This window comes from Bradyrhizobium sp. HKCCYLS3070, assembly GCF_051167575.1.
GTDB lineage: Bacteria > Pseudomonadota > Alphaproteobacteria > Rhizobiales > Xanthobacteraceae > Bradyrhizobium.
In genome coordinates this window covers 1,074,408-1,132,078 of record NZ_JBNPTI010000001.1, presented here as the reverse complement: position 1 = coordinate 1,132,078, position 57,671 = coordinate 1,074,408, and the positions used below count along the sequence as shown (strand labels likewise).

Sequence of the window (57,671 nt, the reverse complement as noted above, 5' to 3'; positions counted from 1 at the left end):
AGAACGCGACGCGGGAAGCGGTCGGCGCGCTCGACGGCATCACCCTGACCATCGAGGAGGTGTCCGCGATCGCGGCCACGATCGGATCGGCGATCGAGGAACAGGGACCGGCCACCGCGGAGATCGCGCGCAACGTCACCCAGACCGCGCAGGCCACCCGCGAGGTCACCGCCAACATCGGCGGCGTCTCGACGGCGGCCAATGAGACCTGGAGCGCCGCCGGCCACCTGCTGATCGCGGCCGGCAACCTCTCCAAGCAGGCCGAGCAGCTCTCCCGCGAGGTCGACACCTTCCTTGCTGGCGTCAGAGCCGCCTGAACCGCATCGATCGGGTCTGTTGACGTCGCCGAACGCCGGCGGCCGGCAGCGTCAATTGTTCGGCGGCAGCTCCGCCGGCGGGTATGGCTGCTTGCCGGTGTTGAAGTCCATGATCTTGCGCGTCACGCCCGGCAGCATGGCCGAGATCGGGTTGATGCGCACCACAGGCTGGCTTGGCGTGCCCACAACCTCATAGGTCACGCCGAACAGACCTTCATTGCTGCCGCCGAGGAACAGCCCGACGATCGGGATCTGGTTGAACATGTTGTTCAGCCCGTACAGCGGCACGATCGTGCCCGAAGCCCGGACCTGGTTGACGTTGTAGTCGATGCTGCCCTCGATGGTCAGGCCGAGCGTCGGTCCCTTGACGACGCCGTCGCGGATCGAGAGCAGCCCGTTCTGCCGCGTGAACTCCGCGCGCAGCATGGTGAAGGCGATGCCTTGCGAGGCGCCCTGTGCTGCGCCGGAGGCGGCGCGATCCAGCGCCTGCTCACCCCTGACGGTGAAGTTGCGAACGATCGCCAGGCCTTCCTTGGGGCTGGAGTCGGCCGTCGGCGGCTCCATCGCCAGTTCCAGCTCGCCGCCAGCCATCTTGGAATAGGTGTCGGCGAAGCGCAGCAGCGCGCCGGCATCGTTGGTTACGAGATAGATCACCTCGCGGCCCTGGCGACGCGCGCGAGGATCGGCGCTCGGCGCCTCGCGGCCGACGCGGATGTCGGCGGTGACGGGCGTGTCGCGGCCGACCTTGCCGGTCAAATTGAAGCTCTTGAAGGCGCCGCCGCGCCTGGAGAACTTGAGGTCGACGCTGCGCAGCGCCTCGCCGTTGAAGCCGGCGACGGCGCCCAGCTTGACCTCGGCGTCGAAGTCGAGGTTGGAGCGTGCCTTGTTCTTGTCGGCGTCCTTGTTGGTGCCCGAGATCGCCGACTTCAGGAAGCCGCGGCCGTCGAACACGTCGCCGCGCATCGACAGCTTCAGCACGCCGTCCTGGCCGCGCTCGGCCTTGAGCTGCGTCTTGTCGCCTTCCGACGGCGAATAGGTCGGGAAGTTGGCGTTCACCAGGTCGCCGTTCTGGTCGACTTCCAGCGAGCCCTTGATGGAGACGCCGCCGCCTTCGATGTTGATGTCCTCGAAGCGTGTCGATTGCTGCTTGGCGACAACGTTGAAGGTGGCCTTGCCGGATTTGCCCGGATTCTTCACCCAGCCCGGCAGCAGGTTGTCGAGCTTGAGCTGGGTCAGATCGGCCTCGACGCCGATGCGGCTGTCGCGATCGCTGGAGCCGGCGATCTTGCCATTGAGCTTGAGCGGCACGTTGCCGGTGATCGCGGTGCCCAGATCCATGCCGAGCCGAGCCCGGCTGGCATCGTCGAGGATCGCCTGCATCTTGATGTCGGCGTCGCCTTCCGTCGGCTTGCGATAGTCGAGCGTGGCCGGCTGGCCGTTGATCTTGACGTCGCCCTTCACCTGATAGCCGGCGGTGTTGGCCACGATCTTGAGCGTGTTGGCCTCGAGCTTCTGGTTCATCACCAGTTTGTCGGCGGCAAAGCCATTGAGATCGGCCGTGACCGCGTAGCTGGTGTCGGCCTTGGTCAGTTCGCCCTTGACCGGCATCGCGAGATTGACGCTGGCCTGGAACGTTCCCTTGGTCTGGTTGGGATCGATCGGCATCGACGACAGATCGTTGAGCCGGTCGGAGGCGAGGATCTCGGCGGCAGCGGCGACCTGCCCTTCGACGCGCATGCGTACCCGCGACGGCGACGGCTTCGGCGCCATGTCCGGTACTTCGAACACGACGTCGGAGAAGTTGAGCTTGCGCCCGGCCGGCGTATCCGCGACGCCCTGCCCGATCGTCACCGTCGCGGTGCGGCCGGTGACATGCGCCTTCACGTCGGCATCGCGCACCGACGGCAGGCCGTCGACCGGATGCACGGTGACATTGGTGGCGACGATGTTGACGTCGAGACCATCGTCGGGAATCGGCGGCCCCTTGCGCGGCAGGTTGCGCGTCGGCGAATTGACGGCGACGTCGATCCGCTGCACCGAGCCGCGCTCGATGCGCTCGATGATCCAGGCCCGCACCTCCGGCACGATCAGCGCCGGCCAGATCCGTTTCATCGCCAGCGCGGGCATCGGCGTCGCCGCGAAGCCGAGCTTCAGCCGCGGCTCGCCGGCATAGTCGACGCTGCCGGTGCCGGCGACGCCGATCTCGCCATTGGAGACCTCCGCCTGCGTCAGCAGCACGCGCTTGCCCTCGGTGTCGAAGCGGAAGTTGATCGAGATGCGGTTGAAGATCAGCGGTGGCTCGTTTTCGATGGCGCCGAGCAGAATGGTGCCGCCGTTGAGACCCAGCCGCCAGTCGTTTGCGGTGTCGTTCGGAGGCTCGAGATTGGCGTTGAGCGTGATGCGGTTGGCGCCCGAGATCACCTTCAATGGCGCGATCAGCACGCGGCGCCCGGCGTCCCATTCCATGCTGATCTCGGCGGAGTCGATCGCCATCGGATAGTCGGGCGTATCGGTGTCGATGATCTTGCCCGCGCCGATGTTGATCTTGCCGCGCAGATAGGTCGGCAGCCCGTCGCGCGCGAGCTCGCCCTTGATCTCGCCGGTCATGGGCAGGTCCGCCATGTAGGTGAGATCCTTGAGCCGCATCGCCAGCAGGATGTTGCTGGTGGAGACCTTGTCGGCCTTGATGTCCACCGTGCGCACGCCGTTGGCCTGGGGCCCGACCAGGATGCGCAGCTGCCACGGCTTGGCGCCCTCTTCGCCGAGGCTCAGCGCCACCCCGCCGCCGGACGGCCGGCGCAGGCTGAGGCTGATGTTCTCGAACGTCCATTTGTTGCCGCGCTGCTGGTCGTCGACGATCAGCACGCCGTTCTTCAACCCGATCTCGTTCAGGTTCTGGCCATCGAGCCCGGTGAGGCTGAGGCTGTCGAGCCAGTCCAGGCCGGCAAGCAGGCCGTTCGGCGCAGCGGTCGCGGGCACAGTCGACATGGCCGGCGGTGCTGGCTGCGAGCCGGCCTGCGGTCCCGGTGCGTTGGGCGGTGACGCGGCCTGTCCCGGTCGCGGGAATGTCGGCGGCAGGCCGGCATCGCGCTTGGAGGCGACGCCCGTTGCCAGCGGCTTGGTGGTCTCCCCCGTCGACACCGTGACGGTGCCGTCCGGGGTGATGCGAATCGCGAGCTCGGCGTCGACCAGCTTGAGGCTCTCGGCACGCAGCTGGCCCATCAGCAGCGCGGCGCCGGACAGCCGCACCTCGGCCTTGGGCGCGCTGGCGACGATGGCGTGATCCTGATCGCGCACGATGATGTCGCGGATCCGGACCGCGATCCTGATCCGGCCGGCACGCTCGATCTGGGTGCCGCCGACCTCGACGGTGTTGCCGTGGCCGATATTGTCCTCGATCGCCGCCGCGAGCCACGGCGTCGCCAGATCGAGGCTGATCGGGCCCGCACCGAGCCGCAGCCACAGGCCGGCGAAGCCGAGCCCGACGAGCAGCATGAGCGATGCCAGCGTGATGACGACCCGCTTGGCCACGCGGCCGCCCGGCAGACGCGGACGCGCCCAGCCGAATCGACCGGTGCTCCCGCCCGAATCGGGCCGCGACAACAGGCGCCGGGCGCGCTGCCCGACCGTCTCGTCGTGCTCGGCGGCAGCCTCATACTGGTCGGCCACATCCCAGTCGGCCTCATCCCACTGCTGGCCCTGGGTGTCCGCTTGCAGATGGGGCCGGTGGGGTGATGTCTGTCTTGCCATTGCCTCTCGGTGCCGGCCCCTCGTGTCCGAAACATTCGTGCCAACCTGGCCTCGGCCAGGTTGGTCGCCGGTGTGGCCCCGCCCGTTCACGCAGCGCGCGTGCTCACTGCCGGCAGGACTCGATGCCCCAAATGATCCCGTCACGCTTCGGCGGGTGCTGTCAACACGCCGCTGGCGCTTCGCCGGCGGCGCGGACGACGCGCGACATCCTCGTCACTATACCCCGCCGCCGTCAGGTTTGCCCACCTGCTCGCGCCAGCGGACCGGCGCCTCTCCACCGCCGGACGAATTCTGTGGCGGGGACGTCTGATCCGGAGACGGTACGAGAGTCGTCATTGCACTGTGCTCAACTGCGCTGGTGCTCACGCCTGCTGGTAGCCGTGATCTTCGCTTCATCGCAAGAGACACGATCCCCTGCGCGCCGCGAAGCACGGATTCCAGATCGATCCCGGGACACCGGACAAGAACCGAGATACTTTCATTTTTGAGCCGCCGAAAGCGACGAAAGGAAGGCGTATGTCAAAGGAATCACAAAAGAAATCCTCCAACCCGGCGTCCTACGGGGCGATTGACGGGAACCGGCTCGCCACCGCGGCCAAGAAGGCCACCAAGAAGACGGCCAAACCGGCAGTGACGAAAGCCACCAAGACGACCTCCGCAAAGACGACCTCCGCAAAGACCGCGACGTCCAAAGCCGCGACCACCAAAACGGGAGCTGCGAAGGCCGGGCCCAGGACGCCAGCCACCACTGGAACGGGCCTCGCCGAGGGCGTCAAGGCACCCGCGTTCAAGCTGCCGCGCGATGGCGGCGGAACCGTTTCGCTGGCCGATTACGGCGGCCAGAAGCTCGTGCTGTTCTTCTATCCCAAGGCCAATACGCCCGGCTGCACCAAGGAGGCGATCGACTTCACCCGCCTGTCGAAGGACTTCGCGGCCGCCGGCGCCGCAGTGCTCGGCGTCTCCGCCGATTCGGTCAAGGCGCAGGACAATTTCCGCGACAAGCACGATCTCGCCGTGCCCCTGATCTCGGACGAGACACATGAGATGCTGGAGGCCTACGGCGCCTGGGGCGAGAAGTCGCTCTATGGCCGCAAGTTTCTCGGCATCATCCGAAGCACCGTCTTGATCGGCGCCGACGGCCGCGTCGCCAAAGTGTGGCGCAACGTCAAGGTCGACGGCCATGCCGACGCGGTGCTCGCGGCGGCGCGCGCGCTCTGAGAATGCGCCTGACGGCGTTGGCGGAAAATTAACCATGCAGGGGTCAAATCGCTCCCGTAAATGACGCCGCTGGAACGACGATCTCCGGCCGGCGCGGGAGTGCCGATGTCGTATCGTTCCGGCCATCACGCCGAATATCCCCAGCACCATTCTCATGACCGTGGGCACGCCCATCACCATCGGCGCGCCCCCGTCAGCCATCCGGCGCCGGTCGCGGCCGCGTCGCAGAGCGACTACACGCTGGTGCATGCCGGCAAGCAGGTGCGCATCGGCCCGGTGGTATTCTGGATCGTGGTCGGCACCGTCAGCCTGCTCGGGCTGTGGTCGGCGGCGACCGCGACCTATTTCGCGTTTCGCGACGACGTGCTGACGCGGCTGATCGCGCGCCAGGCCGAGATGCAATACGCCTATGAGGACCGCATCGCCGAGCTACGCGCCAAGGTCGATCGCGCCACCAGCCGGCAATTGCTCGACCAGGAGCAGTTCGACCAGAAGCTCGACCAGATCCTGAAGCGCCAGAGCGCGCTTGAAGGCCGCGCCACCGCGCTCGGCAGCATGCCCGACATCACCGGCTCGATCCGCGCCCCGGCGCGCGCGCCTGTCTCCATCGAGCCGCCGTCGGCGCCAGCCACGCCCAAGCCGTCGCCGATCAGCGACACCGTGATCTTCACGGCGCCGCCGGACCGCGAGGCCCGGCTCGAATCGCGCAGCCCCGTGATGGCCAACGCGCAGCCGAACCCATCGACCAAGCTCGCCGGCGTCGACAACGTGCTGACGCGGCTGACGCGCTCGCTCGACCAGGTCGAGGCGCGGCAGATCGCGATGCTGTCCTCGGCCGAGGAGACGCTGGAATCGAAGCTGCGCCGGATGCGCGGCGTCATCACCGATCTCGGCCTCGACATGGGTCAGCTCGAAGCGGCGGCGCCGAAGGGCGGCATGGGCGGCCCGTTCGTGCCGGTCAAGCTCGGCGCCGAATCCGGTCCGTTCGAGCGCCAGCTCTACCGCATCAGCATCACCCGCGCGCAGGTCGAGAAGATGAACCGCACGCTGTCGCTGGTGCCGTATCGCAAGCCGGTCATCGGCGAGGTCGAGTTCACCTCGGGCTTCGGCGTGCGCAGCGATCCGTTCCTTGGCCGCCCCGCGATGCACACCGGCCTCGACTTCCGCGCCGCGACCGGCGATCCCGTCCGCGTCACCGCCAACGGCAAGGTGGTCAACGCCGGCTGGGCCGGCGGCTACGGCCGCATGGTCGAGGTTGATCACGGCAACGGCCTCTCCACCCGCTACGGCCATCTCTCCGAGATCAACGTCAAGATCGGCCAGCATGTGAAGATCGGCGACATCATCGGCGAGGTCGGCTCGACCGGCCGCTCGACCGGCCCGCATCTGCACTACGAGACCCGCATCGACGGCGAAGCCGTCGACCCGCAGAAATTCCTGCGCGCCGGCGTCCGGCTGAGCGCGGGCTAGGTCAGTCAGCTCACATCAAGTTGGTGCGGTGCAGCGCCCCGCGGGGGCGCTCCGGAGCCGGGCCTATCGCCTGGCCGGGAGCATGAAGACCTGCCCCGGATAGATCAGATCGGGACTTCGGATCTGCTCCCGGTTTGCCTTGTAGATGACCGCGTAGCGCGTGCCGCCCCCGAGCAGGCGGCGGCTGATGTGCCACAAGCTATCGCCGCGGGCGACCGTGACCGTCGTCATCTTCGGCTCGCCTCTGGCAGCGGGCACGATCGCCTCACGCGGGTTGCCTGCAGCCGCGACCAGCGTGGACTGAGTGGCCGCGCGAGCCTTGGCCGTCTCGGTCCCCGCAACAGCCGAGGACAGCGATGCAGTCGTCGCGTCGTCGGGCAGGCTCAACGGGACCTCGGCGCGCGCCTGGACGGAGCCGGATGCCGGATCGACCTCGTCGAGCCTGATCCGTTCGTTGCCGGCCCGGCTGACGTCCTTGCCGATCGCGATGCTGAGACGTCCGTCGGCGCCCGCCACCGTCGAAGAGATCAGGCGATCGTTCAAATAAAGCCTCACCGTCGCGCCCGGACGCGCCCGGCCGTTGACGCGCAGGACGCCATTCGTCTCGTGATCCACCGCGTCCACCGCCAGCGCCTGCGGGATCACCCCGGCCGGCTTCGACAGAACGCGCGTCGGCTCATCCGGCGACAGCAGAGCCACCGTGGCCTGCTGCCGCCCGGCCTCGACGTTCACCGCCACGCTCTGCTTCGACGTCACCTCGTGTCCGTCGGCGAGCTTCGATCGCAGGGTCAGATCGTAGGTCCCGGCAGGGAGACGGGGCGGCACCATGGCGAACTGTCCGGCCCGGTCGGCAACGACGCGGTCATGAACCTCGCCGTTGCGCAGCAGCTCCACGGTGGCGCCGGGCGCCGCGCGCCCGGCGACGACGGCGTCACCCGAAGGAGCGACGTTGACGACATCGAAGGCCGGACCATCGCTTTCGGCGCCCGACTGCGGAACCAGCGGGCCCAGCGCGGCGGCAAGACCACTCGCCTGCTGCTGCATCGTCGCAAGCGGGCTTGCGCCGCGACCATGGTCCGCGGCGGACGGCGCTTGCTCGGCGGTCGGAACCGATGCGGACTGCCCCGGCGCTTCGGCCGCCGGGATTGCCGCTCCGCTCGCGGCCGTTTTGTCCCGCCCGATAATCGGGACGTCACGGATCAGCGTGGGATCGAACACGACGACCAGCGCTGCCGCCGGGACCACGAGGGCCGCGACCCCAAGAATGATCCGGATCACCGGCTTGCCGCTCATGATCATGCCTCGGTCCATTGCTGGTCGCGTCGATCGCGCGTGTGTCGAGCCATACCATCCGGTCCGGCGAAACACCATTGCAGCCGGGCGGGCACGACACCGGACAATTCCGGGATACCGGCCGCCGAGGCCGCCCATGGCTGGCCCGGCCGCGCCCGGACCCGGCCGGCTCACGCCGCGCCGAGCGCGTCGACAAAGCGCGACAAATCTTCCCCCAACTCGCCCGGCTCCTCGAGGCCGATGCTGAGCCGCACCAGCACATCCTTGAGCGCCTTGCGCAAGGCCAGATCCTTCGCCGCGATCGGGCCGAGCAGCAGGTCGGAATGGTCGCCGACCGACGGGCACGAGACAACATCCGGTCATTTGCGCGACGCGCGTGCCCTGCTCCGGCCTTCGGACGCAATCTGCGCCGCGCATTCGGCGAACACCTGGCGCAGGAATTTGTGGCTGGGGTCCTGATCCCTGAACGAGGGCCAGATCATGGACTCGTTCAGGCGCGGAATCTCGAACGGGAAGCCGACGAACTTCACGGGATAATGCAGCGCCAGATCCTGCGCGAGCAGCCGATGCAGTGTCGCGATCCGGTCCGTCCCGCACAACATCCTGGGCAGCAGGCAGTAGGAATCGACCGTACAGGCAATCCTTCGCGGCCGGCCGGCGCGCGGGAAGAACAATTCCTCGAACGAGAAGGAGCCGGCTTCGCCGAGGCGGACGTTGACGTGATCGGCCGCGAAATAATCGTCCTCGGACAGCTTGCCGCGCTGCAACGGCCGCTCCCGGCACATCATGCAGACATGATCGTCCGACAGCAGATGCGTCTGCGGATGCGCTATCCGTGATGCATACTGCTCGGGCAATATCAGCAGGTCGATGTCGCCGAGCCCGAACACCTGCTCGACATGCTTGGGCAGATGCGCGATCTCGAGCTGGAATCCGCTCGCGCGCTGCGCGAGCGCGATCGCCACTCGCGACACCAGCACATAGGTCGCGTAGTCGGATGCACAGATTCGGAACGTGCGGCTGATCGTCGAGGGATCGAAGTCCGGCCTCGTGCTGATCGCGGCGCGCGCACGAACGAGCGTGTCCTTGACCGGCTCGACCAGCGCCTGGGCGAGCGGCGTCAGCTCGAACTGCCGTCCGACCTGGGTCAACAACTCGTCCTCGAAGAACTCGCGCAGACGCGCCAGCGCGGCGCTGGTCGCGGATTGACCGAGCCGGAGGCGATCCGCAGCCCGCGTGACGTTGCGCTCGTCGAGCAGCGCGTCGAGCGCCACCAGCAGATTGAGATCGAACCTGTCCAGCCGCATCGCAGCGCGCTCCCTTCCCCTGGACTTGTCACTTGGTATCGATCGTATCGATGACGATGCGCAATTCAATCGATTTTGCCGGATCACGGGTTCGACCTAGTGTGTGCTCGGACCAGCGTCGGCAGAGGGCGCGAAAGCCCGGGCCAAGGGGCCCCCGCGACTGGTCCGTTCACGGGGAGGGAAACATGAGCCGATCGAGCTCGGGTGGAGTCGTGCTCGCCACGTGCCACGTGGCCGGCATGCTGGACCTGGTGGCGCTGCCGGTCTGGGTCGGAACGTTCATTGAATTCTACGGTCTGTCGCCCGCGCAGGCGGGTGCGACCGTCACCAGCTTCCTGGCGGGCATCGTGCTCGCGAGCCTGGTGACCGCGCGATCGTTCACGCGGCTCGACGCGCGCAGCATCGTGGTCGGCGGCTTCATCGTGGCCGCTGCGGCGTTCGGCTATCTCGCCGGCAGGCCGCCAGAGCTGGTGCCATTCTGGGTTCTGCCGATCATCCACGCCATCGCGGGCCTCGCAGCCGGTGCCGCCTTGTCGATGACGCACGGCACGATGGGCCGTACCGACAATCCGCACCGCCTGTTCGGCCTCGCCAATGTCGCGCTCGCCGTCTTCAGCGTCGCCTTCTTCGCCACCGTGCCGGCCCTGATCCATGCGATCAGCCCGCGCCTGCTGTTCGCGGTGTTCGCAGCCAGCATGGCGGTCGCGGCGCTCCTGGCCTCTCTCGGCTTCCCGCGCTCCGTCGCCGCCGCCGAGACCGGCGGCGAGATGCTGCACGCGATGCCCGGCCGAGCCTGGCTGATCATCGCCGTCGTGATCTGCCTCGCCTTCAACCAGTCGCTCGTTTTCTCCTTCCTGGAGCGCATCGGCCATCACAAGGGGCTGTCGCAGGACGACGTCACCAAGGTTCTGATCGCCGTCGGCTTCATCAACCTGCTTCCCGGCGCGCTGGCGGCGGCCCTGCAACGACGCCTGTCGCCGATCGCGATCGGCATTGCCGGCCCGCTGCTGCAGGCCATGCTGGCTTTCGTGATCGTCAATGCCCAGGGCTTCTCGACCTACGCGGCCTTTGCGATCCCCTACGTCTCGATCGTGATCTTCACCCACACGTTCCTGTTCGGACTGCTGTCGCAGATCGACCCGAGCCGGCGCGCAGTCGCGGCGACACCGGCGATGATGATGATCGTATCGGCCGCGGGACCCGCCGTCGCCGGCGCGATCGTGGAGAGCCTGGGCTACGGCGGCCTGAGCTACGTGGCCGGAACGATATCCACGCTCGCCGTCGTCCTGATGCTGACCTTCAAGGCACGCACCGCCGCATCACCGGCCATGCTGCGCTCCGCCTGAGCCCCCTGCCCCCAAGGAGAGTCCCATGAACAAACACGTCACGCAGCACAACGGCCTGGAGTTTCCGCAGGATATCGTGTTCTCCGGCTATGCAGCTCCGGTGCGGATCGAAGGCGAGGTGCACGACCTCGAGGTGATCGGCCGCATTCCGGCGGGGCTGGAAGGCGTCTACTACCGCAACAGCGCCGACCACACCTACCCGCCTCTGCTGGGCAAGGACATCTTCCTCAACGGCGACGGCATGGTGCACATGGTCCGCATCCAGAACGGTCATGCCGATCTGGCGATGCGCTACGTCCGTACCCGCAAGTTCCTGATCGAGCGGCAGGCGCGCAAGGCGCTGTTCGGCGCCTATCGCAATCCGTTCACCGATTCACCCGAGGTGGCGGGCGAGGATGCCAACACCGCCAACACCTCGGTGATGTGGCACCATGGCAAGCTCTATGCCCTGAAGGAATCCGGCCGCCCCTACGAGCTCGATCCGGTCACGCTGGAGACCCGTGGCGAGACCGATTTCGGCGGCCAGCTCCGGAGCCGCACCTTCACCGCCCATCCCAAGATGGACCCGCTCACCGGCGAGTGCATCGCGTTCGCCTATAATTGCGAGGGCACGGCCAGCAATGACATCGAGCTCTACACCATCGCGCCGGACGGCGAGTTCACCCGCACCGAGCGCTTTACCGCGCCCTACTGCTCGATGGTCCACGACTTCCTGGTATCACGCAACTACATCGCCTTCGTGATCTGCCCGATGGTCTGCGACTGGGATCGCATCAGGAAGGGCGAGCCCTATTGGCATTGGGACAGCCACAGGCAGACCCATGTCGCCGTGATCCCGCGCCGGCAGGGCGTGGCCGGCATCCACTGGTTCACCGCGCCGAAGCTCGCAATGCAGACCCACACCTTCAACGCCTGGGAGCACGGCAGCCGCCTGGTGCTCGACCAGTTCGTCACGGAGTCCGGCTGGCTCAGCCAGTTCCCGGACATCCACGATCCCGAGGCCAAGGAGCTGCCGCCCTTCGGCGAACGTTGGACGATCGATCTGTCGAGTGCATCTGGCGCCATCGACATCTCGCGCTTCATCGGACACATCGGCGAGATGCCGGTCATCGACCAGCGCTTCGCGATGACCCGCGTCCGGCACTTCTGGTTCGGCACCAACAACCCCAAGCTCGGCCCGATGCTGCCCTTCGGCCCCAAGGGACCGCCCTTCACCTGCCTCGGACATTTCGACGAGGAGACGGGCAAGCTCGACTTCTACTACGCCGGCCCCGAGAGCTCGCCAGAGGAGCCATGCTTCGTTCCCCGCAGCGCGGACGCAGCCGAGGGCGACGGCTGGCTGCTCAGCATCGTCGGACGGCGGGCGGAGAACCGCACCGATCTCGTCATCCTCGACGCACGCAATCTGTCGGCCGGCCCCATCGCGACAATCCGCTTCCCGTGCCGGGTGCACGAGGGCTTCCACGGCATCTGGGTAAACGCCGACGTCCTTTAACGCGTCCGGCCACCGGAGGCGCCAGCCGCGGATCCGCCAGCGCCTCACGCCGAACGACAAACACTCCAATGACAAAGAGCCTCGCAGCAGGCCTGTCACAACCGGGGAAACGCCATGATACGTCTGTACGGCTCGATGCACTCGCGCGCGCATCGCTGCGCCTGGATGCTGAAGGAGCTCGCGCTCGACTTCGAGCACGTTCCGACCGGCTTCACCGACGGCAGCACCCACACGCCGGACTTCCTGAAGATCAATCCCAACGGACGCGTGCCCGCGTTCGTCTCCGACGAGATCCGCCTGTTCGAGTCGCTCGCGATCAACCTCCATCTGGCGCGCCGCTACCGCAGCGACCTTTCTCCGGCCACCCTGGAAGAAGACGCGCTCGTCACCCAGTGGAGCTTCTGGGTCGTGACCGAGATCGAGAAGCCCCTGCTTCTCGCCGCGGCCAATCGCGTCCTGTTCGATGCCGACAAGCGCGATGCCGACGAGCTCGGGATCGCGCTCACCAAGCTCGGCCGTCCGCTGGCGGTCCTCGATCGGCATCTCACCGAAAGGCCCTATCTCGTCAGCGGCCGCTTCACCGTGGCTGACCTGAATGTCGCCGCCGTCATGACGCTGGCCCGGCTCGGCACGCTCGACATGTCACCATGGCCCCATGTCGACCGCTGGCTCGATCGCTGCCTGGAACGGCCGGCCGCTGCGGACTGGAAGACGATCAGTTTCCGCGTTCCGCGGCCCGAGAACCCTCTCGGCATCCTCGCGATGTTCGTCTGAGGCACCATCGCAGATTGAATGAGGAACCGCACATCATGCTGATGCTCGCCGACGCAGTGATCATCATCGACGCCGCGCTGCGCGAAGCGCGTGCGAAGAACCTCGCGCCGCTTGCGGTCGCCGTGCTCGATCCAGGCGGACACCTGATCGCCTATCAGCGCGAGGACGGCGCCGGCATCGTCCGCTTCGACATCGCCTTCGGCAAGGCCTTCGGCTCGCTCGGCATGGGCTTCGGATCACGCGAGCTGAGCCGTCGCGCCGGCAACATGCCGACATTCTTCACGATGCTATCAGCCACGACCGGCGGCCGCCTCGTCGCCTCGCCCGGCGGCGTCCTGGTGCTCGGACCGGACAGGCAGGTGCTCGGCGCCGTCGGCATCTCCGGCGATCTCGGCGACAATGACGAAGCCTGCGCGATCGCCGGCATCGCCGCGGCGGGCTTTCGAACGGAAGAGCCGCCCGGCGCGTGAACCGGTGAAGAACGGCCAAGCGGACCGCCGAAACGGTCCACGCGGCTGATCATCGCTTGGCCGGGAGCACGAAGACGTGGCCGGCCCCACCGCGGGCGGGTGCCCATCATTCGGCTGAAGGGGAGGACCACGCCCGGCAGCAACTCCCTCATCCGAATTCTCCCACGCGATTTTGTTATTTCTTTTTTCCAGAAATCATGTATGATCCCCCCATCCTGCCCTCTCTGCGAGGGGCGTACGCGTCGTCACGGACGTTGGGGCGGGATGCGGTGGACGCGGGCTGCGATGCACGACGGGCATGGCGGTCGCGGACGATGAAGTCGCGTGGTCCTGGCGCCCCGATGCTGGCGCCAAGTTCGTGCCGGTGCAGATGCGCTGGCGCGGATGACGGGGGCAAGAAAGCCGGTCCCCGGGGAGATCGCGTATAAGTTGTTAAAACCATCGCGCAGGGAATGCCGGTTACGGCTTTGCCTGTGGTACCTGCCGCCTGCATTCTTCTCGCAGGCGGGCCATGGGTGAGGCCTTCACCCGGCATTCCCTGCACCCTCGCGTCGAGGGGGCGCTGCCGAAAACCCCGGGTGCACCGCGCCGCGGGAGCTCTTTCTGCACGCTGAATCACATACTTGCGCGCGAGAGCGAGCATTCCATACAAATTGCAACCTTTATGAGCAGTGCGTAGTCGTACGGTGCCTAGGTTTTACGCAACTTTTAAGGAGTCGGCGCCTTCTAGGCGGTGATCTGAAACTCTGCATCCAGTGTCCGCATGCAGGTGGGACAATTTGGAGTCATACCGTGCGCAAAAATCTGCCTGTCACCCACAACGAATACCCGATCACCGACGAGACGCTGATCGTCTCGCGCACCGATCTGAAGGGCAAGCTGACCTACTTCAACGACCAGTTCGTCGATGCCGCCGGCTTCACCCCCGACGAGCTGATGGGCCAGCCGCACAACATCATCCGCCACCCCGACATGCCGGAGGCCGCATTCGCCAATCTCTGGGACACGCTGAAGCAAGGCAAGCCGTGGGCCGGCGCCGTCAAGAACCGCCGCAAGAACGGTGACTTCTACTGGGTACTGGCGAGCGCATCCCCCATCCGCGAGAACGGCCGGATCACGGGCTACACCTCCATCCGCACCAAGCTGCCGGCCGAGCAGCGCGCCGAGGCCGAGAAGGTCTACGGGCTGTTGAATCAGAACAAGGCGCAGGGCTACGCGATCAGCGCGGGCGTCATCCGCCGCCGCTCGGTGTTCGACCGCCTGTCGCTCTTCACGGGTACGCTCAGGGCGCGCCTGACGACCTTGGCCGCGGTGCTGGGCGTGTTCATGCTGATCATCGGCGCGGCCGGCCTGCTGTCGACCCGCTCCACCAACGTCGCCATGAAGTCGCTGTACGAGGATCGCACGATCCCGCTGGCGCAATTGCTCGAGATCAACGATCGCACCTTGCAGAACATGTCGTCGCAACAGTCTGCGGCGGCGAACGGCAAGGCCGGAAAACCGATCGACGGCATCAGGGCGCTGGTGGACGGAAACAGCGCCAGGATCACCAAGGTCTGGGCCGACTACATGGCGAGCTACCTGACGCCGGAGGAGAAGATCGTCGCCGATGCCTTCGCGATCAAGCGCAAGGCCTATCTGGAGGAAGGCATCAGGCCGGGATTGGCTCTGCTCGAGCAGGGCAAGTTCGACGAGGCGAGCCAGCATATCGCCACCAAGGGGCATGATCTGTTCGAGGCCGCCAAGCACGAGCTCGACAAGCTCGTTCAGATCCAGGTGAAGGAAGGCAAGGCGCTCTACGAGGAGGCCGAGAGACAATATCTGGTGGTGCTCGCGATCATTTCTGTGATGATCCTGGCCGGTATCGGAATCGGCGCTACGTTCAGCCTGCAGAGCATCCGCGCGGTGCTGCGGCCGCTCAAGGTGCTCAACGACGCCATGCAGAACATCACCGCCGGCAAGCTCGACAACCGCATTCCGGTGGAGCGCGACGACGAGCTCGGCGAGGCGCTGCGCAACCTGCAGACCGTGCAGGCGATCGTCCGTTTCAACAGCGAGGAAGTGAAGGCCGTGCAGCACTCGGCCGAGGTCAAGCGCAAGGCCGGAATGAACAAGCTCGCCAGCGAATTCGAAAGCGCGATCGGCGGCATCGTGCAGACGGTGTCCTCGGCCTCGTCGCAGCTCGAGACGTCCGCCGGCACGCTGACCTCGACCGCGACGCGCTCGCAGGAGCTCGCCACCACCGTGGCCGCCGCGTCCGAGCAGGCCGCGACGAACGTGCAGTCGGTCGCCTCGGCCACCGAGGAACTGACCTCGTCGGTGACCGAGATCAGCCGCCAGGTGCAGGAATCGGCGCGCATCGCCAACGGCGCCGTCGATCAGGCGCGCACCACCAACGACCGCGTCAACGAGCTCTCGAAGGCAGCCGCGAGGATCGGCGACGTGGTCGAGCTGATCAACACCATCGCCGGCCAGACCAACCTGCTGGCGCTGAACGCCACCATCGAGGCGGCGCGCGCCGGCGATGCCGGCCGCGGCTTCGCCGTGGTCGCGTCCGAGGTCAAGGCGCTCGCCGAGCAGACCTCGAAGGCCACCGGTGAGATCGCCCAGCAGATCTCGGGCATCCAGGCAGCGACACAGGAATCGGTGTCGGCGATCCGCGAGATCAGCACGACGATCGAGCGGCTGTCGGAAATCTCCTCGACCATCGCCGCCGCCGTCGAGCAGCAGGGCGCGGCGACGCAGGAGATCTCGCGCAACATCCAGGAAGCGTCGCGCGGCACCACCGAGGTCAACACCAACATCGTCGACGTCCAGCGCGGCGCCTCGCAGACCGGCTCTGCTTCGGGCAACGTGCTGTCGGCGGCGCAGTCGCTGTCGCGGGAGAGCGACCGGCTGCGGCAGGAGGTCGACCGATTCCTCGGCAACGTGCGGGCGGCCTGAGCCGCCCCGCGCTCACCGCCCGGTCAGCCGGATCGGGCGGCCCTGACTGATGAAGGCGTAATAGCCGGCGCCGATGCCGCCGACCATCAGCGCCTCGACGACGGGCTCGGCGATCTCACCGGTCGCGGCCCAGTCGATGACGAAATTGGCGCCGGTGCCGCCGCGGGTGTCCTTGATGGGCACGAAGACCTCGACGGTCGCGAACGGCCTCAAGGCGACGGGCTCGCGCAGATGCGCCTCCACCAGCGTGCCGGCCGTATCGTAATAGTTGATGCGCCGGACGATCAGCGGCCGCTGCTCGGAGGCGTTGTGGATGCTCAGCGTCACCGAGAAATCGGCCTGGACCCGGCCCGGGGTCATCGCAACGCTGGAATAGACGGGGACATAGACGGCGCCCGTGACCGTGACCGGCTCCGCCGGAACTGGCGTCAGCGAGCTCGCGAAAGCGGTGGTCACGTCGTCGGCGGCCTGCGCCGCGCCGGCCGCAACAGCTGCGATGAGCAGCAGCGCGAATGCGCCGGTCCGGATGTGACAGATTGCGGGTTTCCTTGCGCGGCGGCGCGACATAAATTGCCGCCTTGGGGGTTGCTTCATGCATGAACTGATCGGCGACATCACGCTCTGCATCCTGTTTGCGTGGGTGCTTGGACTGGCGGCACATAGATGGCGCCAGCCCTCGATTCTCGCTTATCTGGTCGCGGGCTTCGCCATTGGCCCCTTCGGCACCGGCTGGGTCAAGTCCCAGGAGTCGATTTCGGTGATCTCCGAGCTCGGCCTGATCTTCATGCTGTTCATGATCGGGCTCGAGATCGACCTCAAGAAGATCATCCGTGCCGGCCCGGTGATTCTGATCGCCGGTGGGGTCCAACTGCTCGGGGGTGCCGCGCTCGGCATCCTGTTCTTCGTCGCGATCGGCATGCGGATGGGCGCCGAGAGCTACGACGCACTCTATCTCTGCGTCGCCTGCGCGCTGTCCTCGACCGTCATCATCGTCAAGGTGCTGTACGAGAAGCGCGAGCTCGACACCCTGCCCGGCCGCATCACGCTCGGCGTGCTCGTGCTGCAGGACGTGTTCGCGATCCTGTTCCTGGCGGTGCAGCCGAGCCTCGACGACCTCCATGTCAGCGTGATCCTGCTGTCGTTCGCCCGCGCCGGCACACTGGTCGCGATCGCCCTGCTCCTCAGCCGCTACGTCTTGCCGCCGGTGTTCCATCGCATCGCGCGTACTCCGGAGCTGATCCTGCTCGGCGCGCTGGCCTGGTGCTTCCTGATCGGCGAGATCGCTGAAAGGCTGCACCTGTCGCGCGAGATGGGCTCGCTGGTCGCGGGCGTCTCGCTGTCGACCTTCCCCTACGCGCTCGACGTCACCGCCAAGGTCACGACGTTGCGCGATTTCTTCATCACGCTGTTCTTCGTCGCGCTCGGCATGACGATCCCGATCCCGACGATGTCCGTGGTGGGGCTGGCGCTCGTGATCGCGCTGTTCACGGTGGCGAGCCGGCTGCTCACGACGTTCACGCCGCTCTACATGATGCGGCAGGGCCTGCGTGCCAGCCTGCTGCCGGCGCTCAACCTCGCCCAGATCAGCGAATTCTCGCTGGTGGTGATCCAGACCGGCGCCGCCGCCGGGCACCTCAAGAACGGCACGTCGAGCGCAGCGTCCTTTGCTTTCGTGCTGCTCGCCGTGCTCTCGACCTTCGTCATCGTACGCTCCGATCCGATCGCGCGGCGAAGTATCCCGCTGCTCAAGCGGATCGGTCTGCGCGACCTCGATGCAAGCAAGGATGGCGAGGCCGGACATGAGGGCGGACACGGCGCCGGACGGCCGATCGTTCTCCTCGGATTCTTCCGCACGGCAAGCGCGCTGCTCAGCGAGATCGAGCGCAACGAGCCAGCGCTGCTGGAGCAGATCGGCGTGGTCGATTTCAACCCCGTCGTCTTCCGAACCTTGTCCGATCGCGGCATCCAGGTGACCTATGGCGACATCAGCAACGTCGACACGCTGATTCATGCGGGGGTGGGCCAGGCCGAGCTGATCATCCTGAGCATCCCGGATTCGCTGCTCAAGGGTGCCAATAACGAAAAGCTGGTGCGCCATGTCCGCAGCATCAATGCAACGGCCAAGATCATCGCGACCGCCGACCTGCTCGCCGACGTCAACGACCTCTACGCTGCCGGCGCCGACTACGTGACCGTGCCGCGGCTCAGCGATGCGCAGGTGCTGCTCAACCTGATCCAGGACGTCAGCGCCGGGCTCCTCTCCGAGCGCCGCAGCCAGGCGGAGACGATGCTCGCCGACCGCCGCGAGGTGCTGCCATGAGCCTGGCACGCATCCATCTCCCACAGAACCTGCGATCCTGCTGGACTTGAATCATGGCAAACACGAGCGTTCACGTCGTCGATCACCCGCTGGTCCAGCACAAGCTCTCCTTGATGCGCGAGCGTGACCGCTCGACCAAGGGCTTCCGTGAGCTGTTGAACGAGATCGGCATGCTGCTAGCCTACGAGGTCACGCGCGACCTGCCGCTCGAGCTGGTCGACATCGAAACGCCGATCGCGCCGATGAAGGCGCCGAAGATCGCCGGCAAGAAGCTGACGCTTGCGCCAATCCTGCGCGCCGGCGTCGGCTTCCTCGACGGCATGCTGGCGCTGATGCCGTCCGCGCGCATCGCCCATATCGGACTCTACCGCGATCCCAACACGCTGCAGGCCATCGAGTACTACTTCAAGGCGCCGCAGGACCTGAGCGACCGCACGGTGATCCTGATGGACCCGATGCTCGCGACCGGCAACTCCGCCTGCGCGGCTGCCGAGCTGCTCAAGACGCGCGGCGCCCGCGACATCCGTTTCGTCTGCCTGCTGGCGGCACCGGAAGGCATCGCCAAGTTCGAGAAGGAGCATCCGGACATCCCGATCTGGACCGCGGCGATCGACGAGAAGCTGAATGACCACGCCTACATCGTGCCCGGTCTGGGCGACGCCGGCGATCGGATGTTCGGCACGAAGTGATGGTGCGCGTGCAGTTCAGCAGGACGGTCGCGGTGAAGGGCGAATGACGCTGAAGATGCGACCGTCGATCACCAGCAGCGCACTCCCGATCACCAGCGCGCCGCTGATCTCTCCCAACGAGATGCTTTCGCCGAGCACCAGCGACCCGAGCAGGATTGTCGTCAACGGGATCAACAACGTCACCAGCATCACGTTGGTCGCCCCGGAGCGGCGCAGGATTTGGAAGAACACGATATAGGCGAACGCCGTCGACAGCGCCGCAAGGCTTATGACCGCGACCCAGGTCTGCAGTCCGGGAAGCGGGAGACGCCAGGGCTGGTCGACCGCGCCGGCGACCATCAGCATCATCACGCTGGACGCCGAGAGCTGGAAGGTGGCGGTTGCAAGCGGCGGCGAATGGGCGAGATGGCGGCGCACCAGCAGCGCGGCGATGCCGTAGCTGAGCGACGCGCCAAGACCGAACAGAATGCCGTAGCCGCCTGCCGAGCCGCCGAGCCCCGGTCCGCCCCGCAGGATCACGACCCCGACGAGGCCGACGACCAGACCCGCTGCCCGCCGGGCCGACAGCCTTTCCTCTCCCGCGGCGGCCATCACCACGATTGTGAACAGCGGCGTCGTCGCATTGAGGACGGCAGCAAGGCCGGAGGTGATGAACGTCTGGCCGATCACGATCAGGCAGAACGGCACGACATTGTTGAACAGCGCCACGGCAAGGAACGGCAGCCAGCCGACAACCCCCTTGGGAAAGCCGAGCCCGCGCAGTCGCGCCACCGGCAGCAGAATCGCCGCCGCCAGCACGATGCGCAGCAGCACCAGCGTCAGCGGGGGCAGTTCCTTCAAGGCGAGGCCGTTGAAGATGAACGATCCGCTCCACAGCAGCGAGAGCAGGCAGAGCAGCGACCAGTCCCGCGCGTCCATGCTCTCGATCTGGGATGTCATCGCCGCAAACCGCTGTTTCATCCGCGCGAGCCTTGCAGGCGAAGCCTCGCGCCGTCCACCCGCTTTCCGCTGGTGTGCCTACGGCATGGATCTCGGCCGCGACACCAGCTCGATCATGCGGCCTTCGTCCTCATCCGGCATCGCCGCCTTCGCTCGCGCATAAGCATCGACGGCTGCCTGGGCCATGATGGGACGCTCATCAAGTAGCTGCTCGGCGAGCTGCAGCGCATAGGCTGCATCCTTGTGACGGAGCGCCGCGGTGAAGCTTGCATCGGCGAAGTTGCGCGCGATCATGCGCGGCGCGTGGCGCAGAACCTGGGGGCTCGCCGCGACGCCGCTCTGGATCGCCTCCAACACGAGCTTCATGTCGAGGCCGGCCTGCTCGGCGATTGCGAGCCCCTCCGCAAGACCTGCGATCTGCATCGCGCCAAGCAGGTTGTTGATCAGCTTGTAGACTGTCCCGGCGCCCACGGGCCCGAAATGGCGAATGGTCGAGCCGATCGGCGCCAGATACGGCTGCGCGCGGTCGAGATCGGCAGCGTCGGCACCGACCAGCAAGGTCAGCTTGCCGCTCGCGGCCGCGTCGGGCAGCCCGGTCACCGGGCAGTCGAGATAGGTCACGCCGCGCGCATCCAGCTCGCGCGACAGACGCAGCGCATGATCGCGCGATACGGTCGAGCATTCGATCGCGATCGTGCCGACCCGCATGGTGGCCGCGGCGCCATCCGGCCCGAGCCAAACCGCGCGCGAGGCGTCGTCATCAGCCACCATCGTCACGACCGCATCGGCATCGATTGCCGCATCAGCTGGCGAGGTCGACCAGCGCGCGCCGCGCGCGATCAGATCCTCCGCCTTCGCCCGGCTGCGATTCCAGACCGCCACGGAATAGCCTGCGTCGAGATAACGACCGGCCATACCATGGCCCATGCGCCCGAGCCCGATGAAGGCAACGCGCGCCACGCTCAATCGACGTCCTCGATCGCAGCGCCTGGCGTCGTGCCGAACGCGCGCTGCGCCAGCGTCGCCGCCATGAACTCGTCGAGATCGCCATCGAGCACGCCGGCGGTGTCGGACGTCTGCACGCCCGTGCGCAGATCCTTCACCATCTGATACGGCTGCAGCACGTAGGAGCGGATCTGGTGGCCCCAACCGATCTCGGTCTTGGCCGCCTGGTCGGCCGCCGCTTTCTCCTCGCGCTTCTTCAGCTCGATCTCATAGAGACGTGCGCGCAGCATGTCCCAGGCCTGGGCGCGGTTCTTGTGCTGTGACCGGCCAGCCTGACAGACCACCGCAACGCCGGTTGGGATGTGCGTCAGCCGGACCGCCGATTCGGTCTTGTTGACGTGCTGGCCGCCGGCGCCACCGGACCGCATGGTGTCGACGCGGACATCGGACTCCTTGATGTCGATCTTGATGCTGTCGTCGATGACCGGGAAGATCTGCACCGAAGAGAACGAGGTGTGGCGGCGTGCATTCGAATCGAACGGAGAGATTCGGACCAAGCGATGCACGCCAGCTTCAGTCTTCAGCCAACCATAGGCATTATGCCCGGAGATCTGGATGGTCGCCGACTTGATGCCGGCCTCTTCGCCCAACGATTCTTCGAGATACTCGATCTTGAAACCGTGCTTCTCGGCCCATCGGGCGTACATGCGCAGCAGCATCTGCGCCCAGTCCTGGCTCTCGGTGCCGCCGGCGCCGGCATGGACCTCGAGATAGGTGTCGAACTTGTCGGCCTCGCCGGACAGGAGCGCCTCGAGCTCGCGCCGCGCGACCTCCTTCTTCAGCTCCTTCAGCGCATTCTCGGCTTCGGTGACGACACCGGGATCGTTCTCGGCCTCGCCAAGCTCGATCATCTCGATATTGTCGCTGAGCTCACGTTCGACCTTGCCAATGCCGGTGAGCGAATCCTCCAGCGAGGTCCGCTCCTGCATCAGCCGCTGAGCTTTTTGGGGGTCGTTCCAGAGATTGGGGTCTTCGGCGAGCTTGTTCAGCTCGGCCAGCCTTGCCGTCGATGTCTCGACGTCAAAGATGCCTCCTCAGCAGCCCGACCGACTGCTTGATCTCTTCTACGATTTTCTCGATTTCCGCGCGCATGTCGCTCTCTTCAGGCCACGGCTCGAAGCGCCGCAGCATCGTCTGTCACAGGGGATGTAACGGCGCTCGGCGCAAAGCGCAATCGCTCTGCACCGCACCGGCATCAGTTTCAGCCGGCCCAATGCCTAATAGAGGCTTCCCGTGCCTGGACGGATGATGAAGCTGCCAGCATCAGGCTGGCCGCCGCTCTGCGACGGCATCACGCGTCCATCGGCGTCGGCGACACCGATGACCGAGTAGTTGTCCGGCGGCGCCGTACCAGGTTTGAACGCTTCCATGATCGTGCGGCCGCCGTCGCCAGGGCTCGCGCGCATGCCAGTCTTGGCATCGACACGGACCAGCTTGATGCCGGCCGGGATCTTGAAGGGCGTGGCCGGCTTGTCGGCCAGCGCGAGCTTCATGAAGTCTTTTGCGATCGGCGCGGCCAGATGACCGCCGGTCGCAGCATTACCCCTACCGAGCGGCCGGGGCTTGTCGTAACCCATGTAGATGGCGACGGCGAGGTCCGGCGAGAAGCCGACGAACCATGCGTCCTTGGCCTCGTTGGTGGTGCCGGTCTTGCCGGCGATCGGCTTGCCGACCTCCTTCAGCACGGTCGCCGTGCCCGCCTGCACCACGCCCTCGAGCATCGAGGTGATCTGGTAGGCCGTCATCGTATCCAGAACCTGCTCCCGGCGGTCGACCAGCTGCGGCTCGCTCTGGTTCTTCCAGCCGTCCGGTGCGTCGCAGCCGCGGCACTCGCGGGCATCATGCTTGAAGATGGTGTGGCCGTAGCGGTCCTGGATGCGGTCGATCAAGGTCGGCTTCACCCGACGGCCGCCATTGGCGATCATCGAATAGGCCGTGACCATGCGCATGGCCGTGGTTTCGCCGGCGCCGAGGGCGTAGGAGAGGTAATTCGGCAGCTCGTCATAGACTCCGAACCGCTTGGCGTATTCGGAAATCAACGGCATGCCGACGTCCTGCGCGAGACGCACGGTCACCGTGTTCAGCGACAGACGCAGCGCGTTGCGCAAGGTCGTTGGCCCGAGATATTTGCCGTTGGAGAAGTTGTCGGGGCGCCAGACCTGCCCGCCCTGCCCCTGGTCGATCTCGATTGGTGCGTCGACGACCTGGGTCGACGGCGTATAGCCGTTGTCGAGCGCCGAAGAATAGACGATCGGCTTGAATGACGATCCGGGCTGCCGGTAGGCCTGCGTTGCGCGGTTGAACTGGCTCTGGTCGAAGGAGAAGCCGCCGACCATCGCGAGCACACGGCCAGTGTTCGGATCCATGGCAACCATCGCGCCGGACACTTCGGGCAGTTGCTCGAGGCGATACTGGCCTTCGACCGGATTGCCTTCCTTGTACAGCGGATCGGCATAGATCACGTCGCCCGGCTGCAGCACCTGGGCGACCGACGTCGGCACCTTGCCACGGCCGTTGGCCGTCGCAGCCCGCGCCCATTTCACGCCGTCAAGCGTGATCAGGCCAGTCTGGCGTTCCTTGCTGACGGCGCCGCCGAGTTCGCGCGGCGGCTGGAAGCCGATGCGGGCGGACTGGTCACTGGTCTCGAGCACCACGGCCATCCGCCACGGTGAGATGTCCGAGAGCGATTTGATGTCGGCGAGCTTCACCCCCCAATCGCCCGAAGTATCGAGCTTGGAGACAGGCCCGCGATAGCCCTGCTCCTGGTCGTACCTCACGAGTCCGGCGACCATGGCCTTGCGCGCCATGACCTGAATCTTCGGATCGAGCGTCGTCCGGACGGACAGGCCGCCTTCGTAGAGTTTCTTCTCGCCATAACGTTCGAAGATGTCGCGGCGAACTTCCTCGGCGAAATATTCACCCGCAAAGATGTGGGCGCCGGTGTTGCGGCTCGCGATCGTCAGCGGATCCTTGCGCGCCTTGTCGGCGTCGGCCTGCTTGATCCAGCCGTTCTCAAGCAGACGATCGACGACGTAGTTGCGGCGCTCGATGGCGCGGTCGCGATTGCGGATCGGATGCAGGCTGCCCGGCATCTTCGGCAGCGCGGCGAGATAGGACGCCTCCGCCACGGTGAGCTCGTTCACCGACTTGTCGAAATAGACCAGCGACGCCGCAGCGATGCCGTAGGCGCCGGAGCCGAGATAGATCTCGTTGAGATAGAGCTCGAGAATCTTGTCCTTTGAGTAGGTGCGCTCGATGCGCATCGCCAGCAGCGCTTCCTTGATCTTGCGGGCGAACGACACCTCGTTGGTCAACAGGAAGTTCTTGGCGACCTGCTGGGTGATGGTCGAGGCGCCCTGCGGACGGCGATTCGAGCCGAAGTTCTGCGCGTAGACCACGGCGGCGCGCGCCATGCCGGTGAAATCGATGCCGCCATGCTCGTAGAAGTTCTTGTCCTCGGCGGCGAGGAAGGCGTTGATCACGAGCTTGGGAACCGCCTGGATCGGCAGGTACAGCCGGCGCTCCCGGGCATATTCACCGACCAGCGAGCCGTCGACCGCGTGCACGCGCGTCATCACCGGCGGCTCATAATCCTGCAACTGGGAGTAGTCAGGCAGGTCCTTGGAAAAATGCCAGATCAGGCCGGCCGCTGCTGCCACACCGACCAGGAACAAGACGGTACCGGCCGCGAACAGGAAGCCCAAAAACCGCACCAGAAAGCGCATCGGCGAATATCCGTTCCAACTCTTGTTTCGTCTCTCGGCTCGGACGCGGCGCACCCACAGGCGCTACCGCCAAAAATCACACGGTCGGCTGCAATGCCGCGTGACCCATGCCAGAGAAACGCATGGTCAAGCCTATCAGCGGTCAAGCCTATCACAAGTCTGCCGAGAAGGAATCCTCACTGATTCCGGGTGCCTCGCAGCACGTTTATACGGATGTTGCTGTGGCCAAACTAGGGCTTTGCGCGCACCGCCGCCGGCTTGTCCGGCCTCTCGGGGCCCGCGTTGGCGATGCGCTTGGCCAGAAAGGCATCGATCGCCCGCGCCATTGCGTCCGCCGTACGCGACCGCCATGCGTCGGAGACCAGGTTCCCCATATCGCCCTTATTGGAGACATAGCCGAGTTCGACCAGCACGGATGGCACGTCGGGCGCCTTGAGCACGCGGAAACCGGCCGATTTCAGCGGGCGCTTATGCATATGCACCGCCGTCTTCATGTCGTTCATCAGCACACGGGCGAACCTGTTGGAAAACGTGCGGGTTTCCCGGCGGGCCAGATCGATCAGGATGTCGGCGACGTCAGCCGGCTCCTCGGTCAGATTGACCCCGCCGATCTGGTCGGCCCGGTTCTCGGCCTCGGCCAGCCGTTCCGCCTCGACGTCGGACGCCTTGTCCGACAGCGTATAGATGGTCGCGCCCTGCGCAGTGCCCTCACCTCGCGGCAGCGCATCGGCGTGGATGGAGACGAACAGAGCCGCCGACTGCTTCTGGGCGATGCGGACCCGGTCTCCAAGCGGGATGAAGGTGTCGTCGTCGCGAGTCATGATCACGCGGAACTTGCCCGACCGTTCCAGCCGGTCGCGCAGCGCCTGGCCGAAGGCGAGCACCAGATTCTTCTCCGGCACCTCGCCGCCCTGGGTGCCGTAGTCGATACCACCATGACCGGGGTCGATCACGACCACGGGCCGGGTGTCCGGCGGACCATCCGTCGGAGGGGGGGCGATGGCGACCGTCGTCGGCGGCGGCCGGACTGCCGGCGCAGGGTTTCCTGCGACCGCGACCGACGCCGTCGCGGAACCCGAATCGGCAGGCCTGGGCGCAAGACGGCTGTCGCTGCCGATGGCGCGGGCGAAGGTCGCCTCGTCGACCTCCTCCAGCTCAAGCACCAGCCGCGGCGGCTGACCGTTGGCGGCATCCAGCACCGTGGAGTTGGCGATTCGAGCCGGGCCGGTGAGATCGAAGACGATGCGGGACCCACCGGGCATCACCATCCCATAGCGGAATGCCTTCACCAAACCACGGCCGCTGGTCCCGGCTCCAGTGGGCAGATGAAAGCTGACCTGGGGCAGGTCGACGACGACGCGATAGGGTTCGCTGAGCAGGAAGGTTCGAAACGGCACCGTCCGGTCGAGATCGAGCACGAATCGGGTCTGTCGGGAATCGCCGGCGACCCTTGCGTCGGTGGCGATGGGGAACCCGGGCCCGACCACGGCAGGCGGCACCTGGCCGACCGGCCCGCTCTGGGCGCGGGCCGGAATGACCGCCGCACATAACATTTGCGTGACGCACAGCGACGCGCATCCCAGCAAGGAAAGGTAATTCGCCCGGCCAATTGCCAAATCGATGCCTCCGCGGGATCGTCTTACCGCAACCAATCCCAGGGGTTAACCGCCAAATTTTGTCATTTTCGTTAAAGGCCACCGATTGTTGCGGTTCCGCGACGCTTCGCTTGCGCGACCTGACCATTCCTCGTATGTACGAAGGGCTGAAGGCTAATCCTTACTGCCGGTTGTGTCGCGTTCAACCTCCGGTGAAACGCCGGAAGCTTCGTGATCGGGGTGCTCGATATCGGGTCCTCGGTCGTTGCGAAGAGTCCAGCGCCTTTCCGACGCTCCACCAAAGCCTGCGCGATCCCGCGCGGCCGCAACGGAGAGCCGGTCACGAGCCGAGTGGCGCCTGTCAGGGCGCCTCCTCGCAGAGACCGCCCGGGCACCAGGTCAGACACGGTATAGCCTGATACCGCACCCGTGACAGGGTGGGTATTCGATCCAGGCAAGCGTTTCGGCGCAATCTGGCCTTCGGCAACAGAGAAGGCGGCACCCGCTGCCGCCCACATATTCCAGACGGGCCGACGCTTGATGCGCCAGACTGAGTTGCCAACCATGACCAGCGGACGATCCGCGCCGATGCGGGGCCAGACCCCCGTCCGGCCAATCGCCCCGCCGGCATCAGGGTTGGCGCGGCGCGACCAGCTGCGTTTAGGCCTTCCCCTCACCCCCGAATCAGGTGGACCGTCGCGTCATCCGACAGCGCGCCACGCGCTCGCGGCCAATCGCGCCCGTCGCCTCCAAGAGTTCCAATATGCCCAACAAGATGTTGATCGATGCTACCCACCCGGAAGAGACCCGGGTCGTTGTCGTCCGCGGCAACCGCGTCGAGGAATTTGATTTCGAAACGGCCCAACGCAAGCAGCTCCGCGGCAACATCTACCTGGCCAAGGTTACCCGGGTCGAGCCCTCGCTGCAGGCCGCCTTCGTCGAGTATGGCGGCAACCGCCACGGCTTCCTGGCCTTCAGCGAAATCCATCCGGACTACTATCAGATCCCGGTCGCCGACCGGCAGGCTCTGATCGAGGCCGAGGAGCGCGCGCACCGCGAAGCCGAAGAGGAAAGCGAGAACCGCTCCAACCGCCGCCGCAACCGGCACCGCAGTTCACGGCGCCGCGGCAGCGGCGAACGGGTCCAGAGCGAGATCGTCGAGGCCGCCGAGGCGGGCCTCCCTGCCCCGACCGAAGGGCACGAGGCCGACCACGAGGCGCAAGACCACCACGCCTATGCGCAGGACGATCAGCCGCACGCCGACGCGACCGCTCCCGGCGAGGCGCAGGGCTTCTCCGAAGGCCCGGTCGAGGCTCAAGGTCGGGACGCCTCGGGCGAAGCTCGGCAGGACGCAGCCGACGAATCGCGCGAGCATGCCGACCGTCAGCCTGATGCCGTCGCCGCGCAGGACCATGACGCTGCTGCCGAGCAGCCCTCCGGCGAAGCTGCGGAGGCCGCGAGCGCACAGACCGGCGGCTCGCACGCTGCCGAGGCGGCCAGCCCGGCTGTCGCGGCAGACGAGCACGACGACGAGCATGACCATGAGCACCACGGTCACGACGAGCATCATGACGGCGAGCACGAGCATGATGAGCACGAACATCACGAATACGACCATCATGAGCATGATCACGATGAGCACGACGACGATGACGTCGCTGCCGTGGGCGAACATGCTGATCACGGCGTCACCATCGTGCCCGGCGACGAGAACGGCTCCGACACCGCGTCCGGCGACCATGAGGACGACGAGGACGACGGCGAGGAGATCGAGGAAGAGCTCGTCGAATCCGTCGGCGGCGATGACGTGCTGGAGGAAGTGCCGGAGCGCACCTTCCGTCCGCGCCGGCAGTACAAGATCCAGGAAGTCATCAAGCGCCGCCAGGTGATGCTGGTGCAGGTCGTGAAGGAGGAGCGCGGCAACAAGGGCGCGGCGCTGACGACCTATCTGTCGCTGGCCGGCCGCTATGCCGTGCTGATGCCCAACACGGCGCGCGGCGGCGGCATCAGCCGCAAGATCACCTCGGCACAGGACCGCTCGCGCCTGAAGGAAGTGGTGCAGGACCTCGACGTGCCCGAGGGCATGGGCGTGATCCTGCGCACCGCCGGCGCCAACCGCACCAAGCCCGAGATCAAGCGCGACTTCGAATATCTGCTGCGTCTCTGGGAAACGGTCCGCGACATGACCCTGAAGTCGCAGGCCCCGACCCTCGTGTATGAGGAAGGCTCGCTGATCAAGCGCTCGCTGCGCGACCTCTACAACAAGGAGATCGACGAGATCCTCGTGGCCGGCGAAGACGGCTACCGCGAGGCGCACGATTTCATGAAGATGCTGATGCCGACCAATGTCCGGGCGGTGAAGCAGTATCGCGACGGCCAGCCGCTGTTCTCCCGGATGGGCGTCGAGAGCCAGCTCGACGCGATGTTCTCGCCGACCGTGCAGCTGCGCTCGGGCGGCTATATCGTGCTCAACCAGACCGAGGCGCTGGTCTCGATCGACGTGAACTCCGGCCGCGCCACGCGCGAGCATCACATCGAGGACACAGCGCTCAAGACCAATATGGAGGCGGCCGAGGAAGTGGCGCGGCAGCTCCGTTTGCGTGACCTGGCCGGGCTGATCGTCATCGACTTCATCGACATGGACGAGAAGCGCAACAACCGCTCCGTCGAACGCAAGCTGTCGGACTGCCTGCGGCAGGATCGCGCGCGCATCCAGGTCGGCCGGATCTCGCATTTCGGCCTTCTGGAGATGTCGCGGCAGCGCATCCGGGCCAGCGTGCTCGAAAGCTCGACCGAGCCGTGCGCGCATTGCGGCGGCACCGGTCACGTGCGCTCGGTGTCCTCGGTGGCGCTGCAACTGCTGCGCAGCCTCGAAGAGACGCTGATGAAGGGCGCCACCCACAATCTCGTGGTCCGCACCCGCACCGAGGTGGCGCTCTACGTGCTCAATCACAAGCGCGGCCATCTGCGTGACCTCGAGAACAGCTTCAAGGTCTCGCTCGCCGTCATCGCCGATCCGAGCGTGAGCGGCCAGCAATCCTTCATCATCGATCGGGGCGAGCAGGTGCACACGCTCGAGGCCGCCAAGGCGCTGCTCGCCGCGCAGGCCTCTGCCCCGCCGCTGGCGGCCGAGGAAATCTACGACGAGGAAGAACCGTTCGACATCGAGACGGAATCCGAGGTCGAGACCGAGGAGACCGAAGGCCTGTCCGAGGACGCAGCCGACGGCAGCGCAGCCGAAGGCGAGCGGGACGGCGCGCGCCGCAAGCGGCGACGGCGACGGCGTGGCCGCGGCAGCGAGGCCCGCGAGGGCGCGCTCCCAGAAGGCACGGCCGGACTGCAGCCCGCCGAGCCGGGCTCTGCCGCCGAGCAGTCAGCCGAGGACACCGACGGCGAAGACGACGAGTCGGAGGAACAGCCTGCGTTCGCACAAGGCGAGCAGACGGATCAGCCTGGCGGCGAGCGGCGTCCGCGCCGGCGTGGACGCCGCGGCGGTCGTCGTCGGCGCGGTGGCGCGGAAGAAGGCCTCGCCGCGTCGATCGGCGACGAGCTCGCGCCGGCTTCGGCATCGGAGGCAGAAGCCGCCGTGGCCGATTTCGACGGCAATGGCGCTTCCCACCACGACGAGGAAGAGCCGGCAGAACCCGCGGCGCCAGTCCATGCGTCGGCCGCAACCGAGGCCGATGAGCCCGTCGCTGGCGCCTCCGTGCCCATGCCACAGGCTGCTCCGGGACAACCCGAAGTGCAGCAGGCCGAGGCTCCGAAAACGGAATCCGAGAAGACCCCACGCCGTTCGACGGTTCGCGAGAAGGTCAGCTTCCTCACCGAGCCGAGGCCGGAGGGCGCGGTTTCAGCCGTCAACGTCGCCGAGAGCAGCGCACCCACTCCGGCTGTCGACGTCGCGGCGTCCGGACCGGTTGCCTCCGAGCCGGCGGCCACCGATTCCTCGTCCCCTGCGGCGCCGCGCCGGGCCGGCTGGTGGTCCCGCCGTTTCGGTGGCGGGCAGTAAGCGCCCGCTCTCCGACGCTTCAATGCAAAACGCCCGGCCAGATTGGCCGGGCGTTTTTCATATGGCGTTCTTCGTATGGCGATCGTTCTTGGCCGTGACGAGCGGAGGCCGCTCAGCCGGTCGTCACGGCCGCCTCGACATCCGACGGATCGATCTGCTGATTGAGCCGTCACTGCAGGAGATCATGGTCGAGTTCGTCTTCGCGCCACGAGACGAACACGGCGGCGATGCCGTTGCCGGTGATGTTGGTCAGTGCACGCGGCTCGTGCATGAACATGTCGATCGAGAACACGAACGCCATGCCCGGAACGAGGGCCGGCTTCACGGCCGCCAGCGTTGCTGGCCAAGTGATGAGGCTGGCACCGTCAAAGCCACTCATGCCCTTCAATGACGACGAAGGGGGCACAACCGACCTCACCCGCGCCCTAGCCTAACCAGCGCGCGATCCGGGCCACCGCCTCACGCATGTCCTCGGCCGAACGCGCATAGGAAAAGCGCACGAAGCTGCGGCCGTGGATCGGATCGAAGTCGACGCCCGGCGTGGCCGCCACATGGGTCTCCTCCAGCATCCGCTTGGCGAAGTCGAAACTGTCGGAGGTGAAGTCGGACACGTCGGCATAGAGGTAGAAGGCGCCGTCGGTCGGCAGGAACCGGGTCAGGCCGGCCTTCGGGAAACCCTCGATCAGGATGCGCCGGTTCTCCTGGTAACCGTGCTTGATGGCCTCCATTTCAGTCCGGCCGTCGAACGCCGCCTCCGCCGCGATCTGCGACAGGGTCGGAACCGAGATCGCGAGGTTCTGTTGCAGACGCTCGATCGGCCGCACCAGCGCATCTGGCACCACCATCCAGCCGATGCGCCAGCCCGTCATGCAGAAGTACTTCGAGAACGAGTTGATGATCAGGGCCTCGCGCGACAGCTCCGCCGCCGTCACCGCCGGAAACGCGTAGTCCAGACCATGATAGATCTCGTCGGAGATGAAGCGGATGCCGGCGTCGCGTGCGGCTGCGATGACACCGCCCAGCGCCTCACGCGACATCATGGTGCCGGTCGGATTGGCGGGACTTGCCACCAGCACACCCTTCAGCGGCGTCTTGCGGTGCGCGGCGAGCAGCGCTTCGCCGGTCAGGGCGTGACGGTTCTCCGCCGTGGTCTCGATCAGCACCGGCTCGCAGCCCAGCGCCGTCAGGATATGGCGATAGGGCGGATAGCCCGGCACGGTCACGGCCACGCGGTCGCCGGGCTCGAACATGGCCAGGAACGCCAGGATGAATCCGGCCGAGGATCCCGTCGTGATCACGATCCGCGCCGGATCGACCTCGCAAGCGTGCGTCTCACGATAGTGCCGCGCGATTCGCTGTCGCAGCGACAGCAGACCGAGCGCCGAGGTGTAGTCGATGCGGGCCTGATCGAGCGCGGCATGCGCGGCCGCAATGGCCGCTCGTGGCGCAGGCGCCGCCGGTTGGCCGACCTCCATGTGGATGACATGTCCACCGCCCGCCTCGATCCGCTCGGCCGCAGCCATCACGTCCATCACCATGAACGGCGGAACATTGCTGCGCGCGGACGGCGCCGTCAGGTCGGCGATCCGCTGTTCCAATGTCGGTATCACTGTCGCATCCACCATCGATATCTGCTATTGACCCCGGCTGTTCGGACCCGCTCCGTGAACCGGTCGGGGTCAGCCCATGGGCCTCGTTCGCCGCAGATGAGCCGCATTCCGCCGTTTGGTGGGCAATAGCCCGTCTCGCGCCTCGCGCCAATTGCAAAGATCGCCTGATGTCGCTCCGTATCGTGCTTCGCAAGAAACTGTCCGGCGGGCTTGCCGCGGTCGTCGCGGCGGCCGTGACGCTGGCGCCGGTCGCGCCTGCGTCGGCGCAGCAAGGCAAGGGACCGCCAATCCTGCGCGACACCGAGACCGAGGTGCTGCTGCGTGAATATACCCGGCCGATCCTGCGCGTCGCCGGGCTCGAAAAGCAGAACATCCAGATGGTCATCATCAACGATGCGTCCTTCAACGCGTTCGTTGCCGACGGCCGCCGCATCTTCGTCAACTACGGCGCCATCCTGCAGTCGGAAAATCCGAACCAGCTGATCGGCGTTCTCGCGCACGAGACCGGCCATCTCGCCGGCGGCCATCTCGCCAAGCTGCGCCAGCAGCTCGCCACCGCCCAGACCCAGATGATCATCGCCACCATTCTCGGCGCCGGCGCCCTCGCGGTCGGCGCGCGCGGCGGCGGCAGCGGCCTTGCCAATGCCGGCGCCGCGACGCTGTCGGCCCCGGGCGAGGTCATCCGCCGATCGCTGTTGTCGTACCAGCGTCAACAGGAGGAGAACGCCGACCGCGCGGGGGTGAAATTCCTCACTGCGACGGCGCAATCGCCGAAGGGCATGTACGAGACGTTCAAGCGCTTCACCAATGAGAGCCTGTTCGCCGCGCGCGGCGCCGACCCCTATCTGCAATCACATCCGATGCCGGCCGATCGCGTCGAGGCGCTCGAGGGCCTCGCGCGCCAAAGCCCCTATTGGGACAAGAAGGACGACCCCGCATTGCAGCTCCGTCACGACATGGTCCGTGCCAAGATCTCGGCCTTCATGGAACGGCCGGACACGGTGGCACGGCGCTATCCATTGTCGGACACCGGCCTGCCCGCCCGCTACGCCAGGGCAATCTCCACCTACCTGCATGGCGACCTGCGCAGCGCCCTGAGCCAGATCGATGCCCTGATCCAGGTGCAACCCAACAACGCCTATTTCTACGAGGTCCGCGGCCAGGCCCTGCTGGAGGGCGGCCGCCCCACTGAGGCGATCGCCCCGCTGCGCAAGGCGGTGCACCTGTCCAATAACGCCCCGCTCATCGAGATGTTACTTGGTCAGGCCTTGGTGGCATCCGAGAACAAAGCCTACACTGAGGAGGCGATCTCGATCTTGCGCGCGGCGGTCGCGCGCGAATCCGAGGCGCCGCTCGGCTATTCCCAGCTCGCGATGGCCTACGGTCGCAAGGGCGATTATGCGGAGGCGGATCTCGCCTCGGCGCAGGCCGCCTTCCTGCGTGGCGACAACAAGACGGCGCGCGAGCTTGCCTCGCGTGCAAAAACCCGCTTCGCGGTCGGCTCGCCAGGCTGGGTCAAGGCCGACGATATCGTCACGGCAAAGCCGCTTTCCGGCCAGTAGGCTGTCGGACAGCGGGGTTGGCGCCCGCTGAAGTTTTGAACTACTGCTATCATCCGATCCAGAATATCAAGATACCGTCACGACCATCGACAAGGACCCGATCATTTGACCCAGAGGACCTCCTTCATGCCGTCAGTCCGCACGCTCATTCCCGCGATGTTGCTCGCGCTTTCGCTCTGCGGCGTGCCTCAGCTCGCGTCGGCGGAGAGCTTCTCCGACAGCCAGCGGGGCGAGATCGAGACCATCGTCCGAAACTACCTGATCGCGCATCCCGAGGTGCTCGAAGAGGCGATGGCCGAGCTGCAGAAGCGCCAGACGGCAGCCGAGGCGGCCAAGCACGAGGCCAGCGTCAGCAAGAACGCCGAGACCATTTTCAACTCGCCGCGCGGCGTCGTGCTCGGCAACAAGGATGGCGACGTCACCTTCGTCGAGTTCTTCGACTACAATTGCGGCTACTGCAAGCGCGCGATGGCCGACATGATGGAGCTGATGAAGAGCGACCCGAAGCTGAAGGTCGTGCTCAAGGAATTTCCCGTGCTGAGCCAGGGCTCCGTCGAGGCCGCGCAGGTCGCCGTCGCCGTTCGCATGCAGGCCCCGCAGAAATATCTCGACTTCCACCAGAAGCTGCTGGGCGGCCGCGGCCAGGCCGACAAGGCCCATGCGCTCGCGGTCGCCAAGGATCTCGGGCTCGACATGGCGCGCGTCGAGAAGGACATGGCGAGCCCCGAGGCCAAGGCGACGATCGAGGAAAACTTCAAGCTCGCCGAGGAGATGGGCATGAACGGGACGCCGAGCTACGTGATCGGCAAGCAGGTCGTGATCGGCGCCGTCGGCGTCGAGGGCCTGCGCGAGAAGATCAGCGCGGCCCGCTGCGGCAAGGCGAGCTGCTGAGCATCTCTGCCAAAGCGTCTCGCCATCACGGGATCAATCGAAGGCCGGCTGTCTCAGCCGGCCTTCTGCTTTTGCCGTGAGCCGGTGGCGAAGCGGCAGCCGGGTGGCGGCAGCGCCCTCGCCTATCCCTTCAGCTTCATGCCGAGCCGGGTTCGAAGTGCCTCGCGGATGTGCCCGCGTGCAATCGCCTCGGCCCGATCGGGATCGCGGATCGCGATCGCTTCGATCAGCTCACCATGCTCGGCCGCGGCAGTTGCCGCACGTCCTTCGGCCGCAAACGTCGTGGTTCCCAGCAGCGCTGTCGCGACATGCATGTCCTCGAGGGCGGCATCGAGGTAGCGGTTGCGCGCCGCGCGCTGGATCGCACCGTGCATCAGCCGGTTCAGCCGCGCTAGCTCGGCGGCGTCGTCCCCCCCGCTGACAAAGCGTGCATGAATGTCGCGGAGCGCCGCGATCTCGGCCGACACGGCATACTGCGCGGCGAGCCGGGCGGCGGCGCCTTCGAGAATTTCCCGCATCGCGTACAGCTCGAGGACTTCATTCTCGTCGAGACTGCGCACGATCAGGCCGCGTCCACCAGCCGGCTGCACCCACCCCTTGGCCACCAGCTTGCCGAAGGCCTCACGGACCGGCGTCCGGCTGACGTTCAGCTTCTGGGCGACCTCGTCCTCACGCAGCCGATCGCCGGAGCGATAGAAGCCGGTCTCCAGCGCATGGCACAGCGCACGAAATACCGCTTCGCCGAGAGAGACGTTGTCACGATCGATGGTGAGCGATGGCGCTTCCGAGGACATGGGGTCACCATTTCACAATCTCGTTGCGAACAACAGCCTATCTTGCATATTTTTGTATACAATAGCATACTAATTCTATGCCCACTGTAGCCTTTACTTCCGTACCATCCATCATCGCTTGGCCGACGGCTGACATGCCGATGGCGTTGCTGTGCGGACCAAAGCCGATCCAGGCCCCGCCGCCTTGCGTCCGCGAGGGCCTGCAATGACTGATCAGAGCGATCTCGCCGACCATCCCCTGACCTACGACGTCGTCGTGGTCGGCGGCGGCAACGCAGCCCTCTGCGCCGCCATTGCGGCACGGCGCGCCGGGGCCTCGGTCATCGTGCTGGAGGCCGCCTCCAAGTTCTATCGCGGTGGCAATACGCGCCACACCCGCAACATGCGCTGCGCCCATGACGCGGCGACCGCGACGTTGAGCGGCCCCTACACCGAGGACGAGTTCTGGGACGATCTCCTGCGCGTCACCGAAGGCCAGACCAACGAACAACTGGCCCGCCTGATGATCCGCGAGTCCAAGGACATGCTCGACTGGATCGTCGCACAGGGCGTGCGTTTCCAGCCGTCGCTCGGCGGGACGCTGAGCTTAGGGCGGACCAACTCGTTCTTCCTGGGCGGCGGCCGGGCCATGCTCAATGCGTTGTATCTCACCGCCGAGCGGCTCGGCGTCGACGTGCTGTATGAGGCGGAGGTCGTCGGGCTCGACATCGATGAGACCCGTTTCGACGCTGCGATCATCCGGCAGCGTGACGCCAGGACGCGGATCTGCGGCAAGGCGCTGGTTGCGGCAGCGGGCGGCTTCGAAGCCAACATCGACAGGCTGGTCGAGGGCTGGGGCGAGATCGCGCGCAACTTCCTGATCCGCGGCACGCCCAACAATCGCGGCACGGTGCTCGACATGCTGCTCGGCGCCGGCGTCGACAGCATCGGCGATCCGACCCAGTGCCACGCGGTGGCGATCGATGCGCGCGCACCAAAATATGACGGCGGCATCATCACGCGGCTCGACTGCGTCGTGTTCGGCATCGTCGTCAACAACAACGCTGAGCGATTCTACGACGAAGGCGAGGACGTCTGGCCGAAGCGCTACGCGATCTGGGGACGCTTGGTTGCCGCTCAGCCGGACCAGATCGCCTACATCATCTTCGACGCGAAATCGGCGAACCTGTTCATGCCGTCGCTCTACCCCGCGATCGAGGCGGCCAGCATCACCGAGCTCGCCGGCAGGCTCGGCCTCGATCCGGACAAGCTGACCGCCACCGTCGCGCATTTCAACGCATCGGTGCGCGACGGACAATTCAATCCCGACATCCTCGACGATTGCCGCACCGAGAACCTGACGCCGCCGAAATCGCATTGGGCGCGCCGCATCGATAGCGGCCCCTACTACGCCTATCCGGTTCGGCCCGGCATTACCTTCACCTATCTCGGCGTGCGGGTCGATCACGCCGCAAAGATGATGATGAAGTCCGGCGGTCCCGCCGACAACATGTACGCCGCAGGCGAGATCATGGCCGGCAACGTGCTCGGCCGCGGCTATGCCGCAGGAATCGGCATGACGATCGGCAGCGTGTTCGGGCGTATCGCCGGCCAGGGAGCAGCGACACATGCAGCGCAGTGAAGCGTTGACCGAGGCGGATCGGCTGATGACGATCTGCAATTCCTGCCGCTATTGCGAGGGACTCTGCGCCGTGTTTCCGGCAATGGAGATGCGCCGCGCCTTCACCGGCGGCGACCTCAACTATCTCGCCAATCTCTGCCATGCCTGCGGGGCCTGCTACGTCGACTGCCAGTTCTCCCCCCCGCACGAGTTCGACGTCCGCGTCCCCTCCGTTCTGGCCCGGGTGCGGCACGAGAGCTATGCCGACTATGCCTGGCCGCGCGCGCTGGCGCCGCTGTTCAGGCGCAATGGTCTCGCGGTGTCGCTCATCGCGGTGGTCAGCATGGCCGCGTTCATCGTCGGCATCGTGGCCTTCAACGATCCCGCCGCGGTGTTTGCAAGCCGGCACGGCCCCGGCTCGTTCTACGCGCTCATGCCCCACAACGCGATGGCGCTGTTGTTCGGCGCCGCCTTCCTGTGGGCCATCATCGCCTTCATCATGGGCGCTCGGGCGTTCTGGAATGATATCGGCGAGCCGAGCTCGACCTTGACGCGCCCACGTCCACTGCTGCGCGCCGTTCGCGACGCAGCCAGCCTGCGCTATCTCGATGGCGGCGGCGTCGGCTGCTACAACGAGGACGAGCGGCCACGCGACACCCGGCGGTTCTATCACCATCTGACGTTCTGGGGCTTCATGCTCTGCGTCGCATCGACCAGCGTCGCGACGCTCTATCACTATCTTCTGCACCGTGAGGCGCCCTATCCGTTGTGGGACCTGCCGGTCGTGCTCGGCACGCTGGGCGGATTGGGCATCGTGGTCGGTCCGCTCGGACTCCACACCGCCAAGCGCAGGCGTGAGCCTGCGATGATGGATGCGGGCAGTCGCGCCATGGACGTCGCGTTCCTGGCGATGCTCGTCCTTACCGGCGCAACCGGGCTCGCCCTCCTCTTGCTACGCGAGACCAGCACGATGGGCCTGCTGCTCGCGCTCCATCTCGGTGCGGTGTTCGCGCTCTTCATCACGATGCCCTACGGCAAGTTCGTGCACGGCCTCTATCGATTCTTGGCGCTCGTCCGCTACGCGCGCGAACGTCACGGCGCGTAGCTCATGCGAAGTCGCCGGCGACACGCAACGGATCACTGTTGTCGTCATGCAGCATTCATGACCCTGAGCATCCGTTCATAAAGTTGCGATCTGCGACATTTTTCCGGAACGATCGGCGACGCACGGAACGACTCCTACCTCCTGCCGTTGTCGGCGCGGGCAGTGCAAATACGAGGAGGATAGAGGATGACCAATCGCTTGATGGTATCAGTTGCTGCAATCGCGCTCCTGGCGGGTGCAGGTTTTGCTCATGCGCAAGGTACCGGCGGTGCGGGCGGCGCAGCTGGACAGTCCGGCGGCGCAGCCATGCAGGGCGGTGCGACCGGTGGTGCTGCCGGCGGAGCATCGAGCGGTGGCATGAACGCGCCCGGCGGCGCGATGCATCGCGACAGCGGCTCGCCTGCGTCCGACATGCGCTCCAGTCAGTCCGAGCAGAAGCCCGGTGCGACCAAGGGCCAGCGCGCCGAGGAAGGCATGAAGGGTCCGAATGCCAAGGGCGCGACCTCCGAGACCGACAAGGCCGGCTCCAAGAACATGAAGGCCGAGGGTCGCGACAGCAAGAGCGGCACCAGCACGAACGCTGAAACCAAGACCGGCAGCGACCGGTCGCAGACCACCACCGGACAGGCCGGCGCCGGCGCCAAGCTCTCGACCGAGCAGCGCACCAAGATCACCAGCGTGATCCGCAGCCAGCGCGTCGAGCCGGTGACCAACGTGAACTTCAACATCTCGGTCGGCACCCGGGTGCCGCGCGACGTTCACTTCCACCGGCTCCCGGCGGAAGTCGTGACGATCTATCCGGAATGGCGCGGATACGACTTCATCTTGGTTCGTGAGCAGATCATCGTGATCGATCCCCGCACCTACGAGATCGTCGCAGTTCTCGACGCCTGATCCCGACCAGGCAGGCGATGAGGACATGGGGCGGGCAGCAATGCCCGCCCCATTCTATTGCGCAAAGAGCACGTAAGGGCGATCACACGCAACCCGTGCAGCCCGGTGGACAAACCTGGTTAACCAGCAATTTCGTACACTTAAGACGGTTTTTTCGTCTGACGGACCAAGCCTCGGGCAGCCGGCCCGGCTGCCGAAAGGCTTCCCCTTGGCGGCTTTGTTACCTATAACGCCGCCCACTGCCGCCACACCGCCGGGATGGGAATGGCCGACGCCGCGCACAACACGATCTATGTCCTCAACGGACCCAACCTCAACCTGCTGGGCACCCGCGAGCCGGAGACCTATGGCCATGCCACCCTGGCAGACGTCGAACGGCTCTGCGTCGAGACGGCCGCGCGCTTCGGCCTGACGGCGGAGTGCCGGCAGTCGAACCATGAGGGTGTGCTCGTGGATTGCATCCATGAGGCCCGCAGCCGCGGTGCGGTCGGAATCATCCTCAATGCCGGCGCCTACTCGCATACCTCCATTGCCTTGCACGACGCGCTGATGGGGGTGAAGATCCCCACCGTCGAAGTGCACATCAGCAACATTCACGCCCGCGAGAGCTTCCGGCACCATTCTTTCACCGCGAAGGCCGCGTTTGCCTCGATCTGCGGCTTCGGCATCGACGGCTACCGGCTGGCGATCACCGGCCTCGCCGCCAAGATCGGCGCCAAAGCCGTCACGCAGACCGACATCTAGCGCAAGCCTGACGTCACAGTCCTCACGCACCCAACGTTCCGGATCAGATCATGGCGCCCCAGCCCGACGACAAGACCATCGCGAAATCCGAAGACAGCCAGCTCATTCGCGAGCTCGCAGCGCTGCTGGATGAGACCAGCCTGACCGAGATCGAGCTGGAGCGTGCCGGCCTTCGCATCCGCGTTGCCCGCAACGTGACCGTTGCGGCGGCCGTCCATTCGGCCATCGGAACAGCCGCCGCTGGCGTTCCCGTGGTCGCAGCCGCCACCGCGGCAGCCGCCGGCGCGGACTTGTCAAAACATCCCGGCGTGGTGCCCTCTCCCATGGTCGGTACCGCCTACTGGGCGCCCGAGCCCGGCGCCAAGCCGTTCGTCGAGGTCGGCTCCAAGGTGTCCGTCGGTCAGACCCTGATGATCATCGAGGCGATGAAGACGATGAACCAGATTCCGTCACCGCGCGCCGGGACGGTGACGCAGATCCTGGTCGAGGACGGCCAGCCCGTGGAGTACGGCGAGCCGCTCGTCATCATCGAATAAGCGCGACTAGCGGACGGCGAAAGCGAATGGTCCACCATTCCATGTTCGCCGCTCACTACTCGCCACTCGCGCCCGAGGCACCATGTTCGACAAGATCCTCATCGCCAATCGCGGCGAAATCGCCCTTCGCATCCTCAGGGCCTGCAAGGAGCTCGGTATCTCCACCGTCGCGGTGCATTCCACCGCCGACGCCGATGCGATGCATGTCCGCCTCGCCGACGAAAGCGTCTGCATCGGGCCGCCGCCGTCGAAGGACAGCTATCTCAACATTCCCGCCCTGCTCGCCGCCTGCGAGATCACCGGCGCCGACGCCGTGCATCCCGGCTACGGCTTCCTGTCGGAGAACGCGCGCTTCGCCGAGATTCTCGCGGACCACAATCTGCATTTCATCGGGCCGAAGGCGGAGCACATCCGCCTGATGGGCGACAAGATCGAGGCCAAGAAAACGGCCAAGCGGCTGGGCATTCCCGTCGTTCCAGGCTCGGATGGCGCTGTCACTCCGGACCACGACGCGATGGCGATCGCCAAGGAGATCGGCTTCCCGGTGCTGGTCAAGGCAGCCGCCGGCGGCGGCGGCCGCGGCATGAAGGTCGCCCACACCGAGGCCGACCTGCAGCTGGCGCTGACCACAGCGGCCAACGAGGCGAGATCGGCGTTCGGCGACGCCTCGGTCTATCTGGAGAAGTATCTGCAGAAGCCGCGTCACATCGAGATCCAGGTGCTCGGCGACGGCCGCGGCGGCGCCATCCATCTCGGCGAGCGCGACTGCTCGTTGCAGCGGCGCCATCAGAAGGTCTGGGAGGAAGGCCCCTCCCCGGTGCTTGACGCAGCGGCCCGGGCCAAGATCGGCAACACCGTCGCCAAGGCGATGCAGGAGCTGAAATATATCGGCGTCGGCACCATCGAATTCCTCTACGAGGACGGCGAATTCTATTTCATCGAGATGAATACCCGCATCCAGGTCGAGCATCCCGTCACGGAGATGATCACCGGGATCGACCTCGTGCTGGAGCAGATCCGCATCGCCGCCGGCGGCGACCTGCCGATGACCCAGGACCAGGTTGTCATCAACGGCCACTCCATCGAGTGCCGCGTCAATGCGGAAAACCCTGTCACCTTCCGGCCCTCGCCGGGCAAGATCCTGCAGTACCACCCGCCTGGCGGCCTCGGCGTCCGCATCGACTCTGCCGTCTATCAGGGCTACGTGATCCCGCCCTATTACGACTCGCTGGTTGGCAAGCTGATCGTCCACGGCAAGACCCGGGTCGAATGCCTGATGCGGCTGCGGCGCGCACTGGACGAGATGGTCGTCGACGGCATCGAGACCACGCTGCCGCTGTTCAGGGCCCTTGTCCGCGAGCCGGCCATCATCGATGGCGACTATCACATCCACTGGCTCGAACAGTACCTCGCTGGCCAGAAGGCGGAGTGAGCGGCTAACCGCAAAATTCCACTGACGCGCCGGAACCCTCCAGCCCGCACTGCGTTCTGCTCTTTCGGCGGTTCCGCTGAGGGGGCAGGTATTTCAATTGGCATGCGAGTGAGCGGTGGCGCCTGAGATTGGACAAAGGCGCACGCTGGGACAAATCCTGCTGCTGTCGGCGGGATTCCTGGTGCTGGTCGTCGTCAGCACGGCCTCGGTGCTGCTCGTCAACAAGGCCCGCAAAGACAACGCCTGGGTGGTGCACACCATCGAGGCGGAGAACCAGATCAACGCTCTGCTGCTCGAGGTCCGCCGGGCCGAGAGCGGCGCCCGCGCCTACCTGCTGACCCAGGACAATACGTTTCTGACCGATCACGACGCCGCCGTCACCGCGATCGCGCCGGTGCTCGACAAGCTCGGAACACTCGTGGCCGACAATCCTGCCCAGGTCGAGCTGCTCCGCCAGGTCCGCGCCGAAATCGACACCCGCCTCGGCCAGTTCAGGCGCGAGAAGGAGCTGGCCGCGCAGGGTGACCTCGCCGCCGCCGCCGCGCTCGTGCGGAGCGCCGCTTCCGGCAACACCAGCATCAACATCCGCGATCTCGCCAATCGCATGCGGCTGGAGGAAGAGCGGCTGTTCGTGCTGCGCACCGCCAATGCCGACCGCAGCCAGCAGCTGGCGACCGTCGTGACGGTGACTGGCTCGGCCCTGGTCGTCCTGCTCGCGATCATCTCGGTGCTCCTTGTGCGCCGCTCGGCCAGCGCGCGCGACGAGGCCGAGGCCAGGCTGCGCGAGAGCAACCTCAACCTCGAAGCCACCGTCGACGAGCGCACCGCGGACCTGCGCGAGGCCAATGAGGAGATCCAGCGCTTCGCCTATATCGTGAGCCACGACCTGCGCTCGCCGCTCGTCAACATCATGGGCTTCACCAGCGAGCTCGACGAGCTGCGCAACGACATCTTCCGGCGGATCGCGACGCTGGCGCGGGCGGCCTCCGACGCGCCGCCGCCGGCGGAAGGCGCTGAGCCCGAGCTCGAAGGCGCCGACCAGCAGCTGTCGGAGGATTTCAGCGAGGCGCTCGGCTTCATCAAATCCTCGATCGCCAAGATGGACCGGCTGATCACGGCCATCCTCAACCTGACCCGCGAGGGCCGCCGCGAGTTCGTGCCGGTGCGGATCGATACCCGCGAGCTGATCGAGGGCATCGTCTCGACGCTGGCGCATCAGGCTGCGGAAACCGACACCACCATCCGCGTGGAACCGTTGCCGGCCATCGTCAGCGACCGCCTGGCGCTGGAGCAGATCTTCTCCAACCTGATCGACAACGCCATCAAATATCTCAAGCCGGGCGTTCCCGGCGACATCGCCATTCGCGCCCGTACCAAGCTCGGTTTTGCCATCTTCGAGGTTACGGACAACGGCCGGGGGATTGATCCCAGGGATCATCAACGTATCTTTGATCTGTTCCGTCGCGCCGGGACCCAGGACCGTCCGGGTCAGGGGATTGGATTGGCGCATGTCCGCGCGCTGGTGCGTCGGCTCGGCGGAACCATGTCGGTCGCGTCGGAGCTCGACCAGGGCAGCACGTTCACCATCACGCTCCCGATCAACTGGAACGCCTCAAACCGGAACTCAGACCGATGACCATGCCCGTGACGATCATCATGATCGAGGACGACGAAGGCCACGCCCGCCTGATCGAGCGCAATATCCGCCGGTCCGGCGTCAACAACGAGATCAAGCCGTTCACCAATGGTACAGATGCCGTGAAGTATCTGCTGGGTGCTGACGGCACCGGCCTCGATCACAAGGGGCACGCATTGCTGATCCTGCTCGACCTGAACCTGCCGGACATGACCGGCATCGACATCCTCAAGATGGTCAAGCAGAACAGTTTCCTGAAGAGCGCGCCGGTGGTCATCCTCACCACGACGGATGACTCGCAGGAGATCAAGCGCTGCTACGAACTCGGCTGCAACGTCTACATCACCAAGCCGGTCAACTACGAAAGCTTCGCCAACGCCATTCGCCAACTCGGCCTGTTCTTCTCCGTCATCCAGGTTCCGCCCGCCGCATGAGCTCCGCCGCCCCCACGCTGCTCTATATCGACGACGACGCAGCGCTGGCGCGGCTGGTCGAGCGCGGGCTCAAGCGATTGGGCTTCACGGTGGAACACGCCGCCGACGGCAGCGCGGGCTTGCAGCGGCTGGAGCGCGGCGGCATCGACGTCGTGGCGCTCGACCAGTACATGCCAGGCTTCGACGGACTCGAGACGCTGGAGCGCATCATGGCGCTGCCCGAACCGCCGCCGGTGGTGTTCGTCACCGCCTCACAGGATTCCAAGATCGCGGTCACGGCCCTGAAGGCCGGCGCGGCCGACTACCTCGTCAAGGACGTGCAGGGCGAGTTCATTCCCCTGCTGCAGGTCGCGGCCGAAGGCGCGGTGCGCCAGGCCCGGCTGCAGAAGGCCCGCGACGAGGCGGAGGCGGAAGTGCGGGCATCACGCGACCGCTACGCGGCGCTGGCGGCCGAGCGCGAGGTCCTGCTGCGCGAGGTCAATCATCGCGTCGGCAATTCGCTGCAGATCATCGCCTCGCTGCTGCATCTTCAGGCCAACTCCAGCACCCAGGACGACGTCAAGGCCGCGCTCACCAATGCAATGGGCCGCGTCGCCGCTGTGGCGCAGGTGCACCGCCGCCTCTACACGTCTCAGGATCTCAAGAGCGTGCTGCTCAACCAGTATCTGGATTCGCTGCTCGACGACCTGCGCCGCTCGGCCGAGGGCAACCGGATGTCGCGGCTGACCCTGAAGGCGGAGCCGGTCGAGATCGACCCGGATCGCGCGGTCGCGATCGGTATCGTCGTCAACGAGCTGGTCATGAACGCGGTCAAATACGCCTACCCCGATGGGCCGGGCCCGATCCATGTCGAGCTGAAGCTTGCAGGTGAGGACATCGTGCTGTCGATCGCCGACAACGGCGTCGGCCTCAACGCAACCAGCGATCCGCGCTCGACCGGAATGGGCCAGCGCATCGTCAGCGCCATGGCGACCAAGCTCGACGCCACCGTCGGCCCCGATCCGAGCCATGCCGGCACCAGGATCGTGGTCCGCTTCCGCCTCGAAAAAGATGCTCCCAAGCCCGCGGCTGCCGCGGTCGGCTGAGCCGACGCAGCCGGCACGCAACCATCGCGCGCCCGGCATCGGCCTGCTATGCTGATCCCATGAATACGCGCGACTCTGCAGCGTCCGAGATTACGCCCGAGGTCCTGCTGCGTGCCTATGCCTGCGGCATCTTCCCGATGGCCGAAAGTGCCGACGACCCGACCTTGTTCTGGGTCGAGCCGGAGCTGCGCGGCGTCATTCCGCTCGACGGCTTTCGCGTCGCCTCGCGCCTTGCGCGCACGGTCCGGTCGGACGCCTTCGCCGTGACCGTGAACCAGGCGTTCAAGGCGGTGATGGATGGCTGCGCCGAGCCGCAGCCTGGCCGCGAGGACACCTGGATCAACAAGCGTATCCGCGAGCTCTACACCGGCCTCCACGCGCTTGGCCATTGCCACAGCGTCGAATGCTGGCAGGATGGCGAGCTGGTGGGCGGCCTCTACGGCGTCAGCCTGGGCCGCGCCTTCTTCGGCGAGAGCATGTTTCACCGCACCCGCGACGCCTCGAAGGTCGCGCTCGTGCATCTCGTCGCGCGGCTGATCGCCGGGGGCTTCGAGCTGCTCGACACCCAATACGTCACCGAGCACCTCAAGACCTTCGGCGCCGTCGAGATCCCGCGCCGGCGCTACACCGTGCTGCTCGAAAAGGCCCTGAGGGGGCCTGCCTCCAATTTCGCCAGGCTGGCGGTTGATCGGCCGATCTCGGGCACCGAGGCACTCGCGATCATCGCAGCGCGCGGCTGAGCGAGGTTATCTGAACACTCCGCCGAACGGTCCACCCGCCTGGGGCGGCGGCGGTGGTGGCGGCACCTGCTGGGTCTGATTCTGCTGCGGCGGCGATGGCGGCCTGGGCGCCGCCTGCCGCTGCTGCGGCGGACGCTTTTGCGCAGGCTGCGGCGCCGCGGCCGGCTTCTGATCCGGCGCGGCGGCGCTGACGACCGTGGTCTGCGGCTCTTTGCAGTCAACCAGCCAGATGTCGTAGATCGGGTGCTCGACGCCGTGCAGACCGGGGCTGGCCGCGAACATCCAGCCCGAGAAGATGCGCTTCACCTCGCCCTGCAAGGTGATCTCGTCGACCTGCACGAACGCGTCGGTGTTGGCGGCCTCGGTGGCTGGCCTCGTGTAGCAGGCGTCGGTCTTTACCCGGAGCGCCCCGAACTGCACGGTCTCGCCGATATCCTCGTCGAAATTGATGATGCGGCCGGTGATCTTGTCGAGCCCGGAGAAGCTCGCCTTCTTGTTGACGATCTTCTGCGCCGGCGGTTCGGTCACGACCTCGTCGCCCGGCTGGATGGTGGCCGGGGTCTGCGGTACCGCGCCGTTCGGCGGGATCGCTGCATTCTGGGGTGCGCCGCGTGGCGGTGCCTGCCGCTGACCAGGCGCAGCCCCCGGCTGGCCGGGTGGCGGCACGGCCGCGACCGGAGGATTGTTCTGTGGCAGGATCGTCGTTCCCGGCGGCGGCGCCAGCGGCTGGGATTGGACCGGACCCGGCAGGGCGGCGCCCTGCCCTGGCGGCGGACGGGTTGGCGCCGGCAGCACCCGGCCCTGCGGCAGCTCCGGGATCTCCTCCTCTTCCTCGGGAGGCGGAATCGGCTCGCCACGGCGCGGAATGTTGCCCGGCGGGCGCGGAACGGGATCGGAGAAAATGGTACCGATCTGCGCGCGCGCCGGCACGGACAGCGTGAGGGATGTGGCGGCCAGCAATGCCGCGATACCGGTCAGGACGATTGTTCGGTGCATCTCGCGCGGCTTTATCAGGCGAATCGGGGTTCGGGACAATCAAATCGCGTCATGACCCATCCGCCGCTCTCGATCAGCCCTCCCGTTAACATGTCGAATACGGCGGGGGAAGGGCGAGCTGCCAGCACTCCGCGTGCTGGTCAGCCGGTTCTTCCAATGAGATAGTCGTGATCAAGAGCCGGATCGGAACCGGCGCCAAAGGGAAGGAAATCGATGTCTGATTCGATCCGTCTCGACGGCCGAGTGGCCGTCGTTACCGGCGCGGCCGGCGTCATCGGCGCCGCGACCATGCGGCTGCTGGCCGCGCGCGGGGCCCGCATCGTCGCCGTGGACCGGCGCGAGGCCGATCTCGCCGCCGCGACGGCCGCCCTGCCGGCGAGCGCCGAGGCGCTCGCCGTGGCCGCCGACGTCACCGACGAGGACCAGGTCGCGGCTTATGTGCGACAAGCGTGCGATCGGTTCGGCACCATCGACGTGTTCTTCAACAATGCCGGCATCGAAGGCGAGATCAAGCCGATCACCGCATATCCGCTGGAGGCGTTCCGTCGCGTGCTCGACGTCAACGTCGTCGGCGTCTTCCTCGGCCTCAAGCACGTGCTGCCGGTGATGCTGAAGCAGAACCGCGGCTCGATCATCAACACCGCCTCGATCGCCGGCCTGATCGGCTCGCCGCAGATCGCCGTCTACAGCGCCAGCAAGCACGCGGTCATCGGCCTGACCAAGAGCGCGTCCTGGGAGTGCACCGGCACCAATGTCCGTGTGAACTGCATCTGCCCCGGGCTGATCGAGAGCCGCATGCTGAGCGCGATCATCGAAGGGCGCAGCGGCGCCGCGGTTCCGGCCGACAAGGTGGTCGATCGCGTCCCCGCGCGCCGGCTCGGCCAGGGCGCGGAGGTCGCCTCGATCGTCGCCTTCCTCGCCTCCGACGATGCCAGCTACGTCTCCGGCGCGGCCTACACCGTCGATGGCGGCCGCACCGCCGCCTGACGTCCCTTCAACTTGACCGTCTTTCAACCCGACAGGTTTTTGCAATGCCCGTGCAACTCGATGCCGATGCCGCTACCGTCTACAAAGCATTTCAGGAGGCCGGTCGGCCGGCCTATGAGACGCTGACACCACAGGAGGCGCGGGACTACTATCTGGCCGCGCGCGTCGTGAGCAATCCCGAGCCGCCCGAGCTTGCGGACGTCAAGGACCTCGCCATCCCTGCCCCGCATGGCACAATCCCGGCACGGCTCTATCGGCCAAGGACGGTGCGGCAGAACAACGGTCTTGCACCAGGATTGGTGTTCTATCACGGCGGCGGCTGGGTGATCGGCAATCTGGAGTCGCATGACGTGGTCTGCCGCGCGCTGGCGCACGAAGGCGAACTGATCGTGATCTCGGTCGACTACCGCCTCGCGCCCGAGCACAAGTTTCCGGCCGCGGTCGACGACGCCGCCGCGGCCATACGATGGATCGCCGACAATGCCGCCGCGCTCGGCATCGATGCCGCCGGGCTCAGCGTCGGCGGCGATTCCGCCGGCGGCAATCTCGCCGCCGTCGTCGCGCTCTTGGCGCGTGACGGCAAGGGCCCGAAGCTCTCAGGCCAGGTGCTGATCTATCCGGCCACCGACTTTTCGATGAGCCATCCCTCGCACAGCGAGCCCGAGACCAGCGTGCTGCTGACGCATTCGGTGATCCGCTGGTTTCGCGACCATTATCTCAACAGTGCCGCCGACATCCACGATTGGCGGGCCTCCCCGGCGAAGGCGGAAACCCTAGCCGGGCTACCGCCCGCCTATGTGCTCACGGCCGGCGCCGATCCGCTGCGCGACGAGGGCGACGACTACGCGCGCCGCTTGCGCGAGGCCGGCGTGCCGGTGACGCATCGCAACCATCCCGGCCAATTCCACGGCTTCTTCACGATGGGCAAGCTGCTCGACCAGGCCAATGTCGCCGCACGCGACATCGGCGCCTGGCTGAAGCAGCTCGACCGGCCCGGCGGCATCTGAGCGTTACCGCGCTGAGCTCAGAACGCACCGACCCGCGAGTTCGCGGGTCGTGCTCACATGCGGCCGAAGTCGTCGCGTGTGAGATCGGCTTGCTCGCGCTCGAGCAGCAGCTACATCCCGCGCAAGCCGGCCGGGACGACTGGACAGCTCACATTTCATTCCTCGCAGCAGGAGACTCCCACATGAAGACCGTGAACCTCGCCGACAAGCTGAGCCAATTCTCAGGCCATTGGGACCCGCACGTGGTCGCGGACTACAACGATAATGACGTGATGGTCGTGAAGTTCATGGGAGAATTCCCGTTCCACAAGCATGACACGACGGATGACTTCTTCCTGGTCCTGGAAGGCGAGATGGAGATGGACATTCAGGGGCAGCCGTCGCGGACGGTGAAGGCCGGCGAGTTGTTCGTCGTCCCCAAAGGGGTCGTCCACCGGCCGCGCGCGGCCAAGGAGGTCAAGGTGCTCCTGATCGAACCCAAGGGCGAACCGAACTCCGGCGACTCCGACCGGGTGCCCGCGCCCAAGCCGCGCATCTGACTCGCCGGAAGGCGTCAGACCTTCGGGCCTCCGCGAGCTTGAGATATCATTCAGAGCGGACAGGTGAGCAGGATAAACATGGAGCCAACTCTGGAGATTGCGCTGGCTTGGTTCAAGCCCGAAGAGTGGGAGGACATCAGGCGGATCTGCCCGGATCTGCACGACACTTATGAAGAATGGCTGGCCAGCGCTCAGGAGGTCATCGACACGATCGGCAGTCGCCCGGACGAGCGGATCGTGAAAGTGATCCTGACCGCGGCCGAGCTTCGGAAATGGCAACGTGCGACAGGCCGCAAAGTCGATGGCAGGGTTCGCTCACAGCTTGCCGCCAGGCGCGCGCGCAAGATCCGCAACGAGTCCCCACAGCCGGCTCCCGAGCCCCGTTCTGGCTCAGAAGGCAGTCGCTGACGCTTGTCGCTCAGTTCGCTCAGGCGGGCCAGGGCAAGTTCTGAGGGCGCAACGGCCGCCCATGCAGCGAACGAAGCGGAGCATCGCCGAAATGTCCGCTGTTCTTGCGCTGCAACCGAGATAGTGTCCCGTCGCCCGCAAGGACGGCTTATGGCCGTCTGGCAGGCCCCTCCTCCAATAGGATCGCTCCGATGTTCGACCGCTTGACCCGCCAGCCCGAGGATCCCCTGCTCGCTCTGATCGGCATCTTCAAGGCTGACCCGAGAGCCGACAAGGTCGATCTCGGCGTCGGCGTGTATCGCGACGAGGCCGGCCATTCGCCGATCTTCCGCGCTGTGAAAGCTGCGGAGCGCATCATCTGGGAGAGCCAGGACAGCAAGAGCTATGTGGCGCCGGAAGGCGACCAGCTCTTCCTCGACCTGTTGTGGTCGCTCGTCGGCGGCCCCGCGCCCTCGGTCCATGCCGCAGGCGTGCAGACCCCGGGCGGCTCGGGTGCGCTCCGCCTCGCCGCCGATTTGATCCGCCAGGCCGGCACCGGCAAGATCTGGCTCGGACTGCCGAGCTGGCCCAACCACGCCGGCATCTTCGCCGCGGCGGGGCTCGAGGTCGAGACCTATCCCTACTTCGACGTTCCGTCGCAGACGCTGCAGCTCGACCGCATGCTGGAGGCGCTGCAGCGCGCCGCGCCCGGCGACGCCGTCCTGATCCACGCCTCCTGCCACAACCCGACCGGCGCCCCGCTCAGCACCGAGGACTTTGCGCGCATCACCGCCGTGATGGCCGCGCGTGGCCTCGTGCCGCTGATCGACTCCGCTTATCAGGGTTTTGGCGCCGGTCTCGAGGGCGATGCCGCCGGCCTGCGGGCAATGGTCGCGGCCGTGCCCGAGGCGCTGCTGGCGGTGTCCTGCTCGAAGTCCTTCGGACTCTACCGCGAGCGGACCGGCGCGCTCTACGCCGTCGCCTCGGCACAGGCCGCAGCCGAGACCGCGCGCTCCAATCTCGTCTCCATCGCCCGCACCAGCTATTCGATGCCGCCCGACCATGGCTCGGCGATCGTCAAGACGATTCTCGACACGCCGGACCTCTATGCCGACTGGAGCAGCGAGCTCGAGACGATGCGCCAGCGCCTCGCCGCGCTGCGCCGCTCTTTTGCCGAGGCGCTCGGCGGGCGCTGGTCCAACACGATCGCGATCGGCGTCCAGGAAGGCATGTTCTCGCTGCTGCCGGTGACGCCGGCCGAGGTCATGACTTTGCGCGAAAAGCACGGCGTGTACATGCCGACCTCGGGCCGCATCAACATTGCAGGCCTGAAGCTCGCCGAGGTCGCGCGCGTTGCCGGCCTGTTCAAGTCGCTTTGAAACATCGCCTGCAAGGATCAAGGCCGTGACAGAGATCGTCGCTCAGGAGCGGCACAAGCTCTACGAGGACGCGATGGCGCTGACGCTGGGCACGCTGTTCGTGTCGCTCGGCATGCTGATCTACAGCAAGACGGTGCTGCTGGTCGGCAGCACCGCCGGTCTGTCGCTGCTGTTGAGCTACATCAGCGGCTATGGTTTCGGCGTCAGCTTCTTCCTGATCAATCTGCCGTTCTATGCGTTGGCCGTCCGGCGCATGGGCTGGCCGTTCACGATCCGCACCTTTGTCGCGGTCGGGCTCGTCGCCCTGTTCTCACGGCTGACGACGTCATGGATCGACATCAGCCATATCGATCCGATCTATGCCACCGTAATCGGCGCCGGCCTGACCGGGACCGGCCTGTTGATGCTGTTCCGGCATCGCACCGGGCTTGGCGGGATCAACATTCTGGCGCTGTATCTGCAGGAGCACTGGAAGATCCGCGCCGGCTATTTCCAGCTCGCCGTCGATTTCCTCATCATGATCGCCGCATTCTTCGTCATCCCCGTGAACCGGCTGGCGCTGTCGATCCTCGGCATCGTGATCGTCAACGTCGCGATCAACCACAAGCCGGGGCGCTATATGGCGCTGAGCTGAACGGCCGAGCTCCAAGCGCATGGTCGATCTGCGCTCGGATAGCCCACCGTGACACGCGCCGGATGCCGCACGAGTGCGCTGCACCTTGCCAGACGGCGCATTCCGTGGGATGAAAGCTCTGGTATGCCAGCAACCGAGGCAATGGGTTACCGCATCCGTCCGCTCCTGCCGGACGCCTGACGGACTCGTCGGTACGGCTGGATCGCCAACAAGAAACGCGAACGCAAAATCTCGAACCGATCTCTGGGGACGACCAAGGTATGGCACGCAACATTCTGATTCTCGGGGCCTCCTACGGCTCCCTCCTCGGCACCAAGCTGCTGATGGCCGGCCACAACGTGACGCTGGTCTGCCGCAAGAAGACAGCCGAGCTGATCAACCGCGACGGCACGGAAGTCCGCATCAAGCTGCGCGACGAGCCGGCGCATCGCTCGATCTTCTCGCGCGACCTGCCGGGCAAGCTCGACGCGGCCACGCCCGATAGCGTCGACCTGTCGCGCTACGACCTGGTCGGTCTTGCGATGCAGGAGCCGCAGTACACCAACCACACCATTCGCGTGCTGATGGTGAAGATCGCCGAGGCCAAGCTGCCGTGCCTCTCGATCATGAACATGCCGCCGCTGCCCTATCTCAAGCGCATCCCGGCGCTCGCCAACGTCGACCTCGACGAGGCCTACACCAATCCCGCGGTGTGGGAACGCTTCACGCCCGGGCTGGTCACGCTGTGCTCGCCGGATCCGCAGGCCTTCCGTCCGCCGGAGGAAGCCGCCAACGTGCTGCATGTCGGCCTGCCGACCAACTTCAAGGCCGCCGCGTTCGAGGACGAAAAGCACAATGCGCTGCTGCGTGAGCTGGAGCGCGACATCGACGCAGTCAGGCTCGACGGCCAGGACGTCCCCGTGAAGCTGAAGGTGTTCGACTCGCTGTTCGTGCCGCTGGCGAAGTGGTCGATGCTGCTTACCGGCAACTATCGCTGCATCACGCGCGGCGAGCCGCAGGCGATCCGCGATGCCGTTCATGGCAATCTCGCCCAGTCGAAATCGATCTACGAGCACGTCGATGCCATCGCGCGCAAGCTCGGCGCAGATCCGAGCGACCAGGTGCCGTTCGAAAAATACGCCAAGGCGGCCGAGAGCCTGCTCAAGCCGTCGTCGGCCGCGCGGGCCGTCGCCGCGGGCGCGCCGTTCATCGAGCGCGTCGACCTTCTGGTGAAGCTGATCTCGCAGCAGCTCGGCATGCCCAATGCCGAGATCGACCAGACGGTGCAGACCGTCGACTTCAAGCTCAACGAGAAGATCGTGGTCGGCGGCTCCAGCGCGCAGTGATGAGCAGGCGCCGACATCGTCCGTAACCAGATGTGACTTTGCATGAACGCGCGGCCAACGCATGGTTCGCGCGTTCATTGATTCACAGCGTTCGGAATGAAGATGCCGTCCTTCGGGCCTCTCGCTTTTCCTCTGCAGGCCCTGAGCTGGCTCGGCAATCAGGGCACCCGCGCCATCGTCGCGGTGCTGCTGGCGGCGATCGCCGTGCCGCCGCTCGGCGAGCTGGCGCGCCCCTACGTCACGCACGCGATCTTCCTGCTGCTCTGCATCTCGTTCATGCGCGTCGACGTCGCGATGCTAACAGCGCATCTGCGCCGCCCGCTGCTGGTGGTGGCCGCGACGGCCTGGACCACGATCGCCGTGCCGGCGCTGGTCGGCTCGATCGGGCGCATCACGGGCGTCGATGCCACAGCACCCGACCTGTATCTCGCGCTGATGCTGCAGGGGACGGCCTCGCCGATGATGGCCTCGCCCGCGCTCGCCGCGCTGATGGGGCTCGACGCGACGCTCGTTCTCATCACGCTGGTGACCTCGACCGCGCTGGTGCCGCTGACGGCGCCGCTGTTCGCCTATATGTTTTTGGGCGAGACATTGTCACTGTCTCCGGCCGCGCTCGGGCTGAAGCTCGCCGCCATCCTTGCGGGCGCGCTGGCTGCGGCCGCCGCGATCCGCCTTGCCTTCGGCATCGATACGATCCGCCGCCATCGCGCGCCGATCGATGGCGTCAACGTCCTCATCCTGTTCGTGTTCGCCTCCGCCATCATGGCTCATTTCCTGGCCGACCTGACCGCGAGCCCGTTCCGCATGCTGGGACTGGCACTGCTCGCCTTCACCGTGTTCTTGCTGTTGCTTGGTACCACGATGCTGCTGTTTCGCGGCGCGGGCCGCGAACGCGCCATGGCGCTCGGCATGATGGTGTCGCTGCGCAACATGGGGCTGATGCTGGCGGCGACCGAGGGCGCGATCCCGGGCACCACCTGGCTGTATTTCGCGATGAGCCAGTTCCCGATTCACCTTGCCCCGCAGTTGCTGCGGCCGCTCGCCGAGCGCTTGCGTCCCAAGGCGCTTCCATCTGGCGGGACCGATCACAGCTTGATCAGCCCTGCATCGGAATGAGGCAGAGCAGCAACGGCCTGCGGCCGCTTCGGCATGACGCGACGGCCAGCCGCTTACTATCAAGGCCGACATGGTTGTTGCTGGCGTGCAAGGCCGGCGCTACGCTCCGTGCCTGTTGGTGCAGGAGGATTATGTGACCACGTCAGACGATCAGAAAATTTCCGAAGACCGCCGCGATGCGCTGCGCTACGCGCTCGCCATCGGATCCGGTGCCGCGCTCGCGTCCGCCATGACGACGACGCCCGCCTCGGCGCAAGCGGCCGACAACACGCTCGACCGGGTCCGCGCCAACAAGGTGCTGCGCATCGCCGTGCTGCCGGGCGAGCTGCCCTATTTCAACAAGGACCTCGCCTCCGGAACGTGGTCGGGCTTCTCGATCGAGATGGCCAACGACATCGCCAAGCTGCTCGACGTGAAGCTCGAATATGTCGAGTCGACCTACGGCAATTCGGTGCTCGACCTGCAGGCCGGCAAGATCGATCTTGGCTTCGCGCTCAACCCGACGCCGCAGCGCGCGCTGGTCATCGACTTCTGCGGCACGGTGTTTCCGCATCCGTTCGGCGCGATGCTGAAGAAGGGGATGGAGGCCAAGACCTGGGCCGACATCAACAAGCCGGAAGTGAAGATCGCCGTCGACGTCGGCTCGGCCAACGAGGCGGTGGCGCGCCGTTTTGCGCCGAACGCGACCATCAAGTCGCTGAAGTCGCGCGACGAGGTGATGCTGGAGATGGCATCGGGCCGCGTCGACGTCGTCGTCAACGCGCTGATCCTGGGCCTCACCGCGATCGCCAAGAACCCCAATCTCGGCACCTACAAGATCCTGCAGTCGCCCTCGGTCGCGATCCCCTCCAGCATGGGCGTGCGCCGCGAGGCCGACAAGCGCTGGCGCGACTTCCTCGCGGTGTGGATCGACTACAACCGCGGCATCGGCCAGATGCGCGAATGGTTCGTCAAGGGCCTGGGGCTGGCCGGCGTCAAGGCCGAGGACGTGCCGGTCGAAGTGAATATCTAATATCTAAGCGAAGCCACGCTCTCTCCTACCGTCATTGCGAGGAGCGCAGCGACGAAGCAATCCAGGACCGCGCGTGCCGCCCTGGATTGCTACGCTTCGCTCGCAACGACGGAGGCATTCGATGATGTATCGCCTCACGCCTTGTCGTACGTCATGCCGCGCTCGAAGCGACGGCCCAGGAGCGTCGCCGGAAACAGGATCGCGAAATAGATCAGCGCGATGATGGTGTAGACCTCGAGCGGCCGATAGGTGTCGGCGTTGATCAGCGTCGCGTTGTAGACGAGATCGGGCACCGCGATCACCGACACCAGCGAGGTGTTCTTCAACTGCGTCACCGACTGGTTGACGTAGGGCGCCAGCATCGGCTTCAAGGCCTGTGGCAGGATCACGAGCCGCATCATCCGCCACGGACGCAGGCCGAGCGCGCGCGCCGCATCCCATTGCCCGCGCGGCACGCTCTCGATGCTGCCGCGCACGATCTCGGCATAGAACGCCCCGGCGTAGAGCGACAGCACGGTGACCGCGGCGACATGCGCCGGAATGTTGACGCCGATCACGACCGGGAACGCGTAATAGAACCAGATGATCTGCACCAGCAGCGGGGTGCAGCGGAACAGCTCGATATAGCCGATCAGCAGCCAGTCGATCACGACCGGACGGCGCAGCCTGACGATGCCGACGACGAGCCCGATCACCGAGCCGAGCAGGATGGTGCCGAGCGTGTACGCCATGGTCCAGCCGAGCCCCACCCAGAACAGATGGCTGTACTTGGCGAGGATGGCGAAATCCCAGGTATAGTTCATCGCAGCTCCGGCGTAACGCGGTCGCGGCCCCTCACAGATACCGGCTCGGAGCAAAGGCGGAGACGTCGAACGACGGCGCCTCGCCCGTGATCATCGCGGCGATCGCCGCGCCCGTGGCCGGCCCCGTGGTGAAGCCGATATGCTGATTGCCGAATGCAAGCCACAGGCCGGAATGGCGCGGCGCCGGCCCGATCATCGGCAGCGAATCCGGCAAGGTCGGCCGCGCGCCGCGCCATGGCTGGGCCACGGCCTCGCCGAACTCGACCACGCCGCGCGCCAGCGGGACCACCTGCTCGAGCTGGGCGAAATTCGACGGCGCATCGCGATCGGTCAGCTCGACGCCGGAGGTGACGCGCACGCCGTTCTCCATCGGCGTCATCAGGAAGCTGCCCTCGGCGTCGTGGATCGGACGGTGCAGCATGCGCGCCGGATTGGGCGTGAACTCCTGGTGGTAGCCGCGCTCGAACGCCATCGGCACGCGGTAGCCGAGCGACCTGAGAATGTCCGGCGACCAGGGACCGAGCGCAACCACGACATGACGGGCGCGAATCTCGCCGTCGCCGAGCACGACACGCCAGCCCTCACCGTCGGACAGCACCGCCCTGATCTCGGACTGCCGCAGCACGCCGCCCGCGCCCTCGAACATCCGCGCATAGGCTTTCGTCACATTGCCGGGCGAGTCGACCGACGCGGTCTGGCTGTGCAGCAGTCCCACTTTGTAGACCGGCAGCATATTAGGCTCGAGCGCGGAAATGCCCTGGCGGTCGAGCAGCTCGCTCTTGATGCCGTATTCGGCCAGGAGAGCCTGCTCCGCCTTGGCCGCTCCGACAGCGTCGCTGCGCCACGCCTTGAGCCAGCCGGTCTCGCGGATCCGCTGCGGCTCACCGGCGCGAACGATCCAGTCGCGATGCAGTTTCAGCGACGCGCCGATCAGGCCATGCATCGCGGTGGCGCGCGGCTTGACGCGGGACTCCACGGCATTGGCGAGAAAGCGCAGCACCCATTCGACATTGCGCAGCGTCCATGCCGGATCCCAGCGCAGCGCCGCGCTCTTGTTGCCGAGATAGGACGGCAGGGCCTTGAACAGCGAGGGCTTGTTGAGCGGAAGGATCGAACCGGAGGAGAGAATGCCGGCATTGCCGTACGATGTCTCCTCGCCCGGCGCCTTGCGGTCGACCAGCACCACCGAGAGCCCGCGCTCCCGGATGGCGTAGGCGGAGGAGACGCCGACGATCCCCGCTCCCAGCACGACCACGTCGGCTGTCTGCTGCATACGCTCCATCGTCTCTCGATCCATCTGCTGCTTACATCAGGGTCAGGCCGCCATCGACCGGCAGCACCGCGCCGGTGACGTGGCCGGCGTCTTTCGACAGCAGGAAGGTCACGGCCGCAGCGATGTCGTCGGGCTCGGCGAGGCGCTGTTGCGGATTGGCCGCCGCCGCCGTCTGCCACGCGGCCGGATCGAGCGAGCCGAGCCGTCCCGCATCCTTGCGCGTATAGCCGGGCATGACGACATTCGCGGTGCCGCCGCACGCAGCCAGCTCGATGGCGAGGCATTTCACCAGCGCCTCCAGCGCCGCCTTGGCGGCGGCTGAGGCCGGGAAGGTGCCGCCCGGCACGAAGCGGTGCGCGACGAAGCTGGAGATCGCGACCGCGCGCGCATGGGTGCTCTGCACGAGGTCAGGGAGCGCGGCGCTGGCGAGCTCATGAAATGCCGCGGGCATCACTGCGAGTGAGCGGTCGAGCCCGTCGCGCGGC

The 57,671-nt window shown here is 66.3% G+C and carries 45 protein-coding genes and 3 pseudogenes (2 of these 48 cut by a window edge); 32 read left to right on the top strand and 16 right to left on the bottom strand.

Annotated elements, in window-relative coordinates; all coding sequences use genetic code 11:
• Positions 1-317, top strand: a pseudogene (locus tag ACQR03_RS05200) (methyl-accepting chemotaxis protein); its annotated part reaches 263 nt to the left of the window's first position; the annotation flags it as partial.
• 51 nt (positions 318-368) lie between these two features.
• On the opposite strand, the gene ACQR03_RS05195 reads toward ACQR03_RS05200, so the two are convergent.
• The gene (locus ACQR03_RS05195) at positions 369-4,067 is read right to left on the bottom strand and encodes a YhdP family protein (protein ID WP_434841013.1); all 3,699 of its coding nucleotides are present in this window, start codon (positions 4,065-4,067) and stop codon (positions 369-371) included.
• A gap of 516 nt (positions 4,068-4,583) precedes the next feature.
• Here ACQR03_RS05195 and ACQR03_RS05190 point away from each other — a divergent pair.
• Both ACQR03_RS05190 and ACQR03_RS05185 read left to right on the top strand, forming a co-directional pair.
• Positions 4,584-5,285: a peroxiredoxin gene (locus tag ACQR03_RS05190; RefSeq protein WP_315826877.1), complete on the top strand. Its 702-nt coding sequence runs from the start codon at positions 4,584-4,586 to the stop codon at positions 5,283-5,285.
• A 105-nt stretch (positions 5,286-5,390) separates the two neighbouring features.
• A complete protein-coding gene (locus tag ACQR03_RS05185) occupies positions 5,391-6,755 on the top strand; it encodes a M23 family metallopeptidase (RefSeq protein WP_315751679.1) in 1,365 nt (454 codons plus the stop codon).
• Positions 6,756-6,818: 63 nt separating this feature from the next.
• Here the strand turns inward: ACQR03_RS05185 and ACQR03_RS05180 are convergent, their stop codons facing one another.
• On the bottom strand, positions 6,819-8,054 hold the full coding sequence (locus tag ACQR03_RS05180) for a LysM peptidoglycan-binding domain-containing protein (protein ID WP_434841204.1): 1,236 nt from the start codon (positions 8,052-8,054) through the stop codon (positions 6,819-6,821).
• A gap of 353 nt (positions 8,055-8,407) precedes the next feature.
• Positions 8,408-9,355 carry a LysR family transcriptional regulator gene (locus tag ACQR03_RS05175; RefSeq protein ID WP_316203578.1) on the bottom strand — a complete coding sequence of 316 codons (948 nt, stop codon included), beginning with the start codon at positions 9,353-9,355 and terminating at the stop codon, positions 8,408-8,410.
• A 185-nt stretch (positions 9,356-9,540) separates the two neighbouring features.
• Here ACQR03_RS05175 and ACQR03_RS05170 point away from each other — a divergent pair, with 185 nt between their 5' ends.
• The 5 genes from ACQR03_RS05170 (at position 9,541) to ACQR03_RS05150 (ending at position 16,383) form a co-directional block, all read left to right on the top strand.
• Positions 9,541-10,701, top strand: coding sequence for an MFS transporter (locus ACQR03_RS05170; RefSeq protein ID WP_434841012.1), 1,161 nt, complete (start codon positions 9,541-9,543; stop codon positions 10,699-10,701).
• A 25-nt stretch (positions 10,702-10,726) separates the two neighbouring features.
• Positions 10,727-12,196 carry a carotenoid oxygenase family protein gene (locus ACQR03_RS05165; RefSeq protein ID WP_316202048.1) on the top strand — a complete coding sequence of 490 codons (1,470 nt, stop codon included), beginning with the start codon at positions 10,727-10,729 and terminating at the stop codon, positions 12,194-12,196.
• A gap of 114 nt (positions 12,197-12,310) precedes the next feature.
• Complete coding sequence (locus tag ACQR03_RS05160; RefSeq protein WP_315751685.1) at positions 12,311-12,970, top strand: glutathione S-transferase family protein; 660 nt, start codon at positions 12,311-12,313, stop codon at positions 12,968-12,970.
• Positions 12,971-13,005: 35 nt separating this feature from the next.
• Complete coding sequence (locus ACQR03_RS05155; protein WP_315826871.1) at positions 13,006-13,440, top strand: GlcG/HbpS family heme-binding protein; 435 nt, start codon at positions 13,006-13,008, stop codon at positions 13,438-13,440.
• A gap of 792 nt (positions 13,441-14,232) precedes the next feature.
• Positions 14,233-16,383 carry a methyl-accepting chemotaxis protein gene (locus tag ACQR03_RS05150; RefSeq protein WP_315826870.1) on the top strand — a complete coding sequence of 717 codons (2,151 nt, stop codon included), beginning with the start codon at positions 14,233-14,235 and terminating at the stop codon, positions 16,381-16,383.
• A gap of 12 nt (positions 16,384-16,395) precedes the next feature.
• Here ACQR03_RS05150 and ACQR03_RS05145 read toward each other — a convergent pair whose 3' ends face one another.
• Positions 16,396-16,950, bottom strand: a complete 555-nt coding sequence (locus ACQR03_RS05145) for a DUF3124 domain-containing protein (RefSeq protein ID WP_316184977.1) — start codon at positions 16,948-16,950, stop codon at positions 16,396-16,398.
• 25 nt (positions 16,951-16,975) lie between these two features.
• Here ACQR03_RS05145 and ACQR03_RS05140 point away from each other — a divergent pair, with 25 nt between their 5' ends.
• Both ACQR03_RS05140 and upp read left to right on the top strand, forming a co-directional pair.
• Entirely contained in the window at positions 16,976-18,703 is a 1,728-nt protein-coding gene (locus ACQR03_RS05140) for a cation:proton antiporter (protein ID WP_315712180.1), read from the top strand.
• Between the two features lie 53 nt (positions 18,704-18,756).
• A complete protein-coding gene (upp, locus tag ACQR03_RS05135; protein WP_315751689.1) occupies positions 18,757-19,392 on the top strand; it encodes a uracil phosphoribosyltransferase in 636 nt (211 codons plus the stop codon).
• A 15-nt stretch (positions 19,393-19,407) separates the two neighbouring features.
• On the opposite strand, the gene ACQR03_RS05130 is transcribed toward upp, so the two are convergent.
• The 5 genes and pseudogenes from ACQR03_RS05130 to ACQR03_RS05110 form a co-directional block, all read right to left on the bottom strand.
• The gene (locus ACQR03_RS05130) at positions 19,408-20,331 is read right to left on the bottom strand and encodes a DMT family transporter (RefSeq protein ID WP_434841011.1); all 924 of its coding nucleotides are present in this window, start codon (positions 20,329-20,331) and stop codon (positions 19,408-19,410) included.
• 78 nt (positions 20,332-20,409) lie between these two features.
• Positions 20,410-21,312: pseudogene (locus ACQR03_RS05125) on the bottom strand (NAD(P)-dependent oxidoreductase); the annotation flags it as partial.
• Positions 21,294-22,428 (bottom strand): peptide chain release factor 2 gene (gene prfB / locus ACQR03_RS05120; protein WP_315712184.1). Its coding sequence is split into 2 segments (ribosomal slippage): positions 21,294-22,358 and positions 22,360-22,428, totalling 1,134 coding nucleotides; the frame shifts between segments, so codons are not numbered across the junction. The gene prfB and the pseudogene ACQR03_RS05125, both read right to left, overlap by 19 nt.
• Positions 22,429-22,553: 125 nt before the next feature.
• Positions 22,554-25,061, bottom strand: coding sequence for a penicillin-binding protein 1A (locus ACQR03_RS05115; protein WP_315712186.1), 2,508 nt, complete (start codon positions 25,059-25,061; stop codon positions 22,554-22,556).
• A 230-nt stretch (positions 25,062-25,291) separates the two neighbouring features.
• On the bottom strand, positions 25,292-26,614 hold the full coding sequence (locus tag ACQR03_RS05110) for an N-acetylmuramoyl-L-alanine amidase (RefSeq protein WP_315751757.1): 1,323 nt from the start codon (positions 26,612-26,614) through the stop codon (positions 25,292-25,294).
• An 805-nt stretch (positions 26,615-27,419) separates the two neighbouring features.
• Between ACQR03_RS05110 and ACQR03_RS05105 the strand changes: the two genes are divergently transcribed.
• On the top strand, positions 27,420-30,665 hold the full coding sequence (locus tag ACQR03_RS05105) for an Rne/Rng family ribonuclease (RefSeq protein WP_434841010.1): 3,246 nt from the start codon (positions 27,420-27,422) through the stop codon (positions 30,663-30,665).
• Positions 30,666-30,834: 169 nt separating this feature from the next.
• Here the strand turns inward: ACQR03_RS05105 and ACQR03_RS05100 are convergent.
• Together ACQR03_RS05100 and ACQR03_RS05095 are read right to left on the bottom strand one after the other, a co-directional pair.
• Positions 30,835-31,050 (bottom strand): annotated as a pseudogene (locus tag ACQR03_RS05100) (dicarboxylate/amino acid:cation symporter); the annotation flags it as partial.
• A gap of 40 nt (positions 31,051-31,090) precedes the next feature.
• Positions 31,091-32,290, bottom strand: coding sequence for a pyridoxal phosphate-dependent aminotransferase (locus tag ACQR03_RS05095; RefSeq protein ID WP_315712191.1), 1,200 nt, complete (start codon positions 32,288-32,290; stop codon positions 31,091-31,093).
• Positions 32,291-32,442: 152 nt separating this feature from the next.
• Between ACQR03_RS05095 and ACQR03_RS05090 the strand changes: the two genes are divergently transcribed.
• Positions 32,443-33,837, top strand: coding sequence for a M48 family metalloprotease (locus tag ACQR03_RS05090; RefSeq protein WP_315751694.1), 1,395 nt, complete (start codon positions 32,443-32,445; stop codon positions 33,835-33,837).
• Positions 33,838-33,963: 126 nt separating this feature from the next.
• Positions 33,964-34,728, top strand: coding sequence for a DsbA family protein (locus ACQR03_RS05085; RefSeq protein WP_315712195.1), 765 nt, complete (start codon positions 33,964-33,966; stop codon positions 34,726-34,728).
• Positions 34,729-34,850: 122 nt separating this feature from the next.
• On the opposite strand, the gene ACQR03_RS05080 is transcribed toward ACQR03_RS05085, so the two are convergent.
• Positions 34,851-35,522 (bottom strand): GntR family transcriptional regulator, encoded by a 672-nt coding sequence (locus ACQR03_RS05080; RefSeq protein ID WP_434841009.1) that lies wholly within the window; start codon positions 35,520-35,522, stop codon positions 34,851-34,853.
• A 205-nt stretch (positions 35,523-35,727) separates the two neighbouring features.
• Here ACQR03_RS05080 and tcuA point away from each other — a divergent pair, with 205 nt between their 5' ends.
• The 10 genes from tcuA (at position 35,728) to aat (ending at position 45,728) form a co-directional block, all read left to right on the top strand.
• Positions 35,728-37,143, top strand: coding sequence for an FAD-dependent tricarballylate dehydrogenase TcuA (gene tcuA, locus ACQR03_RS05075; protein ID WP_316173741.1), 1,416 nt, complete (start codon positions 35,728-35,730; stop codon positions 37,141-37,143).
• Positions 37,130-38,227, top strand: coding sequence for a tricarballylate utilization 4Fe-4S protein TcuB (gene tcuB / locus ACQR03_RS05070; RefSeq protein WP_434841008.1), 1,098 nt, complete (start codon positions 37,130-37,132; stop codon positions 38,225-38,227). The genes tcuA and tcuB overlap by 14 nt, the downstream gene beginning before the upstream one ends.
• Positions 38,228-38,413: 186 nt before the next feature.
• Complete coding sequence (locus tag ACQR03_RS05065) at positions 38,414-39,121, top strand: DUF1236 domain-containing protein (RefSeq protein WP_315826861.1); 708 nt, start codon at positions 38,414-38,416, stop codon at positions 39,119-39,121.
• A gap of 264 nt (positions 39,122-39,385) precedes the next feature.
• Positions 39,386-39,865: a type II 3-dehydroquinate dehydratase gene (gene aroQ / locus ACQR03_RS05060; RefSeq protein ID WP_315712200.1), complete on the top strand. Its 480-nt coding sequence runs from the start codon at positions 39,386-39,388 to the stop codon at positions 39,863-39,865.
• Positions 39,866-39,915: 50 nt separating this feature from the next.
• Positions 39,916-40,401 (top strand): acetyl-CoA carboxylase biotin carboxyl carrier protein, encoded by a 486-nt coding sequence (gene accB, locus ACQR03_RS05055; RefSeq protein WP_316164755.1) that lies wholly within the window; start codon positions 39,916-39,918, stop codon positions 40,399-40,401.
• An 82-nt stretch (positions 40,402-40,483) separates the two neighbouring features.
• A complete protein-coding gene (accC, locus tag ACQR03_RS05050) occupies positions 40,484-41,833 on the top strand; it encodes an acetyl-CoA carboxylase biotin carboxylase subunit (protein WP_315712202.1) in 1,350 nt (449 codons plus the stop codon).
• A gap of 115 nt (positions 41,834-41,948) precedes the next feature.
• Positions 41,949-43,469, top strand: coding sequence for a sensor histidine kinase (locus ACQR03_RS05045; RefSeq protein ID WP_316184967.1), 1,521 nt, complete (start codon positions 41,949-41,951; stop codon positions 43,467-43,469).
• Positions 43,466-43,903 carry a response regulator gene (locus tag ACQR03_RS05040; protein ID WP_172109443.1) on the top strand — a complete coding sequence of 146 codons (438 nt, stop codon included), beginning with the start codon at positions 43,466-43,468 and terminating at the stop codon, positions 43,901-43,903. Before ACQR03_RS05045 ends, ACQR03_RS05040 begins: the two co-directional genes overlap by 4 nt.
• Positions 43,900-44,988: a sensor histidine kinase gene (locus ACQR03_RS05035; RefSeq protein ID WP_315712206.1), complete on the top strand. Its 1,089-nt coding sequence runs from the start codon at positions 43,900-43,902 to the stop codon at positions 44,986-44,988. The genes ACQR03_RS05040 and ACQR03_RS05035 overlap by 4 nt, the downstream gene beginning before the upstream one ends.
• A 59-nt stretch (positions 44,989-45,047) precedes the next feature.
• Positions 45,048-45,728: a leucyl/phenylalanyl-tRNA--protein transferase gene (aat, locus tag ACQR03_RS05030; protein ID WP_434841007.1), complete on the top strand. Its 681-nt coding sequence runs from the start codon at positions 45,048-45,050 to the stop codon at positions 45,726-45,728.
• A 6-nt stretch (positions 45,729-45,734) separates the two neighbouring features.
• Here aat and ACQR03_RS05025 read toward each other — a convergent pair whose 3' ends face one another.
• Positions 45,735-46,724: a DUF2155 domain-containing protein gene (locus ACQR03_RS05025; protein ID WP_316164753.1), complete on the bottom strand. Its 990-nt coding sequence runs from the start codon at positions 46,722-46,724 to the stop codon at positions 45,735-45,737.
• A 213-nt stretch (positions 46,725-46,937) separates the two neighbouring features.
• Between ACQR03_RS05025 and ACQR03_RS05020 the strand changes: the two genes are divergently transcribed.
• From ACQR03_RS05020 to ACQR03_RS04980, 9 genes are all read left to right on the top strand, one after another.
• The gene (locus tag ACQR03_RS05020) at positions 46,938-47,711 is read left to right on the top strand and encodes an SDR family NAD(P)-dependent oxidoreductase (RefSeq protein ID WP_315712210.1); all 774 of its coding nucleotides are present in this window, start codon (positions 46,938-46,940) and stop codon (positions 47,709-47,711) included.
• A gap of 44 nt (positions 47,712-47,755) precedes the next feature.
• Positions 47,756-48,718: an alpha/beta hydrolase gene (locus ACQR03_RS05015; RefSeq protein WP_434841006.1), complete on the top strand. Its 963-nt coding sequence runs from the start codon at positions 47,756-47,758 to the stop codon at positions 48,716-48,718.
• A gap of 182 nt (positions 48,719-48,900) precedes the next feature.
• Entirely contained in the window at positions 48,901-49,257 is a 357-nt protein-coding gene (locus ACQR03_RS05010; RefSeq protein WP_315712213.1) for a cupin domain-containing protein, read from the top strand.
• Positions 49,258-49,335: 78 nt separating this feature from the next.
• The gene (locus ACQR03_RS05005) at positions 49,336-49,665 is read left to right on the top strand and encodes a hypothetical protein (protein ID WP_315712215.1); all 330 of its coding nucleotides are present in this window, start codon (positions 49,336-49,338) and stop codon (positions 49,663-49,665) included.
• A 191-nt stretch (positions 49,666-49,856) separates the two neighbouring features.
• A complete protein-coding gene (locus tag ACQR03_RS05000) occupies positions 49,857-51,023 on the top strand; it encodes an amino acid aminotransferase (RefSeq protein ID WP_434841005.1) in 1,167 nt (388 codons plus the stop codon).
• A 25-nt stretch (positions 51,024-51,048) separates the two neighbouring features.
• Complete coding sequence (locus ACQR03_RS04995) at positions 51,049-51,657, top strand: YitT family protein (protein ID WP_434841004.1); 609 nt, start codon at positions 51,049-51,051, stop codon at positions 51,655-51,657.
• A 260-nt stretch (positions 51,658-51,917) separates the two neighbouring features.
• Positions 51,918-52,982, top strand: coding sequence for a ketopantoate reductase family protein (locus tag ACQR03_RS04990; RefSeq protein WP_315826854.1), 1,065 nt, complete (start codon positions 51,918-51,920; stop codon positions 52,980-52,982).
• A 102-nt stretch (positions 52,983-53,084) separates the two neighbouring features.
• The gene (locus ACQR03_RS04985; RefSeq protein WP_434841003.1) at positions 53,085-54,098 is read left to right on the top strand and encodes a Na+-dependent transporter; all 1,014 of its coding nucleotides are present in this window, start codon (positions 53,085-53,087) and stop codon (positions 54,096-54,098) included.
• Positions 54,099-54,231: 133 nt separating this feature from the next.
• The gene (locus ACQR03_RS04980; RefSeq protein ID WP_315737759.1) at positions 54,232-55,110 is read left to right on the top strand and encodes a transporter substrate-binding domain-containing protein; all 879 of its coding nucleotides are present in this window, start codon (positions 54,232-54,234) and stop codon (positions 55,108-55,110) included.
• 134 nt (positions 55,111-55,244) lie between these two features.
• On the opposite strand, the gene ACQR03_RS04975 is transcribed toward ACQR03_RS04980, so the two are convergent.
• The 3 genes in view from ACQR03_RS04975 to ACQR03_RS04965 are tightly spaced (at most 31 nt apart) and all read right to left on the bottom strand, a layout consistent with a single transcriptional unit that may run on beyond the window.
• Entirely contained in the window at positions 55,245-55,913 is a 669-nt protein-coding gene (locus ACQR03_RS04975; protein ID WP_315780581.1) for an amino acid ABC transporter permease, read from the bottom strand.
• Between the two features lie 31 nt (positions 55,914-55,944).
• The gene (locus ACQR03_RS04970; protein WP_434841002.1) at positions 55,945-57,195 is read right to left on the bottom strand and encodes an NAD(P)/FAD-dependent oxidoreductase; all 1,251 of its coding nucleotides are present in this window, start codon (positions 57,193-57,195) and stop codon (positions 55,945-55,947) included.
• A 22-nt stretch (positions 57,196-57,217) separates the two neighbouring features.
• Positions 57,218-57,671, bottom strand: partial view of an SDR family NAD(P)-dependent oxidoreductase gene (locus ACQR03_RS04965; RefSeq protein WP_434841001.1) — the 3' portion only. It continues 305 nt past the right edge of the window; the window shows 454 of its 759 coding nt (coding positions 306-759); the start codon falls outside the window, past its right edge; the stop codon is at positions 57,218-57,220.

What these genes read in the sequence shown, in the direction of transcription:
- ACQR03_RS05140 (WP_315712180.1), top strand. Translation starts at nt 16,976, where the DNA reads ATGCATGAACTGATCGGCGACATCACGCTCTGCATCCTGTTTGCGTGG.
- ACQR03_RS05195 (WP_434841013.1), bottom strand. Translation starts at nt 4,067, where the DNA reads ATGGCAAGACAGACATCACCCCACCGGCCCCATCTGCAAGCGGACACC.
- accC (WP_315712202.1), top strand. Translation starts at nt 40,484, where the DNA reads ATGTTCGACAAGATCCTCATCGCCAATCGCGGCGAAATCGCCCTTCGC.
- ACQR03_RS05000 (WP_434841005.1), top strand. Translation starts at nt 49,857, where the DNA reads ATGTTCGACCGCTTGACCCGCCAGCCCGAGGATCCCCTGCTCGCTCTG.
- ACQR03_RS05010 (WP_315712213.1), top strand. Translation starts at nt 48,901, where the DNA reads ATGAAGACCGTGAACCTCGCCGACAAGCTGAGCCAATTCTCAGGCCAT.
- ACQR03_RS05035 (WP_315712206.1), top strand. Translation starts at nt 43,900, where the DNA reads ATGAGCTCCGCCGCCCCCACGCTGCTCTATATCGACGACGACGCAGCG.
- accB (WP_316164755.1), top strand. Translation starts at nt 39,916, where the DNA reads ATGGCGCCCCAGCCCGACGACAAGACCATCGCGAAATCCGAAGACAGC.
- ACQR03_RS05090 (WP_315751694.1), top strand. Translation starts at nt 32,443, where the DNA reads ATGTCGCTCCGTATCGTGCTTCGCAAGAAACTGTCCGGCGGGCTTGCC.
- ACQR03_RS05130 (WP_434841011.1), bottom strand. Translation starts at nt 20,331, where the DNA reads ATGACATCCCAGATCGAGAGCATGGACGCGCGGGACTGGTCGCTGCTC.
- ACQR03_RS05160 (WP_315751685.1), top strand. Translation starts at nt 12,311, where the DNA reads ATGATACGTCTGTACGGCTCGATGCACTCGCGCGCGCATCGCTGCGCC.
- ACQR03_RS05080 (WP_434841009.1), bottom strand. Translation starts at nt 35,522, where the DNA reads ATGTCCTCGGAAGCGCCATCGCTCACCATCGATCGTGACAACGTCTCT.
- tcuB (WP_434841008.1), top strand. Translation starts at nt 37,130, where the DNA reads ATGCAGCGCAGTGAAGCGTTGACCGAGGCGGATCGGCTGATGACGATC.
- ACQR03_RS05145 (WP_316184977.1), bottom strand. Translation starts at nt 16,950, where the DNA reads ATGTCGCGCCGCCGCGCAAGGAAACCCGCAATCTGTCACATCCGGACC.
- ACQR03_RS05095 (WP_315712191.1), bottom strand. Translation starts at nt 32,290, where the DNA reads ATGGTGGATGCGACAGTGATACCGACATTGGAACAGCGGATCGCCGAC.
- ACQR03_RS05005 (WP_315712215.1), top strand. Translation starts at nt 49,336, where the DNA reads ATGGAGCCAACTCTGGAGATTGCGCTGGCTTGGTTCAAGCCCGAAGAG.
- ACQR03_RS05190 (WP_315826877.1), top strand. Translation starts at nt 4,584, where the DNA reads ATGTCAAAGGAATCACAAAAGAAATCCTCCAACCCGGCGTCCTACGGG.
- aat (WP_434841007.1), top strand. Translation starts at nt 45,048, where the DNA reads ATGAATACGCGCGACTCTGCAGCGTCCGAGATTACGCCCGAGGTCCTG.
- ACQR03_RS05110 (WP_315751757.1), bottom strand. Translation starts at nt 26,614, where the DNA reads ATGTTATGTGCGGCGGTCATTCCGGCCCGCGCCCAGAGCGGGCCGGTC.
- ACQR03_RS05165 (WP_316202048.1), top strand. Translation starts at nt 10,727, where the DNA reads ATGAACAAACACGTCACGCAGCACAACGGCCTGGAGTTTCCGCAGGAT.
- ACQR03_RS05105 (WP_434841010.1), top strand. Translation starts at nt 27,420, where the DNA reads ATGCCCAACAAGATGTTGATCGATGCTACCCACCCGGAAGAGACCCGG.
- aroQ (WP_315712200.1), top strand. Translation starts at nt 39,386, where the DNA reads ATGGCCGACGCCGCGCACAACACGATCTATGTCCTCAACGGACCCAAC.
- ACQR03_RS05175 (WP_316203578.1), bottom strand. Translation starts at nt 9,355, where the DNA reads ATGCGGCTGGACAGGTTCGATCTCAATCTGCTGGTGGCGCTCGACGCG.
- ACQR03_RS05040 (WP_172109443.1), top strand. Translation starts at nt 43,466, where the DNA reads ATGACCATGCCCGTGACGATCATCATGATCGAGGACGACGAAGGCCAC.
- ACQR03_RS05020 (WP_315712210.1), top strand. Translation starts at nt 46,938, where the DNA reads ATGTCTGATTCGATCCGTCTCGACGGCCGAGTGGCCGTCGTTACCGGC.
- ACQR03_RS04970 (WP_434841002.1), bottom strand. Translation starts at nt 57,195, where the DNA reads ATGGAGCGTATGCAGCAGACAGCCGACGTGGTCGTGCTGGGAGCGGGG.
- ACQR03_RS04990 (WP_315826854.1), top strand. Translation starts at nt 51,918, where the DNA reads ATGGCACGCAACATTCTGATTCTCGGGGCCTCCTACGGCTCCCTCCTC.
- ACQR03_RS05115 (WP_315712186.1), bottom strand. Translation starts at nt 25,061, where the DNA reads ATGCGCTTTCTGGTGCGGTTTTTGGGCTTCCTGTTCGCGGCCGGTACC.
- ACQR03_RS05180 (WP_434841204.1), bottom strand. Translation starts at nt 8,054, where the DNA reads ATGATCATGAGCGGCAAGCCGGTGATCCGGATCATTCTTGGGGTCGCG.
- upp (WP_315751689.1), top strand. Translation starts at nt 18,757, where the DNA reads ATGGCAAACACGAGCGTTCACGTCGTCGATCACCCGCTGGTCCAGCAC.
- ACQR03_RS05085 (WP_315712195.1), top strand. Translation starts at nt 33,964, where the DNA reads ATGCCGTCAGTCCGCACGCTCATTCCCGCGATGTTGCTCGCGCTTTCG.
- ACQR03_RS05185 (WP_315751679.1), top strand. Translation starts at nt 5,391, where the DNA reads ATGTCGTATCGTTCCGGCCATCACGCCGAATATCCCCAGCACCATTCT.
- ACQR03_RS05025 (WP_316164753.1), bottom strand. Translation starts at nt 46,724, where the DNA reads ATGCACCGAACAATCGTCCTGACCGGTATCGCGGCATTGCTGGCCGCC.
- ACQR03_RS04975 (WP_315780581.1), bottom strand. Translation starts at nt 55,913, where the DNA reads ATGAACTATACCTGGGATTTCGCCATCCTCGCCAAGTACAGCCATCTG.
- ACQR03_RS04985 (WP_434841003.1), top strand. Translation starts at nt 53,085, where the DNA reads ATGCCGTCCTTCGGGCCTCTCGCTTTTCCTCTGCAGGCCCTGAGCTGG.
- tcuA (WP_316173741.1), top strand. Translation starts at nt 35,728, where the DNA reads ATGACTGATCAGAGCGATCTCGCCGACCATCCCCTGACCTACGACGTC.
- ACQR03_RS05065 (WP_315826861.1), top strand. Translation starts at nt 38,414, where the DNA reads ATGACCAATCGCTTGATGGTATCAGTTGCTGCAATCGCGCTCCTGGCG.
- ACQR03_RS05170 (WP_434841012.1), top strand. Translation starts at nt 9,541, where the DNA reads ATGAGCCGATCGAGCTCGGGTGGAGTCGTGCTCGCCACGTGCCACGTG.
- ACQR03_RS05155 (WP_315826871.1), top strand. Translation starts at nt 13,006, where the DNA reads ATGCTGATGCTCGCCGACGCAGTGATCATCATCGACGCCGCGCTGCGC.
- ACQR03_RS05015 (WP_434841006.1), top strand. Translation starts at nt 47,756, where the DNA reads ATGCCCGTGCAACTCGATGCCGATGCCGCTACCGTCTACAAAGCATTT.